Annotated in this window: 55 protein-coding genes, 1 pseudogene and 1 riboswitch (1 of these 57 running past the window's edge); of the genes and pseudogenes, 36 read left to right on the forward strand and 20 right to left on the reverse strand. The window is 42.5% G+C overall.

What is annotated here, in order from left to right:
• A partial coding sequence (locus tag FTW16_RS03285; RefSeq protein ID WP_146490036.1) for an urea transporter occupies positions 1–211 on the reverse strand: 211 nt, incomplete at its 3' end.
• 82 nt (positions 212–293) lie between these two features.
• Positions 294–953, reverse strand: coding sequence for a pyridoxamine 5'-phosphate oxidase family protein (locus tag FTW16_RS03290; RefSeq protein ID WP_146490037.1), 660 nt, complete (start codon positions 951–953; stop codon positions 294–296).
• Between the two features lie 90 nt (positions 954–1,043).
• Between FTW16_RS03290 and FTW16_RS03295 the strand changes: the two genes are divergently transcribed.
• Complete coding sequence (locus FTW16_RS03295; protein WP_146490038.1) at positions 1,044–2,501, forward strand: PLP-dependent aminotransferase family protein; 1,458 nt, start codon at positions 1,044–1,046, stop codon at positions 2,499–2,501.
• A gap of 46 nt (positions 2,502–2,547) precedes the next feature.
• On the opposite strand, the gene yjeH is transcribed toward FTW16_RS03295, so the two are convergent.
• On the reverse strand, positions 2,548–3,816 hold the full coding sequence (yjeH, locus tag FTW16_RS03300; protein WP_146490039.1) for an L-methionine/branched-chain amino acid transporter: 1,269 nt from the start codon (positions 3,814–3,816) through the stop codon (positions 2,548–2,550).
• A 231-nt stretch (positions 3,817–4,047) separates the two neighbouring features.
• Between yjeH and FTW16_RS03305 the strand changes: the two genes are divergently transcribed.
• The 3 genes from FTW16_RS03305 (at position 4,048) to FTW16_RS03315 (ending at position 6,165) form a co-directional block, all read left to right on the forward strand.
• Entirely contained in the window at positions 4,048–4,509 is a 462-nt protein-coding gene (locus tag FTW16_RS03305) for an Lrp/AsnC family transcriptional regulator (protein ID WP_146490040.1), read from the forward strand.
• Positions 4,503–5,450: a LysR family transcriptional regulator gene (locus FTW16_RS03310; RefSeq protein ID WP_146490041.1), complete on the forward strand. Its 948-nt coding sequence runs from the start codon at positions 4,503–4,505 to the stop codon at positions 5,448–5,450. The genes FTW16_RS03305 and FTW16_RS03310 overlap by 7 nt, the downstream gene beginning before the upstream one ends.
• 100 nt (positions 5,451–5,550) lie before the next feature.
• Positions 5,551–6,165, forward strand: a complete 615-nt coding sequence (locus FTW16_RS03315) for a LysE family translocator (protein WP_017630487.1) — start codon at positions 5,551–5,553, stop codon at positions 6,163–6,165.
• Between the two features lie 122 nt (positions 6,166–6,287).
• Here the strand turns inward: FTW16_RS03315 and FTW16_RS03320 are convergent, their stop codons facing one another.
• Both FTW16_RS03320 and FTW16_RS03325 read right to left on the reverse strand, forming a co-directional pair.
• Positions 6,288–7,451 (reverse strand): alpha/beta hydrolase, encoded by a 1,164-nt coding sequence (locus tag FTW16_RS03320; protein WP_146490042.1) that lies wholly within the window; start codon positions 7,449–7,451, stop codon positions 6,288–6,290.
• A 53-nt stretch (positions 7,452–7,504) separates the two neighbouring features.
• Entirely contained in the window at positions 7,505–7,735 is a 231-nt protein-coding gene (locus FTW16_RS03325) for a hypothetical protein (RefSeq protein WP_009845683.1), read from the reverse strand.
• 273 nt (positions 7,736–8,008) lie between these two features.
• Between FTW16_RS03325 and hcp the strand changes: the two genes are divergently transcribed.
• Both hcp and FTW16_RS03335 read left to right on the forward strand, forming a co-directional pair.
• Positions 8,009–9,670 (forward strand): hydroxylamine reductase, encoded by a 1,662-nt coding sequence (hcp, locus tag FTW16_RS03330; protein WP_146490043.1) that lies wholly within the window; start codon positions 8,009–8,011, stop codon positions 9,668–9,670.
• A gap of 104 nt (positions 9,671–9,774) precedes the next feature.
• Positions 9,775–10,854 (forward strand): hybrid-cluster NAD(P)-dependent oxidoreductase, encoded by a 1,080-nt coding sequence (locus FTW16_RS03335; RefSeq protein WP_060981622.1) that lies wholly within the window; start codon positions 9,775–9,777, stop codon positions 10,852–10,854.
• A gap of 239 nt (positions 10,855–11,093) precedes the next feature.
• On the opposite strand, the gene FTW16_RS03340 is transcribed toward FTW16_RS03335, so the two are convergent.
• Positions 11,094–12,530, reverse strand: a complete 1,437-nt coding sequence (locus tag FTW16_RS03340; protein WP_050621730.1) for a glyceraldehyde-3-phosphate dehydrogenase — start codon at positions 12,528–12,530, stop codon at positions 11,094–11,096.
• An 881-nt stretch (positions 12,531–13,411) separates the two neighbouring features.
• On the opposite strand from FTW16_RS03340, the gene FTW16_RS03345 reads away from it, so the two are divergent.
• Positions 13,412–16,003 (forward strand): ATP-binding protein, encoded by a 2,592-nt coding sequence (locus FTW16_RS03345; RefSeq protein WP_146490201.1) that lies wholly within the window; start codon positions 13,412–13,414, stop codon positions 16,001–16,003.
• A gap of 31 nt (positions 16,004–16,034) precedes the next feature.
• Here FTW16_RS03345 and FTW16_RS03350 read toward each other — a convergent pair whose 3' ends face one another.
• The 3 genes from FTW16_RS03350 to FTW16_RS03360 form a co-directional block, all read right to left on the reverse strand.
• Positions 16,035–16,271, reverse strand: coding sequence for a hypothetical protein (locus tag FTW16_RS03350; RefSeq protein WP_146490044.1), 237 nt, complete (start codon positions 16,269–16,271; stop codon positions 16,035–16,037).
• A gap of 162 nt (positions 16,272–16,433) precedes the next feature.
• Positions 16,434–17,060, reverse strand: a complete 627-nt coding sequence (locus FTW16_RS03355) for a D-Ala-D-Ala carboxypeptidase family metallohydrolase (RefSeq protein ID WP_146490045.1) — start codon at positions 17,058–17,060, stop codon at positions 16,434–16,436.
• Between the two features lie 169 nt (positions 17,061–17,229).
• Positions 17,230–17,544 (reverse strand): DUF496 family protein, encoded by a 315-nt coding sequence (locus FTW16_RS03360; RefSeq protein WP_060981617.1) that lies wholly within the window; start codon positions 17,542–17,544, stop codon positions 17,230–17,232.
• A 195-nt stretch (positions 17,545–17,739) separates the two neighbouring features.
• On the opposite strand from FTW16_RS03360, the gene FTW16_RS03365 reads away from it, so the two are divergent.
• From FTW16_RS03365 to luxQ, 5 genes are all read left to right on the forward strand, one after another.
• Positions 17,740–17,940: a hypothetical protein gene (locus FTW16_RS03365; protein WP_017630496.1), complete on the forward strand. Its 201-nt coding sequence runs from the start codon at positions 17,740–17,742 to the stop codon at positions 17,938–17,940.
• Between the two features lie 63 nt (positions 17,941–18,003).
• A complete protein-coding gene (locus FTW16_RS03370; RefSeq protein WP_146490046.1) occupies positions 18,004–18,660 on the forward strand; it encodes a YceH family protein in 657 nt (218 codons plus the stop codon).
• Positions 18,661–18,975 (forward strand): GIY-YIG nuclease family protein, encoded by a 315-nt coding sequence (locus FTW16_RS03375; RefSeq protein ID WP_146490047.1) that lies wholly within the window; start codon positions 18,661–18,663, stop codon positions 18,973–18,975. It abuts the gene before it with no gap.
• Between the two features lie 308 nt (positions 18,976–19,283).
• Positions 19,284–20,378: an autoinducer 2-binding periplasmic protein LuxP gene (locus tag FTW16_RS03380; protein ID WP_146490048.1), complete on the forward strand. Its 1,095-nt coding sequence runs from the start codon at positions 19,284–19,286 to the stop codon at positions 20,376–20,378.
• Positions 20,378–22,948: a quorum-sensing autoinducer 2 sensor kinase/phosphatase LuxQ gene (luxQ, locus tag FTW16_RS03385; protein WP_146490049.1), complete on the forward strand. Its 2,571-nt coding sequence runs from the start codon at positions 20,378–20,380 to the stop codon at positions 22,946–22,948. Before FTW16_RS03380 ends, luxQ begins: the two co-directional genes overlap by 1 nt.
• Positions 22,949–22,996: 48 nt before the next feature.
• Here the strand turns inward: luxQ and FTW16_RS03390 are convergent, their stop codons facing one another.
• The gene (locus FTW16_RS03390; protein ID WP_060981612.1) at positions 22,997–23,656 is read right to left on the reverse strand and encodes a PilZ domain-containing protein; all 660 of its coding nucleotides are present in this window, start codon (positions 23,654–23,656) and stop codon (positions 22,997–22,999) included.
• A 193-nt stretch (positions 23,657–23,849) separates the two neighbouring features.
• On the opposite strand from FTW16_RS03390, the gene FTW16_RS03395 reads away from it, so the two are divergent.
• Entirely contained in the window at positions 23,850–24,200 is a 351-nt protein-coding gene (locus FTW16_RS03395) for a HopJ type III effector protein (protein ID WP_146490050.1), read from the forward strand.
• 109 nt (positions 24,201–24,309) lie between these two features.
• Here the strand turns inward: FTW16_RS03395 and FTW16_RS03400 are convergent, their stop codons facing one another.
• Positions 24,310–24,618, reverse strand: a complete 309-nt coding sequence (locus tag FTW16_RS03400; protein WP_146490051.1) for a DUF1289 domain-containing protein — start codon at positions 24,616–24,618, stop codon at positions 24,310–24,312.
• Between the two features lie 158 nt (positions 24,619–24,776).
• Between FTW16_RS03400 and yegD the strand changes: the two genes are divergently transcribed.
• The 4 genes from yegD (at position 24,777) to FTW16_RS03420 (ending at position 29,430) form a co-directional block, all read left to right on the forward strand.
• Positions 24,777–26,129, forward strand: a complete 1,353-nt coding sequence (gene yegD / locus FTW16_RS03405; RefSeq protein WP_146490052.1) for a molecular chaperone — start codon at positions 24,777–24,779, stop codon at positions 26,127–26,129.
• A gap of 490 nt (positions 26,130–26,619) precedes the next feature.
• A complete protein-coding gene (locus tag FTW16_RS03410; RefSeq protein ID WP_146490053.1) occupies positions 26,620–27,669 on the forward strand; it encodes a porin in 1,050 nt (349 codons plus the stop codon).
• Between the two features lie 345 nt (positions 27,670–28,014).
• Entirely contained in the window at positions 28,015–28,647 is a 633-nt protein-coding gene (locus FTW16_RS03415; RefSeq protein WP_146490054.1) for a fumarylacetoacetate hydrolase family protein, read from the forward strand.
• Between the two features lie 150 nt (positions 28,648–28,797).
• Positions 28,798–29,430, forward strand: coding sequence for a LysE family translocator (locus FTW16_RS03420; protein ID WP_146490055.1), 633 nt, complete (start codon positions 28,798–28,800; stop codon positions 29,428–29,430).
• 102 nt (positions 29,431–29,532) lie between these two features.
• Here the strand turns inward: FTW16_RS03420 and FTW16_RS03425 are convergent, their stop codons facing one another.
• Complete coding sequence (locus tag FTW16_RS03425) at positions 29,533–31,239, reverse strand: phospho-sugar mutase (RefSeq protein ID WP_146490056.1); 1,707 nt, start codon at positions 31,237–31,239, stop codon at positions 29,533–29,535.
• A gap of 471 nt (positions 31,240–31,710) precedes the next feature.
• On the opposite strand from FTW16_RS03425, the gene coxB reads away from it, so the two are divergent.
• The 4 genes from coxB to FTW16_RS03445 are packed head-to-tail and all read left to right on the forward strand — an operon-like array spanning position 31,711 to position 36,150.
• Positions 31,711–32,928 carry a cytochrome c oxidase subunit II gene (gene coxB / locus FTW16_RS03430; RefSeq protein WP_146490057.1) on the forward strand — a complete coding sequence of 406 codons (1,218 nt, stop codon included), beginning with the start codon at positions 31,711–31,713 and terminating at the stop codon, positions 32,926–32,928.
• Positions 32,925–34,586 (forward strand): cytochrome c oxidase subunit I, encoded by a 1,662-nt coding sequence (gene ctaD, locus FTW16_RS03435; protein WP_146490058.1) that lies wholly within the window; start codon positions 32,925–32,927, stop codon positions 34,584–34,586. The genes coxB and ctaD overlap by 4 nt, the downstream gene beginning before the upstream one ends.
• Before the next feature lie 11 nt (positions 34,587–34,597).
• Entirely contained in the window at positions 34,598–35,227 is a 630-nt protein-coding gene (locus FTW16_RS03440; protein ID WP_146490059.1) for a cytochrome c oxidase assembly protein, read from the forward strand.
• Positions 35,228–35,265: 38 nt separating this feature from the next.
• On the forward strand, positions 35,266–36,150 hold the full coding sequence (locus FTW16_RS03445; RefSeq protein WP_146490060.1) for a cytochrome c oxidase subunit 3: 885 nt from the start codon (positions 35,266–35,268) through the stop codon (positions 36,148–36,150).
• 19 nt (positions 36,151–36,169) lie between these two features.
• Here FTW16_RS03445 and FTW16_RS03450 read toward each other — a convergent pair whose 3' ends face one another.
• Positions 36,170–36,400 carry a DUF2909 family protein gene (locus FTW16_RS03450; RefSeq protein WP_029203703.1) on the reverse strand — a complete coding sequence of 77 codons (231 nt, stop codon included), beginning with the start codon at positions 36,398–36,400 and terminating at the stop codon, positions 36,170–36,172.
• Between FTW16_RS03450 and FTW16_RS03455 the strand changes: the two genes are divergently transcribed.
• The 4 genes from FTW16_RS03455 (at position 36,339) to cyoE (ending at position 40,014) form a co-directional block, all read left to right on the forward strand.
• Positions 36,339–37,229, forward strand: coding sequence for an SURF1 family protein (locus FTW16_RS03455; protein WP_146490061.1), 891 nt, complete (start codon positions 36,339–36,341; stop codon positions 37,227–37,229). The genes FTW16_RS03450 and FTW16_RS03455 overlap by 62 nt on opposite strands.
• Before the next feature lie 54 nt (positions 37,230–37,283).
• Entirely contained in the window at positions 37,284–37,892 is a 609-nt protein-coding gene (locus FTW16_RS03460; protein WP_146490062.1) for a hypothetical protein, read from the forward strand.
• 102 nt (positions 37,893–37,994) lie between these two features.
• Positions 37,995–39,050 (forward strand): COX15/CtaA family protein, encoded by a 1,056-nt coding sequence (locus FTW16_RS03465; RefSeq protein WP_146490063.1) that lies wholly within the window; start codon positions 37,995–37,997, stop codon positions 39,048–39,050.
• The gene (gene cyoE, locus FTW16_RS03470; RefSeq protein WP_086712600.1) at positions 39,040–40,014 is read left to right on the forward strand and encodes a heme o synthase; all 975 of its coding nucleotides are present in this window, start codon (positions 39,040–39,042) and stop codon (positions 40,012–40,014) included. The genes FTW16_RS03465 and cyoE overlap by 11 nt, the downstream gene beginning before the upstream one ends.
• Positions 40,015–40,125: 111 nt before the next feature.
• Here cyoE and gbpA read toward each other — a convergent pair whose 3' ends face one another.
• Positions 40,126–41,592: an N-acetylglucosamine-binding protein GbpA gene (gene gbpA / locus FTW16_RS03475; protein WP_146490064.1), complete on the reverse strand. Its 1,467-nt coding sequence runs from the start codon at positions 41,590–41,592 to the stop codon at positions 40,126–40,128.
• Between the two features lie 72 nt (positions 41,593–41,664).
• A riboswitch (cyclic di-GMP riboswitch) is annotated at positions 41,665–41,754 on the reverse strand.
• Between the two features lie 322 nt (positions 41,755–42,076).
• On the opposite strand from gbpA, the gene FTW16_RS03480 reads away from it, so the two are divergent.
• The 4 genes from FTW16_RS03480 to FTW16_RS03495 all read left to right on the forward strand — a co-directional run bounded on the left by FTW16_RS03480 (position 42,077) and on the right by FTW16_RS03495 (position 45,440).
• On the forward strand, positions 42,077–42,430 hold the full coding sequence (locus FTW16_RS03480) for a hypothetical protein (protein WP_048659090.1): 354 nt from the start codon (positions 42,077–42,079) through the stop codon (positions 42,428–42,430).
• Between the two features lie 99 nt (positions 42,431–42,529).
• Complete coding sequence (locus tag FTW16_RS03485; RefSeq protein WP_146490065.1) at positions 42,530–43,201, forward strand: DUF3313 domain-containing protein; 672 nt, start codon at positions 42,530–42,532, stop codon at positions 43,199–43,201.
• Positions 43,202–43,213: 12 nt separating this feature from the next.
• Positions 43,214–43,447 carry a DUF3820 family protein gene (locus FTW16_RS03490; RefSeq protein ID WP_102540962.1) on the forward strand — a complete coding sequence of 78 codons (234 nt, stop codon included), beginning with the start codon at positions 43,214–43,216 and terminating at the stop codon, positions 43,445–43,447.
• Positions 43,404–45,440, forward strand: a complete 2,037-nt coding sequence (locus FTW16_RS03495) for a recombinase family protein (protein WP_186728020.1) — start codon at positions 43,404–43,406, stop codon at positions 45,438–45,440. Before FTW16_RS03490 ends, FTW16_RS03495 begins: the two co-directional genes overlap by 44 nt.
• An 81-nt stretch (positions 45,441–45,521) precedes the next feature.
• On the opposite strand, the gene mobV is transcribed toward FTW16_RS03495, so the two are convergent.
• The 3 genes from mobV to FTW16_RS03510 all read right to left on the reverse strand — a co-directional run bounded on the left by mobV (position 45,522) and on the right by FTW16_RS03510 (position 47,807).
• Positions 45,522–46,406, reverse strand: coding sequence for a MobV family relaxase (gene mobV, locus FTW16_RS03500; RefSeq protein ID WP_181257908.1), 885 nt, complete (start codon positions 46,404–46,406; stop codon positions 45,522–45,524).
• Positions 46,407–46,536: 130 nt separating this feature from the next.
• Positions 46,537–46,881, reverse strand: coding sequence for a hypothetical protein (locus FTW16_RS03505; protein ID WP_108202754.1), 345 nt, complete (start codon positions 46,879–46,881; stop codon positions 46,537–46,539).
• A gap of 29 nt (positions 46,882–46,910) precedes the next feature.
• Entirely contained in the window at positions 46,911–47,807 is an 897-nt protein-coding gene (locus FTW16_RS03510) for a replication initiation protein (RefSeq protein ID WP_146490066.1), read from the reverse strand.
• Positions 47,808–48,352: 545 nt separating this feature from the next.
• Between FTW16_RS03510 and FTW16_RS24435 the strand changes: the two genes are divergently transcribed.
• The 5 genes from FTW16_RS24435 to FTW16_RS03530 all read left to right on the forward strand — a co-directional run bounded on the left by FTW16_RS24435 (position 48,353) and on the right by FTW16_RS03530 (position 53,060).
• Positions 48,353–48,514: a hypothetical protein gene (locus tag FTW16_RS24435; protein WP_186443260.1), complete on the forward strand. Its 162-nt coding sequence runs from the start codon at positions 48,353–48,355 to the stop codon at positions 48,512–48,514.
• A gap of 63 nt (positions 48,515–48,577) precedes the next feature.
• Complete coding sequence (locus tag FTW16_RS03515) at positions 48,578–49,069, forward strand: ABC-three component system protein (RefSeq protein WP_219908195.1); 492 nt, start codon at positions 48,578–48,580, stop codon at positions 49,067–49,069.
• Entirely contained in the window at positions 49,063–49,566 is a 504-nt protein-coding gene (locus FTW16_RS03520; RefSeq protein ID WP_108202751.1) for an ABC-three component system middle component 5, read from the forward strand. The genes FTW16_RS03515 and FTW16_RS03520 overlap by 7 nt, the downstream gene beginning before the upstream one ends.
• Entirely contained in the window at positions 49,553–51,460 is a 1,908-nt protein-coding gene (locus tag FTW16_RS03525) for an AAA family ATPase (RefSeq protein ID WP_108202750.1), read from the forward strand. Before FTW16_RS03520 ends, FTW16_RS03525 begins: the two co-directional genes overlap by 14 nt.
• Before the next feature lie 409 nt (positions 51,461–51,869).
• The gene (locus FTW16_RS03530; RefSeq protein WP_186728021.1) at positions 51,870–53,060 is read left to right on the forward strand and encodes a hypothetical protein; all 1,191 of its coding nucleotides are present in this window, start codon (positions 51,870–51,872) and stop codon (positions 53,058–53,060) included.
• 120 nt (positions 53,061–53,180) lie between these two features.
• On the opposite strand, the gene FTW16_RS03535 is transcribed toward FTW16_RS03530, so the two are convergent.
• On the reverse strand, positions 53,181–53,429 hold the full coding sequence (locus FTW16_RS03535; protein ID WP_108202748.1) for a hypothetical protein: 249 nt from the start codon (positions 53,427–53,429) through the stop codon (positions 53,181–53,183).
• A gap of 415 nt (positions 53,430–53,844) precedes the next feature.
• Between FTW16_RS03535 and FTW16_RS03540 the strand changes: the two are divergent.
• Positions 53,845–53,955: pseudogene (locus tag FTW16_RS03540) on the forward strand (putative quorum-sensing-regulated virulence factor); the annotation flags it as partial.
• A gap of 313 nt (positions 53,956–54,268) precedes the next feature.
• Positions 54,269–55,321, forward strand: a complete 1,053-nt coding sequence (gene aroG / locus FTW16_RS03545; RefSeq protein ID WP_060981594.1) for a 3-deoxy-7-phosphoheptulonate synthase AroG — start codon at positions 54,269–54,271, stop codon at positions 55,319–55,321.
• 110 nt (positions 55,322–55,431) lie between these two features.
• Here the strand turns inward: aroG and FTW16_RS03550 are convergent, their stop codons facing one another.
• Both FTW16_RS03550 and FTW16_RS03555 read right to left on the reverse strand, forming a co-directional pair.
• The gene (locus FTW16_RS03550; RefSeq protein ID WP_146490068.1) at positions 55,432–56,856 is read right to left on the reverse strand and encodes a phosphomannomutase CpsG; all 1,425 of its coding nucleotides are present in this window, start codon (positions 56,854–56,856) and stop codon (positions 55,432–55,434) included.
• Positions 56,857–56,871: 15 nt separating this feature from the next.
• A protein-coding gene (locus FTW16_RS03555; protein WP_146490203.1) for a mannose-1-phosphate guanylyltransferase/mannose-6-phosphate isomerase crosses the window boundary here: on the reverse strand, positions 56,872–57,671 show its 3' portion. The gene runs 685 nt beyond the window's last position; the window shows 800 of its 1,485 coding nt (coding positions 686–1,485); the start codon falls outside the window, past its right edge; its stop codon occupies positions 56,872–56,874.

The raw sequence follows: 57,671 nt of genomic DNA on the forward strand, positions 1-57,671 counted from the left end.
TGTTGGTGTTGGTGTTGGTGTAGATATACCAACAGAAGGCTAATGCATAGCTGCAACTGGCGCCAAGCAAGGTAAGAAAAGCCAGCGCAAGTGACTCAATAGAAATGGCAAATAATAGCAAAGTCGACGTCATAACAGACGGTGTGAAATAGACTTGCCCAATGCCATTGAGCAAGCCTTGAAATGGTGGAATATCCTTATTCGTTCTCATCGTCTGACTACATTATTTTGCTATGTTGAATCTTTGTATCTCAGATTGTATGCAATTTTATTAAGTTGACCATCTTTGTGTATCAATTCTGATACCAGCGCTCACCATAGGCTTGTTGGTAATCTGGTGTTTCAATGATGCCTTCTTGCTCTGGAACTGTCTCCAATGGCCCTACAACCGTTCGATAAGGTAATACGCCAGCCCATACTGGGATATCCATATCAGTCTTATCATCATTCACGCCATGTTTACCAATCTTCACGGAGGCTTCCGTTAAAGGTATTGCCAATAGCTCGGTTGCGGTGAGTTCTTTCTCATTACTGAGCCTGACTTCATCGGTTCTGCCCGGCGCGATTTGCTCAATGAAGATGTTCAATAAGCGATCTTTTTCTTGGTTGTCCTCGATGACTGAAAATGACCCCAATACCACAGCAGAACGATAATGCGCACTGTGATGAAATGCAGAACGAGCCAACACCCAACCATCGAACAAAGTGAACGTTAAACAGGTTGGGTCTCCCTTCTTCAGGCCTATCAATAAGCGACTGTTTTTGGCCCCATGAATGTAGACCATGTTATCCACTCGCCATGCGAGCATCGGGATAACCATTGGGCCTTGTTCGCCTTGCAGTGCAATGTGTGCGATTAAGCTTTCGTCGATGATTTGATGCAGTTTCTCTTGTTCAAATACGGCTTTGTGAGCCCCTTTTTTAATCGTGGTTCTTTTCGTGTTAGATAACATAATCGCTCCTTAATCATTGCCTTTTGATTAATGTAGCGATTAACTGGTCTATTAAATAGAGCCACTTTTAAACACTATTTGGATCCAGTTATGCAGCCTATTGATGTCGGTGACTTACAGTTAGACGAGCAACATGACACACGTCAAACCGCCTTGTTCCACGCGATCAGAGAGAAGATCGTTCAAGATTTATGGAGCAAGGGCAGCAAGTTACCTTCAACACGTAAGCTAGCCGTCGAGTTATCAGTGAGTCGAAATACGGTGATTTATGCGTACGAACAGTTAGTGACGGAAGGCTACATCGAGAGCAAGCAAGGTTCAGGGTTTTATGTGTCGGTTGAACAGCCCGAGCACTTCCTAAGTTTGTCTCAGCCGAAGTGTGTTCAGGATGCGAAGATTCAACAAACCGTCAGTAAACCGAGTGCAAACATAGCGACACCTAACGACATTAACCGCAGCTTTGCCCCCGGAGTTCCTGACTTAGATGCATTCCCTTTTGCGAAATGGCAGAGGCTGCTGCAACGTCACTCTACACGTCAGAGCATTGCGGGCAATCAAGAGGTTCAGGGAAGCTTAGCCTTGAGGGAAGCGTTGAGCAGATATCTTGCAAGCAGTCGCTCGGTTAATTGTAGTGCCGATAGAATCATCATCACCGCTGGTGCGCAGCAAGCCATCTCAATCGGTTTGATGGCGACGTTAGCGATGGGCGACAAAATCCTTGTGGAAGAGCCCGGCTATCGACAAGTGCATAAAATTATCGATCTGTTGAGGCTAGAGCTAGACGGTGTGAGTGTGCGTGAAAAGGTTGGGTTAGATACTGAAAAAGTGTTGTCCAGTAATGCTAAGGCTCTCTATGTCACGCCAAGTAACCAATACCCAATGGGCACGACCCTCAATACTGAGCAACGCCTCAAGTTGATCGATTGGGCTAACAAACATCAGTCATGGATCATTGAAGATGATTATGACAGTGAGTTCCAGTTTGCTCATCGCCCTTATACCAGCATGCAAGGTTTGGCGGGTAAGTTAGGGTTCGATGATCGCATCATCTATGTCGGCTCTCTGAGTAAGGTGATGTTCAATGGCCTGCGATTAGGTTATTTAGTGGTGCCTGCAAATCTCGTGGCAAAGTGTCTTGAGATTAAAGACGCGCTCACCGGAGACACTGCGTCTCATACACAAGAAGCTTTGGCGGATTTTGTTCGCGAAGGCGATTTATTGCGTCATATTAGAAAGATGCGTCGTTCATACAAACTCAAGCATGAAGTGATGATAGAAGCGATTAAAAGTGAGTTTCATGGCGATCTTGAAGTGATTAGCCAAGCGGCAGGGTTGCATGTGACAGTTAAATGGTCGAACGGAATATCAGAACAGGAATGGAACCGTAGAGCAGAGCTTGAAAATATCATCATTCGTCCTTTTGACTTTTATGAATATGGATCAAGTGAAGTTCGTGATTGGAGTGGTGCGGTGTTGGGGTTTGGAAATATCCGTTTGGCTGACATAAAGCCGAAGATCAAACAGATCGCTCGGCTTTTTTATCAGTAATATTGGTAGGGCTTGCTTACAGTTTGTCGATTCATCATTAATCGAGTTATAACTTGTCGACAGAAACGGTTTTACCTTTACCTAGCCACTTACGCCAAGGGAGTGACAATGTCACAAAAATAGTGACAGCATAGAGCATCGACCAGCTTAAACAAATAAACACCAAGGTACAGATGACCAGTGAGAGCATCGCGGTGTATCTAGATGCGCCAGTCAGTAATCGGCAAGCGGCTAACATCGCGAGCAGATAAACCAGAACAAAAATACCGTTGGCGAGCTTGAGAAAGAACTCGAGGTCCAAGTTAGACAGCTCACCAATCACACACGAAATAAGCGCGATAAAGCCAATTGCTAATGTTGGGTAAAGTGGTACGCCGCGGCTGTTCAATTGAGCCATTCTACTTGTCGGAGTGTGTTGTCGAGCTTGAGCCCAGATCATTCGTGATAGGCTTTGTGTGTAAAGGTTTAGGCTAGCAAAACAAGCAAAGAAACCAAGTACACTGATGATCGTTTTGAAGCCATTGCCAAACAGTTGTTCTGTTACCCACGGGATGGATGCGGCATCAAATTCAGGTGAGCCGTAAGCCCCCAGTTTAAGAATCACCACGGAACAAGCCCAGTACACTAACCCCGCAACAAAACAGCCTGCAATGATGGCGATTGGGAAGTCACGTTGTGGATTTTTGAACTCCTCTCCCATGTGAGCAAAAGCTTCTATTCCGACAAAGCACCAAAACATAACAGCCAAAGCTGCGCCGATAGACCACATCGAATCGGACGAGATAGCAGGAAGAGTAACATCGGCTATCGTGATATCGGCTTTCCAAACAAAAGCGGTAACTAAGGCGAAAATCGACAACGCGATTACGGTTTGTAGGCGGCCAGAAGATTTACTGCCCATCAAGTTGACGGCAATAAGCAGGGCTACGGTAAAGGACTGAGCACCAAGCGGTGTGTCGAGAGGTGCGGGTAACAATTGTTGAGCAAAGCCGCCCGCTAATGCAATCGCAGCTGGAATGCCGACAGGAATAACACTCACAAACAACCAAGCAACACTTGTTTCTAAACGCTCGCTGAACGCTTGGCGTACAAAATAGGCGGTGCCACCTGCGTTGGGGTAGCGTTTTCCTAATGCTGCAAAGGTAAGGGCGATTGGGCAAATGGCGATAAACAAGATTAACCATGCCAGCAGCGACAACTGACCTGCAATACCTGCAGCGATAGCGGGAATCATAAATAGCCCAGTACCCAGCAAGGTCGTAGAGAGCTGTCCAATTCCGGACATTAGCGTGATTTCTTGTTTGAGTTGTGTCATTCGCTCTCCTAGCTTTTGGTGCTTATTCTGGGATGGGTAATACTGAGGTTGAAATCATACATTGTCGACATCAATAATACAGCTAGCGAAACGTCGTAAGACACCGCTATTTTGACGGTATTAATCCGTTTAAGCGTGAAAATGTCGGTTGTCATAATGGCTGTTATAAGTCGGAAAGTTGTGTCAAATTAGGCGTTATAAATAGAACAATAAGTGGAAAGAATCAAAAGTATGGATAAATTTGATCGCCAGATTTTGGATATTCTCAAAACCAATGCACGATGCTCAGTGAGCGATATCGCCCGAGATGTCAGCCTCTCGCGCTCGGCAGTGAATGCCAGAATCAAAAAACTGGAAAGCGACAAAGTGATTACGGGTTACTGCGCTCAAGTGACAGAGCCAAATCAAACGAAGAATGTGTGCGCTTATATTTTGCTGAAATTCGACATGTCGAGCAGCGACCATAGTTGTGAATCTTACGCGCAACGAATCCAGAGTATTGATGGTGTGCAATGGTGTCATTCGATAAGCGGTGAGACCGATATGATGCTGTATGTTGAAGTAGAAAGCATGGAGCGTTTAAATCAAGTTCGCGACCAACTGCAAAGCTATCCAGATCTGCGTCACCTAATGACTCATACTGTGCTGACCGAGTTTTTTAACAAACTGAACCCGACGGTAACTTCATGCTAGGCAATATCAACTTAAACCTATTGCGTTCATTGCATGTGCTTCTTGAAGAGTGCCATGTCAGTCGAGCCGCTCAGCGTCTGCACATCACGCAGTCGGCGGTTAGCCGTCAACTGGCTCAGCTTAGAGAGCTATGTGGTGATCCTTTGTTGGTTCGTGATGGGAACAAACTGGTTCCAACCAACCGTGCTTTGTTGCTTAAAGGCAAGCTCGATGACTTGCTGGGCGAGTTTGACCACTTATTAGATGATAAGCCATTTGATCCACAAGATTGGCAAGGTGAATTGGTGTTGGCTTCGAGTGATTATGTTGCCCAGTATATATTGCCCATTATTGTGTCCGAGGTGTCGAAGGACGCGCCCCATATCAACTTGGCTTATCGCTTGTGGCAGCCTAACTTCCTTGAAACTCTCAATGAATCAGGTATTCACTTGGCGTCGAGTATGTTCCCCCAAAAGCCGGATCATGTCTCAAGTATCAAACTCGGAGAGGATAAGTCCGTGTGTTTGATGAGAGCCTCTCATCCGTTGGCTAAGCAATCAGCCATAAGCTCGGAAGACATCGTGAGTTACTCACATATCAAAGTCACGGGTGGGGGAGACAAAGACAGCTATTCGGATATTGCGTTAAAGAAACAGGGACATAAACGCAGAATCGCATTGCAGGTACCGTTCTTTTCATCGGCGGGAAACGTGTTAATGCAAGACGATTACTTGATGATTGTGCCGGAGCATATTGCTTATAACTTGGGGCGACATCTCGATGTCGCTTACTTTTCGCTGCCGTTTGAGACAGAAATGCATACCTATTGGCTGATATGGCATCCTAAGTATGACAACGACTCTGCCCATAAATGGGCTCGAGAGAAAGCGTTTAAAGCCATCCAAAAGTCGAGTTACAATATAAGTATGATTTCAAATCATACTAGTAATGATAATCTTTGATTTCAAATAATACCTGCTGCGGCATATTGTAAGCGCTAAGTATTGAGTATTAATTGTAGAGTGTTCAGCTGGAACGCTTTGTTTTACTAGGAATGGAATGATGACAGTAACAATTTGGTTTTCTTTATTAGCGATTTGCTTGTTGGGTGCAATGTCTCCGGGCCCAAGCTTGGCGATGATCGCTAAGCATAGTTTGGCTGGTGGCCGTATCAATGGACTTATCGCAGCTTGGTCACACGCGGCTGGCATCGGTATTTATGCCTTCGCAACCATCGTCGGTTTGGCTGTGTTACTAGAACAATCGCCAATGCTATTTAAAGGGATCAGCTTGGCGGGGGCTGCGTATCTGCTTTACCTTGGTGTGAATGCGTTGCGTTCGAAAGGCGGCGTTGCAGCGAAATTGGAAGCGGGTGAACAAATGAGTTATATGCAGTCTGCTCGCGAGGCTTTCTTGATCTCTATCTTGAGCCCAAAGATCGCGCTGTTCTTTATCGCTCTGTTTAGCCAATTCGTAGCGTTAGGTAATGAACTCAGCAATCAAGTGATCATTGTTTCAACACCGTTGATTGTTGATGGTCTTTGGTACACCTTCATCACCTTGGTGCTATCGAGCCCACTGATCGTTGAAAGAATCCGTTCTAAAGCGCAGCTGATTGACCGACTTTCAGGTGTGGTTTTGATTCTGCTTGCAGTTCGTGTGGTGTGGACGATCTAGCGGTAGTCCGGACACCGAAAAAATGACGCGAATAGCAACGACACGGATCTAAACTATATCCATAAAAAAGGCTCACTAGACATTATCTAGTGAGCCTTTTTAGGTTTTTATCGAGTGAGTCTTTAGCCTTCTGAGTTCAGAACTTCGTCTAGCTTTTTCATCGAATCGGAAAAGTAAGGGTTGTAGGTTAAACGCGCATGGTTTTTACCTTCTTCGCGATATCCCCACGCTGAGTACCATACTTCACTGGTCGCATTGCACTGTTCTTCAAAACCTTGAGCCTGACCATTCGAGCAGATCTTCTCGCTGCCATTGATGCCGTAGTACGGATTGTTTGGCGAGAATAACAAGCCCATGTGCGAACCGTTAGAGATACGTTGTTCAGGGATCTTCATACTGTATTGAACCGCGCGAGGATCGTCGAGTGTGGTTTCCCCTTGCCAAATCAATACGTTGTTTGGGTTTGGCATAGACTCAGTAAACGCCTGCTGAACATAGCTAGTATCAATCACACTGTCGCCTTCACTCATCATAATGAACACTGGCTTATCGAAGTGTTTATCTTGTAAGTCTTCGCGAACCACTTCTGAAGTTTCGTAATAAACCGAAGCACCATTCATTGGCAGTGAGTTATAACGCAGTACATTGTCTTCAGGATCTTGATCGGCCCAAGTGACAAAATAGCTCGCTAGCCCAGCATATTGAACCGCAGATGAGCTCGGTTGAAACGCTGGAGAGAACAGCAGTAGCCCAGAGATCTTTGGATCATGTATCGCTTGTGAAGTCACGAGATTCGCGCCAGTGGAATAGCCGCCTAGCCAAACAGAATTGTACTTTTGCTCAAGTAATTTTGTATGATGAGCTACCACACCTTGCCAATCCTCTAGGCTTGGCTGCATTAAGTCACCCACGCGACTACCGTGACCCGGAAGCAATACGGTTCTCACTAAGTAACCTTGCTCAGCTAAATGGGTTGCAATATCTTTAAACGAATAGGGTGAGTCGCCTAATCCATGAACCAGTAACACCGCCTTGCCATTTGGTGAGGTTGGTTGATACTCGGTTGGTGAATTAAGTTGGATCTCTAGTTGCTTGTCTTCCGTCATGAACACACGGTTTTTCAATAACCAATCTTGGGTGTCATTGACGTAGGCATCAAAGCTGTCTTGCCTATAGCTAGGCAACCCTGGAGAAGTTTCGTAAGCGGGTATAGATGTCTCGTTGGAACAACCAACGAGACTTAAAGTTGTTAAGGCCAGCAGTGCTAGGAGGGGCTTTCTTTGCATTATGTAATCTTGTCTCTGTTGTGCTTTCACTATGCTTGAAACTAAAGTTTAGGTTACTTTCTGCTTGAAAGATCTTCGTATTCACCTTCAATAACACCGGCATCACTGGTTGATGATTGACGTGTGTTCATGTGGGCTGCGAATCCCTGTTTCTTCATTTGATTCTGAATGCGCTTGCCAGTGATTAAAGCTGCAATAGCTAAAGGAATAGCAAGGATCAAGCTAGTGAATAACGCCAAAAGGCCAGTAAACAACGCGACAATCGTAACTAATATATTTTTCATGTTCATTCCTCTTTTTCTATGTTGTTACTTTATCGCTTCTATTCTGAACGAAACATGAACGTCGTTAATTAATCTTTGAGAGTCACTATGACACGCATGTGTGCTCTTAAGGAGTTTATATGTAGTCATAATCACGCACTAAAATAAGGGAATAAAACTAAGTTCAATAAAATCAATGAGTTAAAAGTTGGCACGGTTGATGCTTTATAGGGTTTGGAATAAGTCACTGTAAGCAAAGCACTTATAGTTAACAAAAATATTACTGGAGCCCTTATGTTCTGTATTCAATGTGAACAAACAATTCAAACCCCAACCGTAAAAGGCTGTTCTTTCGCACAAGGTATGTGCGGAAAAACGTCGGAAGTATCCGACCTTCAAGACGTGTTGGTGCATTCTCTGCAAGGTGTCTCTTTTTGGGCAAGCTTAGGTCGCGCTTGCGATGTTATTGATACAGAAGTTGATGAGTGGGCACCAAAAGCATTCTTCGCAACACTGACTAACGTTAACTTTGACCCTGCTCGTATTATCGAATTCGCACAACAGTCTCATGAATTCAAGCAGCGTTTAGAGCAAAAAGTTCGCGCAGCAGCAACATTGATTGGTTTTGAAATTCCAGCACTTTCGGCTGCTGCGCAATTCGATCTTCCAACAGATTCTTCAGAGCTATTGGCACTTGCGCCTCAAGCTGCGGTAAACCGTGGTCACGACTCTCAACACGAAGACGTGATTGGTCTTCGCCTTCTTTGCCTATACGGCTTAAAAGGTGCGGCAGCCTACATGGAGCATGCTCGTGTTCTTGGTCAAACTGACAATGCTATTTTCGCTGAATACCATGAAATCATGGCATTCCTAGGTACAGATCCAACCGACCTAAAACAGTTACTTGATACATCAATGCAGATTGGCTTGATGAACTACAAAGTAATGGAAATGCTAGACAAGGGCGAGACAGATACATTTGGTCACCCTCAACCAACAACGGTGAACGTTAAGACTAAGAAAGGCCACTGTATTCTTGTTTCTGGTCACGACTTACATGATCTAGAAAAGATCCTTCAACAAACTGAAGGCAAGGGCATCAACGTTTACACTAACGGTGAGATGCTACCTGCACACGGTTACCCTGAATTGAACAAGTACCCACACCTTGCGGGTAACTACGGCAGCGCTTGGCAGAACCAGCAAAAAGAATTCGCTAACTTCCCTGGTGCCATCGTAATGACATCTAACTGTCTGCTTAACCCTGATGTAGGTTCATACGCAGACCGTCTATTTACACGTAGCATTGTAGGCTGGCCGGGTGTTGATCACCTTGAAGGCGACGATTTCAGCGCAGTAATCGACTGTGCTCTTGCGCAAGAAGGTTTCAAACACGACGAGATTGAGCAGATGATCACTGTCGGTTTTGGTCGTAACGCACTGATGGAAGCGGCACCTGCGGTTATTGAGCAAGTGAAAGAAGGCAACATCAAGCACTTCTTCCTAGTGGGTGGTTGTGACGGTGACAAGTCTGAGCGTAGTTACTACACAGACTTCACAGCTCAAGCGCCAGAAGATTCAGTAATCCTGACATTGGCATGTGGTAAATTCCGTTTCAACAAGAACCAATTCGGCGACATCAACGGTATTCCACGTCTGTTAGATGTTGGCCAATGTAACGATGCTTACTCCGCGATTCAGCTTGCTATCGCACTGTCTCAAGAGTTTGATTGTGGCATTAACGAACTACCACTAACGCTAGTTCTATCTTGGTTCGAGCAAAAAGCAATTGTTATCCTGCTTACTTTGTTCGCTCTGGGTGTGAAAGGCATTTACACTGGTCCAACTGCACCTGCATTCCTAACAGAAAACTTACTAAAGATTATTCAAGATGAGTTCGATATGCGTTCTATCACAACGCCAGATCAAGATCTTAAAACAATCTTAGCAGCTTAATTTAAGCCAACCTGAAGCCTCGTTGTTGTGACGTTTTTAATAAAACAGTCAACGGCGGGGCTTTTTAGATTTAAATCTTTAGTCATCAGCAAGGTGCGTGAACTATGTATGCATGGTCGGATAGCGATTCAATCAATTTAGTGTGTTTAAAGAAATGGCACGAGACGCCAGATACGGTCAGCTTTGAGCTTGGTAGTATTCCACAAGACTTACATTTTAATTTTAAGCCAGGGCAATTTATTACTCTGGGTTTGGATATGCCGACGAAAACGGATTACCGTGCCTATTCTGTGGCCTCTTGCCCGGAAGATAACCGCCTGAAGTTGACGGTAAAGCGTGTGGAAGGTGGTTTGGTTTCGAACTTTATTGTTGATGAACTTGACGAAGGTGATGAGGTTTCAGTATTGAAACCTGCAGGTGTGTTTAACTGTATTGATTGCATGCCAACGGCGACGAAAAAAGTAACGCTAGTGAGTGCGGGCTGCGGCATCACACCTGTGATGGCGATGGCAAAATACTGGCTCGCTCAAGGTAGTGACATCGAGATAGATTTCGTTCACATGGCACGTAACAAGCTTGAGACTATCTATTTTGAAGAGCTTCATAAAATGGATGAAGCGCACGCGAACTTCAATTTAAGATTACTTCTGAAAGACAGTGAGGGAACAACAGCTCCTCAAGGTCGTTTAGATAAGAACTGGTTGGTAAAACTGAGCCCAGATATCTTAGACAGAACTGTTTACTTGTGTGGGCCTGTCGGTTTTATGCAAGACATAGAAAGTTACCTGAAAGAACTAGAATTCAACATGGAAAACTTCTATCAGGAAAGCTTTACGCCAGCAACTCAAAGCAATAATTCACTAGCTAATAGCAATACTGCCTCAGCAGAATCACAAGCAGAAGCGTCTGCGGATTCGAATGGGGCTGTTAAGGTATTTGTACCTGCGTTTGGCGCAGAAGTTGAAGCGGAAGCGGGCACACCATTGGCGGATTCATTAGAAAAAGCAGGCGTTCCAATTATTATCGCTTGTCGTAGTGGGATCTGTGGTTCTTGCAAATGCAAAGTGACCAAAGGGTCTGTGGAATCAAGCAGTCAAGAAACATTGACGCCAGAACAGATTGAACAGGGCTACGTGCTTGCATGTTCAAGCTCGATTCAGTCAGATGTTGAGGTTGAGTTATAACAGAAGTGAAGCTGTGCAAGAGTGATGAAGACAAGGTCTTGCAATAGCGATAAAAGTTAGGGCGCTAGATGTAAAAAGGCCACCTAGATCCGTTAGAGAGAGCAGATCTAAGTGGCAACCCTCTTGTTTATACGGGGGAGTAAAACAAAAGGGGTTGCGAAGCCCATACAGACTTCGCAGATATAGTTATTATGTTGTGGAGCTTTTTGCGATGGACGTATCTACAAGAGCGAAGTTGATTAAACTTCAGGGTATGTCTTGTAGCGTACACCCATCATCTGTTCCATACAGTGAACAACCTGACAGCTGTAGCCAAACTCGTTGTCGTACCAAATGTACAGCACGGCACGGTTGTCTTGTGCGATAGTCGCCACACCGTCAACCACACCTGGGTGACGAGAGCCAACCAAGTCCGTAGATACAATCTCAGTCGAGTCTGTGTAATCGATTTGTGCAGACAAAGCAGAAGACAGCGCCATTTCACGTAGGTACTCGTTCAACTCTTCTTTGTTTGTGCCTTTCTCAAGGTTTAGGTTAGCTACAGCCATTGAAACGTTTGGCGTAGGTACGCGAATCGCATTACCTGTTAGCTTACCTTCCATTTCTGGCATCGCTTTTGATACCGCTTTAGCTGCGCCAGTCGATGTCAGAACCATATTTAATGAAGCAGCACGACCACGACGATCACCTGAGTGGAAGTTGTCGATTAGGTTTTGATCATTGGTAAATGAGTGAACCGTTTCGATGTGACCAGACAGTACGCCAAACTTGTCGTGAACCGCTTTCAATACAGGTGTAATAGCGTTGGTTGTACAGCTTGCTGCAGAGATGATGGTGTCTTCTGGCTGAATAACATTTTCATTCACACCAAATACCACGTTCTTGATGTCGCCTTTGCCTGGCGCAGTCAGTAGAACTTTCTTCGCACCGTTACACGCAACGTGTTGGCTCAGGCCTTCCGCGTCACGCCATACGCCTGTGTTATCAACCACAAGTGCGTTTTCAATACCGTAAGTCGTGTAATCCACTTCTTCTGGTTTGTTTGCGTAGATAACTTGGATGAAGTTACCGTTAACGATGATCGCTTTGCGTTCTTGGTCTACCACGATGCTGCCGTTGAATTGGCCGTGTACAGAGTCACGACGAAGCAGGCTTGCTCGTTTTTCTAGGTCGCCATCTTTGCCGCCACGTACAACGATGGCACGCAAACGCAGTGGGTAACCCGGACCACTTTTCTCGATCAACAGGCGAGTTAGCAGTCGGCCAATACGACCAAAACCGTATAATACAACGTCACGAGGTTCTGTCATCGCATCGCCTTCAAGCGATTCAATGAGTGCAGTTTGTAGGAAATCATCCAACCCGTGTGTGTCTTCGCGATCTTGCCAGAATGAATGCGCAAGGCGACCAACATCAATACGACATGGAGACAAATCCATAGAGAGAAGGTGCTGAATAATAGGTTGAGTCTGTTCTGCTGTAAGAGGAGAACCAGTGTAACGTTTTGCGATGCGGTGAGCTTTGATGATGTCGATAGTTGTCGCGTTAACCAGGGTCTTACCGAAGAGGATAACTTCTACGCCTTTTTGACGGTATAACTGACCTAAAGTTGGAGCGATGGATTCAGCAATAGTTTGACTAGTTTGCCAGTCTAGGAGGTGCTTTTCGGGACTCATCTTTACTCGGGACCTTTCACGTTAAGTTTCTGCATTCATGGCGGTTGTAGGGAAGCCAATCAGCATAGGGGATTTGAGGCATCAGGCTGTGGTCTTTATTGCCACTTAAATGTGCTTGATATGCCTTGTGTGCAACTTGTAATTTTTATGTGGCAGGATTGTAAGGTACGACGGGTTATTCTGCTAGGAAAAATAAATGCAGACAGATTATCTGTAAGTTGGCTTTATATTAGCCATAAATCAAGTTTTTAGTGTCGATAAAGACTATTGACTTTAACAATCTGTAGCACTTATTTTTCGCCAAAAAATACTCAAATCAAAATATTATATGTAATAAAAATCATAGTGATCATTAAAGGTGTGATCGTTAGCTCAAGTTACACGTAAACAGTAAACGACAAATAAGGGAATCAACCAGTATTGTTGTTCGACCTTTGAATAAGCCTAGCTTGAGCGTGAAAAGTGCATCACGCAAACGATTGGATGTCACAATTTTACCCTAACTATCCGCTTTGTTAGCGCGCAGAGTCATTATTTACAGTCTAGTTGAGCCTCTAAATGTGGCCGTTCACTTGTTATGTGGGTGATAATAACTTGAGAAAACATCTTTTGTTTACATTTTGCCCACTGAAACCTCGCTTTTCTAAACTTCACTTAGCAAAAGCACGCCTCTCAGCTTTAAAGCTCTGTTCTTCGAATTTTTCGTTCTGGGTTCAGAGTATCGTTTGTTCATATCCAATTTGATCAATAACCCTCTGTTAATGTCCTATTCTTAACTTGGGCTAGGTAAAATTACTTTCGGGAAGGGAGTGGTTATAAAAATGATAAATATGTCAATTAGATGGCGTCTTATATTTCTTTCCACGGTTTCTGTATTCATCATGTTTGGTTTTACAGTAAATGAAGTGCTTAAGAACGATAAGAAGATGAACCACCTCGAAACAACACGCATTAAAGTTGAAGCGCTTCAATCTTTTAATACGGTTTCAAGTGATGCTTATCGATGGTTAGTTTTGTCTAATGACTCCCTTGAGAAAGGTCAGCTGCTTTTAAAGCTGCATACGGAATTGGATAGACTCACTCAGTATGAGGCACAACTGCAACAGCTAGACAGTAATTGGAGTGTTGAATCACAATTGGTTGAGCTTAAGGAGGTTTTAGCAAACTTAGCTAGTGCGACCTCGAATATTAATAACAGCGCATCATTGATTACTGACAACAACACACAGCTAACAGAGCAGGCCTTTGACTTATTGAAAGATGTGTTAATGGAGCTATCTGAATATCGTCTTAACATAGTGGATGAAAAGATCGGTCAAGCTGACGCGATGTTTGTCAATCTCACGCACTATGTGTTCTGGACTCAGCGAGAAGCGTGGTTGAGTTACCGCTTGTATCGTGCTCCAAGGCTGATAGAACAATATTTATTGAGTTATGTTGGTGCTTTAGAAAGGCAGCAGCATTTATTAGATACGTTTTTCCGATCAGGAAGCCGCTCGCCTGAAATTAGAAAGTTATTAAGTACGTTTTCTAAAGATGAATTTCAAAACCGTTTTACAGCTCGGATCCTTAAAGGAGATTTTTCGTCACCTGAAATATATGACCATGTGCAAGGCCTAGAACGAAAGAAACTGGCGATTTCAAATGCGGTTGGTGCTTATACCAAGCAATTACAGTTTGACCTGACGAGAAACATTGCGCTGCAAAAAAGACAAACCTTGATCATGACAGTTCTGATTCTTGCTGTATCTGGTGTTTTATTATGGCTAGGTGTTGCGACGTCTCTTCGCCTAAATAGAAACCTATCGATTATCTTGAAAGGAGTCTCTGAATGCGCAGATAGCTATGGCAAGCCAAAGGTCATTCATATTCAAGGGAATGATGAACTTGCCGAGTTCACTGAAACTCTAAATCGAGTGATGGAGCGCAACTATCAACATAACAAAGAGCTAGTACAAGCAAAAGAAGATGCGATCTCGGCTAATAAGGCCAAGAGCGCATTTTTAGCCAATATGTCCCATGAGATACGTACGCCACTCAACGGGATTATTGGGATGGCTGAGATCTTATCTCAAAGCCAACTGAGCGTGAATCAACAAGAAGTGTTAGGAGATATCGAATCGTCTTCTCACTCATTATTGGTTCTGCTGAATGACATCCTTGATCTGTCCAAAATCGAGTCGGGTAACTTAATGCTATCACCACACAATGCTGATCTGAGAGAGGCGGTATACGACTCAGTAAGTGTGATTTTATCCAAAGCGATAAGTAAGGATATCGAGCTCGACATCAATATTGATTCTCAAACGCCGCCACAATTGTTTTTCGATGAGTACCGCGTGAGGCAGGTACTGACTAATCTGTTATCTAATGCCATCAAGTTTACGTCTAAGGGTACAATTACAACAGACATTGCTTATACACCCATGTCTATGGGGAGAGGCAAGCTAGAATGCAGTGTGTCTGATACCGGTATTGGAATTGAGCCAGAGAAGTTAGAGTCTATTTTTGAACCTTTCACTCAAGAAGATGGCAGTATTACTCGCCAATTCGGTGGAACAGGACTAGGGCTTGCGATTTGTCGACAGCTTGTTGATTTGATGGGCGGTTATATTACCGCGCGCTCAGTGAAAGGGGAGGGTTCTACATTCACATTTTGTCTGTATGTAGACACTATCGAAGTTCACGTTCAAACCTTCAACAACCTAAGCCGTGCGACGATTATCTCGAATTCTTTCAATTACCTCGATCAACTGGTCAAAGAATGCGAACGCTTAAACGTTCGACCTAATGTCGTGTCATCCATTTCGGATCTTGATGAGAGCCTGAAAGAAAGCGACTTCATACTTTATTGTCATACGCTGCATCACTCCATGGAGAAAGATCTTGCTACGTTGAAGGAAGCATACCCTTTGACTCAAGTCATCGTGTGTCAGCATCATCTATTTAAAACCAATCTAATCTCAGAAACGGTTCATTCGACTCATACATTGCCATTTTTGGGCCGACGGTTCTTAAACAGCTTACAATCGCTTGATGTCGGTGAAGAGCAAGTGCTGACGGTGGAAGCAAAAGATGAAGAGGTTCGCTCTCTTAATCGACGTATTCTGATTGTTGAAGACAACCTGATGAATCAGAAAATAGCGAGCTTCTTCCTTGAGCAAGCGGGTTATGAATATTTGATTGCCAGTAATGGCCAAGAAGCGGTGGACGTGATTACTCAAGGTGCTCAGTTTGATGCGATCTTGATGGACTGTATGATGCCTGTTATGGATGGGATAACGGCGACTCGTGCGATTCGACAGTGGGAAACCGCTCAACAAGCCGTACCATTACCCATCATTGCTTTAACCGCGAGTGTGTTAGAAGAAGACATTAAAGATTGCTTTGAAGCGGGCATGAATGCCTATTTACCAAAACCTTATAAGTCTCACCAACTGTATGATCTTTTCAGTAGCCTTGATATTGTCTAACTTCTTCATTATCAGGCTAGCGATGTGCAAACTAACGAACTTCCAATCCAAGATTGTATTGTGCAAGGCAACGACCTACATAACTAATCTTTAGTAATGCAGCCACCAAGATAGTGCTGATGTGTGCCATGATTTGAATTGGCAGTGAGAAGTGATCGGCCATCGGATAAGCAACAATAATGCTGAGTAGCATAAGCAAGGCGGTGATAGCTAAACTGAAATTTGAAACAGAAAGTAGAGTTTGAAAGCGTTGAGTCATCGTCTTCATATTGAATTCCTAGTTACTAATAGTTCTTTTGATGCTTAACTAATAGCAATTAGCGATCCAAGTTTAAAGTTGTTATTTATCAGTGTTTTAATTTTCATTGAGGTCTATTGGAGTCAAAAAGACACGCTGTTTATCGTGTCTTTTTGACATTTTCGTGTTCTTTTACCATTGCCTAAAGCCACAGGTATCAATATGGAACCGAACACCAGAATACAAACCTAGACCAACGTTATTTTTCTGACCAAATTCAGCATGAACCTTTTTAAGCTTCACGTGTAGATCTTCACGAGTAATATCATTGGCGGGAACCAAGTCCAACGCGCAAAATTCCAAGTGTTTACTTCGTAGTGCACCGCCAGCTTGCTGATTGTAGATATCGGTTCGCTCTCCAGATACTGGTATAACAACACCGATTTCAGGCTCAATATATTGCTGTATGTACTTAAGGGTGTTGATCATGTTTGGCACATGTTTCTTATTCGGGAGGGTAAACAAGGTTGTATTACTCATTGCCCAATCCGTCCCTTGCAGCAAGACTAGATGCAGAGGCATGCTTTGAGTTATGCCATTGTCCTTGAGTTGTTGTCCGATTGCTTTGACTTGGTCTTGAGCGTGGTTGAGGAGCATCCAACCTCGAAATGCTGAGCGGGTTGGAACCTTATAGCCATGAACATCGACCACGAGATCGTCATAAGTGATTTCTGTCTCTTCGGTATAAAGCTTCTCAAACTCTTCAGGGTAGGGTTGTGCAGTTGATAGCGCTAAGGTTATCAGAATACTTGCGTACATAAGGTCTCTCCATAGCTGATGTTCACTCGTTATCTTGTTTCATACTGCTGTTGAGTTTTATATCGTTACTTACGTACGCCTAAGTATAGACACTAGAATTTAGGCACAAAAAAACCCACTACAAAGAATGGGTTATTAACATTATTACAAGTTAATCAACGAGGTTAGATTACTTCTTACCCTGGATTTGCTTGTCTTCTTCTGTTAGTTCACGAATGCGGCGGCTGATGTCGCGACGAGCTTTAGAGATCTCTGCACTCTTGATGATGTGATCGTCAACACGGTCTTCGTAGTCAGCCTTCATGTTTTTGATAATGCCTAGGATCTCGTCGTGAGTCATCTCTGGCTTGATGTAATCAAGTAGGTTATCAAGAAGGTCGACACGCTTACGGTTGTCACGAACTTTCTTTTCGTTGTCTAAAAGTTCACGCTTAAGTTTGTTCTTACGTCGTGCTTGGCTAACAATTTCAAATACGCTGCTCATAGATTCCTTTTCCTAATCTTCAAATACATTGTCTGGATCTGATTAAAGCACATCAATTGATGATGTAACAGTCTTTAGATCAAAGCAAAAGTAAGGTTGTTTAATTATTCGTCACTCTCGCTGATGTGTGATTGTTTTTATCTCACCGATCAAGTTAGTATCCCATGTAGATACTGCATTGATACGAAATGTGAAATGAATCAACAACAATTAGAAACCGAAGAATTGGACGATAACGTCACTGAATCTTCAGCAGAACAAAACAAGCTTCGTGATGCGTATGTACAAGAGCGTACTTATTTGGAAGTCGTGGAAATAGAGCTAAATCGTTCTAAGATCATAATGATTGATGAACAAGGCAGAAAGAAACGAGTACCGATTTTGTCTGAGCACTAGTCCTAAGTGGCTGCATTGTTAGGTGTTGAGATGGAATTATCAAAATAATAAAAAGGAAAAACGATGAACACAGTACTTTCCCCAATTGAAGCGAGAATTATTGGTTGCTTGATCGAGAAAGAAGTCACTACTCCCGATCACTACCCATTAACACTGAACAGCTTAACAACGGCTTGTAATCAAAAGAGCAACCGTGAACCTGTTCTTTCACTGTCTGAATCAGACGTTTTAGATGCGGTTGATGGTTTGATTTCGCGTCGCATGGTAAGCGACGAAAGCAGTTTCAATAGCCGTGTAAACAAATATCAACATCGTTTCTGCAACACGGAATTTGGTGATCTGCAATTTACTGAGCAAGAACGCGCAATCATCTGTTGTATGTTGCTGCGTGGCGCGCAAACTCCAGGTGAACTCCGCACTCGAACTGGCCGCCTAGCGAACTTCAGCGATGTAAAAGAGGTGGAAGCGACACTTGAGAAGCTAGCTGCAAGAGAAGCGGGCGCGCTAGTGGTCAAGCTACCACGCGAAGCGGGCAAGCGTGAATCACGTTATCAACATCTGTTGAGCGGTGAAGTGGATGTTGAAGCGTTTGCGACGGCATCGGTAAGCGCGGCAGCACCTTCTGCATCGAATGAAAAGTTTGAAGAATTAGAGTCAGAAGTCGCAAGCCTGCGAGCAGAAGTGGCAGAGCTTAAGGCTCTGGTTGAATCGCTGCTTTAGATGTCTGAGTCTGATAAAAATGCGGATTGGGTCGTGTACTTGATCCGCAACCGTCACAATGCCCTTTATTGTGGCGTGACGAATAATTTGGAACGTCGGTTTGAACAACACCAAACGGGCAAAGGTGCAAAAGCACTAAAAGGAAAAGGACCGCTGACGTTGGTTTGGAGTTTTGGGGTTGGGTCAAAAAGTGAGGCGTTGAAAACCGAATACGCCATAAAACAATTACCAAAATCTCGCAAAGAAAAACTGGCATCACGCAAACTAATTATTGAGTGGCAAAAAGACAAAATTCAATATATCGAAGTCTCATAATTCATAGCCAAAATGTTTGTTATTGATTAAATCTTAATAATGTAAGGGTCTATAATAAATCAAGCTAAGCCTATGAATTTAAATGGTAATTACTCTTACTGTTAATAGGCTGAAATCATGATTGAACTAGTTGTTCTTAATCTCCATTCCAAATTAACATGTTACTCATTTAGAATGTCGTTCTAATTATTGTTAGACGCTATCATTTCTCATCGTTGTCCTACATAATATCTTTCAGCCATACAAAGAGATGGTGTCATGCTAGGTTAAAAAATGAGCCAAAGTAGCTCATATAAAACGAGAAAAATATGAAACGTTTACTGATGTTGTTTGGACTTGCTGTATTTTCTGCGTCCGCTCTATCCCATGGTACTCATGTCCTCAATGGGTACTGGGAATACCAAGATTATCTTTCCACTTTTCCAGAGCAAAAAGCATTGACCGATAAAATGGTCGAGGCTGTACAAAATCACCCTGTGCCATTGAGAAGAATCCAAGACGAGCCAATTACGATTTCCGTGGTGTATCCGGGTCAACAAATCTCGGATTACTGGGTTCGTAATATTCAAGCTTTTGAGAAGCGTCTCGATAGGCTGAAGATCCGCTACCAAATAAATCAAGTATTTACCCGTATTAATGCTGATCTCGCGCAGCAGAGCATTTCATTGCAAGAAGCGATTGAAAACAAGACGGATTATTTGATTTTCACGCTAGATACCACGCGCCACCGCAAGTTTATTGAGCACGTGTTGACCTCTACAGATACTAAGTTGATTCTTCAAAACATCACAACGCCAGTGCGAGCTTGGGCAGATAGACAGCCATTTATGTATGTGGGTTTTGATCATGCGACAGGCAGTTTAAAACTGGCGGACTATTTTAAACAAGTAAGCCAACCAAACAGTAAGTATTCTGTTTTGTATTACTCACAAGGCTATATCAGTGATGCGCGTGGAGATACTTTTATCCATGAAGTGAATACTGATACGAACTTTACTCTAAAGTCTTCGTTTTACACCAAATCAAACAAAGACAGTGGCTACCAAGCGGCGAAAATCAGCATAGAGAACGATAAGGATCTAGACTTTATCTATGCATGCTCAACGGATGTCGCTCTTGGTGCAGCGGAAGCCATCCGCGAATCGGGTCAAGACATCTTAGTGAATGGTTGGGGAGGCGGCTCTGCTGAACTTGAAGCCATTGCAAGGGGTGACCTAGATGTTACTGTCATGCGTATGAACGACGACACGGGCATTGCGATGGCAGAGGCGATCAAGTGGGATCTAGCCGGTTTGGAAGTACCTACCGTTTACTCTGGTGAATTTGAAATTGTGACCAAGGAAGATTCCCCAGAACGCATTTCAGAACTTAAACAGCGAGCATTTAGGTACTCAGGTCAATAATGAAGAAAAGCTATGCCAGTACACCAAGGAACACCTTAGCAAAACTCATTACACGTATCATTATTTTAGTGATAGGCGTGATGGCACTTGGCGTGCTTATTCATAATTATGAAACCAGTAGTAGCATCGTCAAACAAGAGACTAATCGAACGGTTCAGCAAACCTCTAGCCTGATCCAGAATATGTTTGATTATCGTTTGTCGGTGTTGCAAATTCACCAAGATAGTAGTTCACACAGTGAGACGCTACGGGAGTATTTTGATACCAACGATGCAGATGCTCTGAGCTACTTTTTCTTTGGTGTTGACCAACGTGAGCCTGATCATGCTCCAGATTTACGCTTTGTCTCTACCCACGATGGTTTGGCTTGGGAAGATGGCAACAGTCAGTTTTATGGTTTGGATGAGTCCAGCTTAAAGCATATTTCTGATGAGGTTTCGTTCAGCAGTAATTGGCATTTTATTAAATTGAGGACCAATATAGGTAAGCGTCACTTGTTGGCTCGCCGTACCCCTATTGTTGATAACGCTACTGGGGAAGTTCTTGGTCAGCTCTACATCGCTATTGTGCTTGATAACAACTTCTCGTTGGCTGAGTCAATCCAACAGGGCAGTAACTGCGAAAATATCGTTATTGAGGCGCATGGTACACCGGTTACATCGACATTCAGTGGTGATGAAAGCTATACCATTACAGACATCCTCAATTATCAAATGTACGAGCAGTTGCCTCGTCATTTTGTCACTATCGCAACCATTAAGATCAATGCTGTTGAAACTCCTTTAATCATTCGAGCTATTCAAAAAAACAACAATTTCATTGCGTTAGAAGAGAATTATCAGCGCGCAATCATCGTGGTGATTGTGGTGATCATATTGATGTCTTTTTTTGCGCGAACTTGGATTCAAAGAAGGGTCGCTGCTGAACTAGATAAGCTGATGGATTTCACTCGCTCAGCAAGTGATGGCGAAGAGTACAGCAAGTTCGATGGCTCTAACATTTTCGAATTTCATCATATTGGTTGTACCCTTGAAGACACCTTTGAGCGTTTATCGGAACAGAATCAAAAGTTCCAAGATCTCTTTAACTTTGCCCACTCACCGATCCTGGTTTGGTCTGAGAAAGGCGACTTAATCCAGATGAACCCCGCGGCTCGAATGGCGTTATTTGATGCCGATGACAATTACGGATCGGTGGCTCAAGAGTTTGAAACCCGAATGCTGCCGAATATTCAGATGGTCGTTCAAGGCTCGAAACTAACGGGTATCAATGTGCCGATTGGCAAGAAGGTATTTCGCTGGAACATGTCTGCAATAAGCGTTGAGCACGGTATCACTGGTGTGGTAGTGCAAGGACAAGATATTACCAAGCTTATCGAAGCTGAGAGGCAAGCAGATCGAGCAAGAGAAGAAGCAGAACACCTTGCGAATGTGCGTGCAGACTTCTTAGCTAAGATGAGTCATGAGATTCGTACTCCACTAAACGGTATTCTCGGTGTTTCTCAGTTACTGAAGCGCTCTATACACAGTGAAGATAACCGAGAACAGGTGGATGTACTTTGTAATAGTGCGGAGCATCTACTTGCGGTACTTAACGATATTTTGGATTTCTCAAAGATAGAGCAGGGGCAGTTCAATATTCAAAAGAAAAACTTCCGTTTGGGGGAGTTGGTCAATACGTTGGACAGCATTTATCGTCCGCTTTGTGAAGATAAATCATTAGCGTTTACTATTGTGAATCACATAGTTGATGACATCGAAATAAATACCGACCAAGTGCGTCTTAACCAGATCATGTTTAACCTGCTGAGTAACGCCCTTAAGTTCACTCACCAAGGTGGCATTTCCGTGAGCTTTGAACTCGAAAGTATCTTTAATTCAGACCATGCTAGTTTGGTCGTTCGAGTGAAAGATACAGGTATTGGTATCGATGAAAGTAAAATTGATGCTGTGTTCGAACCTTTTGTTCAAGCTGAAGAGACTACTACTCGTGAGTATGGTGGAACAGGGTTGGGCTTAACGATTGTAAAAAACCTTGTCGATATGCTGGAGGGGGACATCCAAGTCCGAAGCGTTATAGAACAAGGTTCGGAGTTCATTATAGAAATTCCTGTGGAAGTGCGCTCTAAGTCGCTCTTGAGCATTAAGCAACAAGTGAATATCGAGCCAGAGGCGTTGTTTAGCCGGTCTTTGAAGGTGCTGCTGGTGGAAGATAATCACACTAACGCCTTTATTGCTCAAGCTTTCTGCAAAAAATATGGAATGGTAGTTACTTGGGCAAAAGACGGTTTAGAAGCGATAGAAATGGCTAAGGCGACAGCCTATGACCTTATCTTGATGGATAACCAACTTCCCAATCTAGGTGGTGTTGAAACTACACAGCAATTAAGAGGCGAAATTGGTGTCACAGCTCCAATTTATGCGTGTACCGCTGATGCTCAAGATTCAACCAGAGACAACTTTATGGCTGCAGGAGCGAATTACGTGATTGTAAAGCCTATTAAAGAAGAGTCGTTACACCAAGCATTTGTTCATTTTAAAAACTTACACTGGGATGTAACGAAATACTAATTTGACTCTTTGAAAGCGCTATAGATCAAGTATTGTGAATAAAATCATTTATACAAAGCCGGCAACAAAGGCCTGCTCTAACAGCAGCGTTTTTAACTCGTCACTCATATCTAGGTGTTCAGGGAACTGAATGCCTAACAGCCAGCCTTGGCCTTGTCGTTTCTTGCTCACCACTTTGTAGACCAGTTCACTATCTAAGTATTCACTTAAGACAGAGTTTACTTGTATCTTCCAACCTACATCGATATCTGATTGTTGCGTGATATAAATGCCGCAACCTGAAACTGAAAAATCGACCAAAGTGGCATCCAATGACAAAGTATCAAAGGTGACTTCACAGCTAAGGCGTACCTTGTATCTTTCGTGTTCTCGGATAGGCTTGCTTGCAAAGCTCGAAGGAGGACGCAGGAAAATAAGGTGCGCGGGCGAGGTGATATGAGCCAGTACATTGGTTTTAAAGGCGACAATATGCCCCAGTTCAGTATCTGTGATAGCACGAACAATAATATCTACATTGATGAGTTTTCTGAGCGTCAGAGCTTCTGTCGCTTTTTGTGAAAGCTCTAGGATAAGGTACTGATCTTCTTTGTATCCGATATAAAGTGTACTGATCTGGATGGAGTCGTCTGGGCCAAATTCTAATACAGCTGCTGTTTTTGTACCTGGTTTAAGGTATCTAAACAGTTCTAAGTTCTTATCTTTATGCATATTCGTTACTGAACAATGTTAACCGCTTGATAAAATAATATAACGCCCTGACAAAACTATGTCATTACTTTCATTGAGGTAATTAGCATTGTAAGCCCAAAAGTGAATCGCTGTCCAAAGTAAACAACGGCTTACTCTTACCGAAAAACAAGATACACTGCTGTCAGTTATATACTTGATGGAGAAATAGTAAATGGAACTGGAAACCTTATTAAATACTCTGGCTGAAACTCCAGAAAGCGTGCAATTTGAAGAAACAATGCAGGTGATTGAAGCTCACTATGATTTTACGGAGAGTGAATTTCGTAATGGTGAGGTGGTGAATGCAGCAGGGCAAAATAATGGTTCGTGTAAGATTTTTTCTTTTGGTTTAGCGCAAGGTCTATCAGTAGAGCAAACACTTGCTTGTTTTGGTCAATTTTATCGTAACGACGTGCTAGCTTTTCCTAAGAACACCGATCATCAAAATATTCGTAACTTCATGGTTCATGGCTGGAACGGAATACAGTTTTCTCAGCCTGCGCTGGTTGCAAAAGCTAAGTAATAAGTAAATTGCTTTAAAGAAGAAGTAAATACTTACTAAACAATAAGTGTTTTGAAGCGAGATTTGATTTTCTCGCTTTTTCTTTTTGAGTGGCTTTTATCTTGGTGGGCTACTGAATCGGCAACTCAGACAAGCACTTACGACACATGCATACCCCAGTTTTAGGTACGGAGTTAGTATCTCTCTTCTCTAGTTCAAAACACCAACACGTTTCTTTACCTGCACTAATATCGCACTGAGCCGGTTCATTGCATTGTGGACACTGGTGAGTGGAACTTACACCGCTAAGGTTATTCATGACTGACAGTCTTTCGTCTTCAGATAAGCTTTTCCAGCCTATAATCTCATCCATAGTTCGAAAGCAGCCACTGCACATTCCACCGTTATTTTTACAAGCCGCTCGGCAAGGTGTTTTCATTTATCTAACCTGTGATTCATTTGCGCTGAAATGTAGCATACTTGTTTCGCTATTAAGAGTCAGAAAAATAAAAATGAGCAAGCGAAAGAAGCAAATGACCTCGTAATTTCAAGGCTTTTCAGGTAGCATCTTGCCCCTTTTGTTGAGTGGGGGATACTATGTTTATTGGATTTGATTATGGAACAGCTAACTGTTCTGTCGCGGCGATGGTTAATGGAGAGCCAAGCCTGTTACCACTAGAAGGTAACAACCATTATATTCCCTCAACTGTGTTTGCGCCCACCCGTGAAAGCGTTTCTGAACATCTATTCCGCCACTTGAATATCAAGCCGAGTGATGCGATCGGTGAGCAAGTACTCCGACGTGCTATTGCTCTGAACAGAGAAGAGAGTATCGATCTAGTGCCAGAAGACATGGCATTTGGTCAGGCTGCGTTGGCTCTCTATTTAGAAGACCCTCGCGACGTTTATTATGTTAAGTCCCCTAAGTCTTTCCTTGGTGCGAGTGGACTGCACGATGTTCAGGTCAGCTTTTTCGAAGATTTGGTGTGTGCCATGATGGCCAATATTAAGCACCAAGCCGAGCGCACGACTCAAGAACAGATCAAACAAGCGGTTATCGGCCGACCAATTAACTTTCATGGTCGAGGTGGTGAAGAGGCAAACAGGCAAGCTGAAGATATATTGTCTCGCGCAGCTAAGCGTGCCGGTTTCTTTGATATCGCTTTTCAATTTGAGCCAGTAGCTGCAGGTCTTGATTATGAAAGTACACTGACTGAAAACCAAACGGTATTGGTTGTGGATATTGGCGGTGGTACCACCGATTGTTCATTGTTAGAAATGGGACCAACTTGGTCTGGTAAAGCGGATCGTACCCAGAGTTTGCTCGCACACAGTGGACAAAGGGTAGGGGGCAATGACCTAGATATCTATCTTGCTTTCAAACAACTGATGTCACCTTTTGGTATGGGCAGCAAAGGCATTTCGGGTATCGATATGCCACTGACTCAATTCTGGAATCCAATTGCGATTAATAATGTTGAAGCTCAAAAGAATTTCTATTCAAGAGAAAACCTAGCAGCATTGAAATTACTTCGTAAAGAAGCGTCAGAGCCTCAAAAGCTAGAACGTTTGATGAAGGTTTATCATGATACTTTAGGTTACGGCATTGTGCGCAGAGCGGAAGAAGCTAAGATCGCGCTGGCAGAATCCTCTCAATATCGTGCTGCAATTAATGTTGCCTCTGAATTGGTCGAGGTGGATATCTCAATCGAACAGATGGTTGAAGCGATTGAAACACCAAAGTCTAAGATGATTGAGTTGGTTAAAGAAGCGATTCAACAAGGCCAGAAAAAGCCAGACGTAATCTACATGACGGGTGGTTCAGCTCGTTCACCGATACTTCGTGAAGCTGTACAACAAGCTGTGCCTAACGTACCTATTGTGAGTGGCAACTATTTCGGTTCGGTAACTGCAGGTTTAGCTCGCTGGGCTGAAGTTTGCTTCAAATAAGAGTTTAATGATGTGTTATTAGGGGCGACCAGTTGCTTATTGGTTGCCCTTTTTTTGTATTTTTTCTAGTGAACTTTCAATTGAGTGATTTTTCCTCGCTCAAATTGGGAATTGTTTCACAAAGCAAAATATTTCAGCCGAGCTCTGTATGTTACAAAATGTTTCAAAGCTAAAGGTATGTCACTCAATGGTCTAATGAGTAATATGTTGCTTTGAATTTTAATGCTACTTTCACGATTGAAAAATCAAAATCTGACAAGGTTTCAGTCTCAAAATATAAAAAGGTTACGACGGGTTTGTGTTCTATCCTTTTGTTTAATATTGATTTTTTGTTTTTTATAGTGTGATTTGTTTTATTTTATATATTTTAATGCAACTTTTTTGTCATTCGTATATTAGTGTTTTCCTACTTGTTAAATGCAGGTAACAACTTCTCCGTAAGCACGAGGTTGTTAGTGAATAACTCACCCAGTTACAAATGGATATGACAATGAATAAGAAACTTTTAGCGCTAGCAATTTCTGGTGCAGTATTTGGTACACAGGCAGTTGCAGTAGAACTTTACAACGAAGACGGCACAACATTCTCTGTTGGCGGCCACGTTTCAGTTGCAGTTGGTGACGTAAATAGCTCTGACCGTCAAAACAGCGATGACATCGGTGTAGAAACTGTATCTCCACGTATCAACTTCGGTGCAACTCATGAACTTGGTAACGGCTTTACTGCTGACGCTAAAGGTGAATGGGCGCTAAACATGCTAGACGGTGGTGAAGAATCATTTACTACTCGTCTTGGTTACGTTGGTGTTTCTCACGACGATTACGGCCGTGCAGCTGTAGGTACTCAATGGGCACCTTACTACAACGTTGCTGGCGTCGCAGATATGCCAATCGCGTTCGCGAACGACTTCATCTACGACGATCACGGTAACCTAGGTACTGGTCGTGGCGAAGAGATGGTGAGCTACTCAAACGCTCTAGACTTCGGTAATGCTGGCTCTCTAGGTGCAGCTGTTGCATGGCAAGGTCGTAAGGTTGATGGCGCAACTACATACGGTAATCGTGGTCAAGTTGCATTGAACTACGCAATTGCTGGTTTCACGGCAAACTACGCGTACAACACTGGTGATGTGGACTACATTGGCTTTGCTTCAAAAACTGCTGATTCACACGTAGTAAGTGCAACTTACGGTTCATACGGCACAGAAGGTCTATACCTTGCTGGTGTATACGCGATGAACAACTACATGAACTCTGCGAAAGTAGGTTCTGCTAGCATTGTACTAGAAGAAACAGTGGCTATTGAATTATTGGCATCTTACGCTCTGTCTAACAGCCTTAACCTAAGCGTTAACTACGAAGCGGTAGAAGACGACAAGAACAGCGAAACAGTATACAGCACTTCAGCTCTACAAGCTGAATACAACTTTACATCTCAGTTCGTTGGCTTTGCTGGCTACCAGTTCGACCTACAAGGTTCTGGCGTTTACAAAGAAAAAGCTGACGACCAATGGCTACTTGGTGCTCGTTACTACCTATAAGTCGCAGACTTATTTAGCATAGTGTTTACTCCTTAAGTTTACCTTTTAGGATACTGTCCTAGACACCATGCTAAGCCCTCTCAAACCTTTTGGTTGGAGAGGGCTTTTTTCGTTCTATACGTATCTGTTTTGCCTTTTCCTTCATGTTCCCCAGCCATTCATTTCATCTACGCAGCTATAGCTCGTGTCATCAGTTCTTATATGTCGTGATCTTCGGATAAAAGTATTTAAATCATTTAATTGAGCTAAAGATCAGAATTTAGATATTGGTAACCATCTTGTCGAAGACTCTCATTTTATGATGCGTTAAACTTCTCACTCCAAAAAATAGTTCAGGGACAAACTATGAGCAGCGTTGTAGAGCAGGAACAATTAATGAATTCGAAGCGAACCGCAACCCCAACTAAGGTGCTGTGTGTTGGGCGTAACTATGTCGATCACATCGAAGAACTCAATAATGCAATCCCAGACTCTATGGTGGTTTTCAATAAGCCGAGCACCAGTGTTACGTCCTCTCTGTCTTCTTTTCATCAAGAAGCCCTGCACTACGAAGCAGAAATCTGCTTCATCGTTAAAAATGGTCAATACTCCGCTGTGGGTTTAGGGTTAGATCTTACCAAACGTGAATTACAAAGTAGCTTAAAAGCGAAAGGCTTACCTTGGGAGCGGGCCAAAGCGTTTGATGGTTCAGCCGTATTTAGTCGCTTTGTTCCAACAGATAACCTAGATATCACAGACTTAAATCTGGAGCTGTTTATTAATTGTGTTCGCGTTCAAAAAGGGCACGTAGAGCAGATGCTTTATTCTCCACAAACTATCCTCGAAGAGTTAACCTCTTACACGACTTTGCTTGATGGCGATGTTGTAATGACAGGAACCCCCAAAGGCGTTGGTGAGGTGCATCGAGGTGATATATTCCTTGGTCGTCTAAAGTGTGGTGAAACGACACTGATTGAGATTGAGTGGGTAGCGAGTTAATTAATACTCTATGTTTAGTTAATAAGTTGGTACAAGTGATTAAAGTTGGTTTTTAATTCGAATATACTCCCGCATTACCACTAATTGCATCTGGAAGGGTGTTGGTAATTGATATAAAATTCGCCTCCGTTTTTATCAATGCTGAAACCCATGATCGATTTAACCATTTTACCTGTCTACCTGACTGCCGTTGTTGCACTTCTCCTTTTACCTGGCCCTGATATGTTACTCATCGCGAGCTCAAGTATGAGCTATGGCCGCAAGGTTGGTGTGTTCGCAAGTTTAGGTAACGCGACTTCCGGAATCATCCTGACAGTATTGGCTGCAATGGGTGTTTCAGCATTGATTGCGATGAGCCCAATAGCTTTAAAAGCCCTTCATCTTTTAGGCGGAACCTACTTATTGAAAATGGGGTGGGATTGCCTTCGGACAGAACAGGGGAGCGCGCCTGAGCTAAGCGATAACTTTGCAGCAAAAGCCTACTACCAAAGAGCGCTAATCAGTAACCTGCTTAACCCTAAAGCGTTGGTGTTCTTTGTGATGTTTTTGCCTCAGTTCGTGTCGACGAATATTGAAGCGACTTCCGGTGAGCAGATGCTTGTTCTGGGTTTATTATTGAATGTTCTTGGCCTAACGTTCAACTTTTTGCTGGTGGCTTTAGTGGGTACGATTGGTAAGTCTCTGGTGGAAAATGCTAAGTTTCGCACCTATCAACAAAAAGTGATGGGCGGGGTCTTCATCGTATTGGCGATCTGGATGCTGTCTTCTTTCTTTACGTCGTAAGCTCACAACCAAAACATACTTCCGGGGTTAGTCGCCGAAAAAAATGGACGCTCTAAGCGTCCATTTTTGTTCTTAGCTGTTATACGTTGAACATGTCAGTCGTTAAGAATTCAGTTCCTGCTGGTGTTGCTCAATCAGGTTCTCCATGTACTTCTCACCGCGCAGGCGAGTGTCTTCGTACGTTTCTGTCCCTTCAAATCTTGTTACCGTCTCATAATAGACTTTCACTTTTGGCTCAGTGCCCGAAGGTCTTACGATAATGCGTGAGCCATCTTCGAGGTGATAGATGAGCACATCACTGGAAGGTAGATTGATCGCTTCGGTATTGCCGCCAATAACAAAGCGCAGAGAAGACTGTAGATCTTCAATCACAGAGATAGCGACACCGTTTATGGCTTTAGGCTGAGCCGAGCGGAGTTTAGAACCAATCGACGGTGAATTTGGGTCTAGGGCAATACTTCGTTGCGCGTTGGTGTGAACCCCATGTTCAAATGAAATCTGAGCAAGGAGATCCCAAACCGTTCGGCCTTGAGATTTTAACTCTTCAACCAATTGAGCAAACACGACGATAGCCGATAGCCCATCCTTATCTCGTACCTGAGTACCAATGGTGTAGCCTAACGCTTCTTCATAGGCGAACAAGAACTCGTTATTCTCATCTTCTAATTGCATGCCAATATTAGCTAACCATTTAAACCCGGTCAGCGTTTGGAAATAAGTCGCACCATGAGATTGAGCCACTTTTTCAAGCAAGGTTGAAGAGACAATACTGTTGCCAACTAACTGGTTTTTGGCGTGTGGCTTTGACAGTAAGTAATGTGCGAATAACACACCTACTTGGTCGCCAGTTAGCATTTTGTATGAGCCATCATCTGTCCTCACAGCAACTGCAAATCGGTCCGCATCAGGGTCATTGGCACAAGCAATATCGGCATCGACACTTTTCGCTAGGTTGACCACCAGATCCATTGCGCCTTTTTCTTCCGGGTTCGGGAAGTTCACGGTTGGGAAGTTACCATCAGGCTCTCTTTGCTCGGCCACGCTGAACACCTTATGGAAACCAGAATCATGAAGAAGATCCTCAGCCATTTGTGCGCCCACACCATGCATAGCGGTGTAAGTGATGGTGGTGTTTGCCGATTCCTTCTCTTTACTCACGTATGGGCTCTGATTGATCGCAGCGCGATACGTCTGATAATAACCTTCAGTTAACCATACTAACTTACCTTGCGTTTCAGCATCACTTAAACTCATTAAAGGGATTGGCTTGGTTGATGCGATATCGATTTCAGCGGCAATGCCTGCATCATGAGGTGGAATGATTTGCGCGCCATTTTCCCAGTATACTTTGAAGCCATTGTATTCCGGAGGGTTATGGCTAGCTGTAACAACAACAGCCGCAGCTGCATTGAAATGCTCAATACCAAAGGCGACGATAGGTGTCGCTGCTACATGAGATGTAAGGTATACCTTAATACCCAAAGCCGTGAGCACAGAAGCTGTATCAATGGCGAATTGCTTTGAGTCTAATCGGCCGTCGTAACCCACGACCACTCCTCGAATGGTAGCATTAGCGACATGTTCGATTAAGTAGTGGCCGAGTCCGGTTGCTGTTTCCTGTATGACTAAACGGTTCATTCGATTTGGACCGCATCCGACTTTACCTCTTAGTCCCGCAGTTCCGAACTCTAATCGTTGAGTAAAGCGGTCTACTAATTCGTCGTGCATCTCCTCGTCGATGAGGTGCTGAAGCTCTTCACGAGTTCTTGGGTCTGGGTCTCTCGCTAACCAGTTCATTGCATCTTGCATAATCACTAAACCTTTAAATGTCTGTATGACTTACTGTTGGATTTAACTTAATTGATATTGATTATCATTTCCATGAGGGCAATCGTAAAACTCGATATAAATTAAATTCCAACGGCAAGAAGGCATGTAGATTAAGCCACTTCAAATAATTGACTGTTTAGTAAGTAAACTTACCTTGAACAATTGGATATCACTAACTAGCCTTTTACATAAATATAACAAAATTTAACAAGTTCGCCGTTTTTGAATCTTTCATGGAAACCTCCAACGCTTTTGAACCGTATTAGTTCTTAGGTTATATGAGGTCAGTAGCCCACTTACAGGCTAATTTCATGTGAGTTGTAGATTGAGATTCAGCCTTTTCATGTGTAGCCGGAATAACAATGAATGTTGTCCAGCTCTGAATGACATATAGCTCGCAACGACATTTAGGTCGCAAGTATCCAATTAGGAAGGATAAGGAGAGATCTTTTGAAAAGATTACTGGTTAGGCTAGCGTGGCTTTTGAAGAGTTTTGTTGTGCTTTTAGTATCGCCTTTAGTGCACGCAAGCAGTGATTACAACATGACTCAAGGCGTCACTGAGATCAGTGGTAAGGTGTATGAACTTCATATGCTGATCTTCTACATCTGTTGTGCGATTGCCTTTGTTGTTTTTGGTGTGATGTTTTATTCGATTTTGAGGCACAGGAAATCGAAGGGCGCAGTTGCTGCTCATTTTCATGAAAGTACCAAAGTCGAAATCCTCTGGACTATTATCCCTATTATCATCCTTATCGCTATGGCCATACCAGCCACCAAAACCTTGATAGCGATGGAAGATACCTCCCAATCAGACCTGACAGTTAAAATCACTGGATCACAATGGAAATGGCATTACAGCTACTTTGGTGAGGATGTCGAATTCTTCAGCCTTCTAGCGACCAGCGACAAAGAGATTGAAGGCATCGAAGTGAAAGGCGCGCATTACCTACTAGAAGTTGATAAGCCACTTGTATTGCCTATTGACCGAAAAGTCCGCTTCTTGATGACTTCCGACGATGTAATTCACTCATGGTGGGTGCCAGCGTTCGCCGTTAAGAAAGATACCATTCCAGGCTTTATCAATGAGGCTTGGACAAAAATCGATGAGCCTGGGGTATATCGCGGCCAATGTGCTGAGCTATGTGGTCGTGCTCATGGTTTCATGCCGATAGTGGTGCATGCCATGGAAGAAGATGAATTTGACGCATGGCTAGCAGAGCAAAAAGAGTTGGCGCTAGCCGAACAACAAGCCGCGAAAGATGCATTAGATGCGTCACTTTCGTTGGACGAGCTGAACGCTATCGGTGAAGAGGTCTACAAAACTCGATGTGCGGTTTGCCACCAAGCTAACGGTGAGGGTATTCCCGGGGCATTCCCTGCCATCAAAGGAAGTCCTATTGCCCTTGGTGATGTGGGTGTTCATATCGACACCATTGTTTATGGTCGTGGCGGCACGGCGATGCAAGCATTCGATAATCAGTTAACCGAGAAAGAGATCGCAGCGGTAGTGACTTATCAAAGAAACGCTTGGGGCAATGATACAGGCGATATTGTTCAGGCTTTAGATATTAACGCTTACAAAGTTAAACAAGAAGGCGGAGCCCAAGCACCTGACGAACAGGGCTCATCGGACGAAGCACAAAGTGATGCTAAGGAGCAGCTATGAGTTCACCAATCAATAAGCCGGTGAAATCGGCTCCAGCAGAAGACCAAGTACTGAGCCATTCTGCGGAAGGCACCTTGGATAATAATGATTTACCTGTTGATGAACACGAATCACATGCGGCACCTAAAGGTTGGGCTCGTTGGTTGTATTCAACCAATCATAAAGACATCGGGACACTTTATTTGTGGTTCAGTTTTGTGATGTTCTTAACGGGTGGTGCCATGGCGATGGTGATCCGTGCGGAGCTATTCCAACCGGGTCTGCAGCTTGTTGAACCAGACTTTTTCAACCAAATGACCACAGTCCACGGCTTGATCATGGTGTTTGGTGCGGTGATGCCAGCATTTACGGGGTTAGCTAACTGGATGATCCCAATGATGATCGGTGCTCCAGATATGGCTTTGCCGAGAATGAATAACCTCAGCTTCTGGATCTTGCCGTTTGCTTTTCTAATCTTGATAGGGTCTTTGTTTACAGAGGGTGGTGGCCCGAGCTTTGGGTGGACTTTTTATGCGCCACTCTCGACAACTTATGGCCCGGACAGCACTGCACTATTCGTGTTCTCAGTACATATTATGGGGATCAGTTCGATCATGGGGGCGATTAACGTGATCGTAACCATTGTCAATATGAGAGCGCCGGGCATGACTTGGTTCAAGTTACCGATGTTCGTATGGACTTGGTTAATTACCGCTTTCCTACTGATAGCCGTTATGCCGGTGCTGGCCGGTGCGGTCACCATGGTACTGACCGACAAATACTTTGGAACAAGCTTCTTTGATGCCGCTGGTGGTGGTGATCCGGTGATGTTCCAGCACATATTCTGGTTCTTTGGTCACCCCGAAGTGTACATCATGATCTTGCCGTCTTTTGGTATTGTCTCAGCCATCATCCCTGCATTCAGTGGCAAGCGTTTGTTTGGCTATCACTCGATGGTATACGCGACTTGCAGTATCGCATTGCTGTCATTCTTGGTTTGGGCGCATCACATGTTCACCACGGGTATGCCAGTATTTGCCGAATTGTTCTTCATGTATTGCACCATGTTGATCGCTGTGCCGACAGGTGTGAAAGTCTTCAACTGGGTAGCGACCATGTGGCGGGGTGCTTTGACCTTTGAGACGCCAATGCTGTTTGCTATTGCTTTCATTGTTCTGTTTACGATTGGTGGGTTATCCGGATTGATGCTCGCTATCGTACCTGCTGATTTCCAATACCACGATACCTACTTTGTTGTAGCTCATTTCCACTATGTTCTGGTGACAGGTGCTGTGTTCTCAATTATGGCCGCCGCCTATTACTGGCTGCCGAAATGGACTGGGCATATGTACGACCACAAGCTCAGTTTGTGGCATTTCTGGACGTCGGTAATCTCAGTTAATGTACTGTTCTTCCCGATGCACTTTTTAGGGCTAGCGGGCATGCCGCGTCGTATTCCAGATTACGCCATTCAATTTGCTGACGTTAACCAAGTCGTGTCGATTGGTGGTTTTGCCTTTGGGTTGTCTCAGTTGATTTTCTTATGGCTGGCTATTAAGTGCGTAAGAGGCGGAGAGCCTGCACCAAGCAAGCCTTGGGACAGAGCGGAAGGACTTGAGTGGACAGTACCAAGCCCTGCGCCTCACCACACCTTTACTCATCCACCTAAAGTAGATTAGAGGAATTAGCTATGAGTGATAAGCAAAGCGATTCCGATCAAGTTAAAAAACAGCCAAAGCGCCTATCTAATAAGCGATCGTCTAAAAAGCTGACGGGCTACTTGGTGTTGAGTGTGGTTGCGATGTTTGGTTTCGGTTTTGCTTTGGTGCCACTTTACGATGTGATGTGTGAGGCTTTAGGGATCAATGGCAAAACTAATACCGTTTCAGCGGTGCAACCTCAGGGAATGCAGCCCGACTATTCTCGTACTGTTCGAGTGGAATTCATGTCGCACATTAAGCCAGATATGCCGTGGCAGTTCTCGCCTGAAGTACGTGTGCTAGAGGTTCATCCAGGAGAGGTAGTTCAAACCAATTACATCGCGAAGAATCTATCTGCGAGTTCATTGGTTGGTCAGGCTGTACCATCGGTGTCTCCAGGTATGGGAGCGACCTACTTTAATAAGATGGAGTGCTTTTGTTTTAATCAGCAGCCATTGGACGGGCACAAAAGTGCAGAAATGGGTTTGATATTTTACATTGAGCCAGATATTCCAGAATCGATACATACGCTTACGCTCTCTTATACATTATTCAATATCACGAATGAGGTGGGTGCAGCAGCCAATAAGTCTGAGCCTAACGTACTCGCAAGTAATTAGGGATTTACAGAACTAGTATCAACATAAGGAGTTGAGCGATGAGTTCTAAAAAGGAAGTTTATTTCGTTCCACATCAAAGCCACTGGCCATTGGTGGGTGCTGTAGCACTGTTTTTGGTCGCGGTTGGCGCTGGCTTGACGGTACAAAACATGGGTACTGATGCCGCTGGTGGTGTGTTTGGAAAAGCAGTGCTGTTAGTCGGATTTTGTGTGTTGCTTTACATGCTTGCAGGTTGGTTTAGCAATGTGATCACGGAATCATTAAGTGGTCTCTATTCTGAGCAGATATCTCGTTCGTTTCGACAAGGCATGAGTTGGTTTATCTTTTCCGAAATCATGTTCTTCGGTGCTTTCTTTGGTGCGCTTTTCTATGCTCGCATGATTTCTGTGCCTTGGATTGGTGGGGCGGGCAATAATGAAATGACCCATGAAGTATTGTGGCCTATGTTCCAATCAATCTGGCCGCTAACGACTACACCAGGTGGCGTAACGACAGAAGCCATGTCTTGGCAAGGTATCCCGCTTAAGAACACCATTATACTGCTGCTTTCCTCTGTGACGCTGCACATGGCGCACCTAAGCCTTGAACAGAACAAGCGTATGGCTTTGATCGTTTGGCTGGAGATAACCATTGTTCTGGCTGGCTTCTTCCTGTTCTTCCAAGTTGAAGAGTACCTTCATGCTTATCAAGAGATGGGGCTGACACTTCAATCCGGTATCTATGGCAACACATTCTTCTTACTGACTGGATTCCATGGCTTGCATGTCTGTTTAGGAACCCTCTTTTTGATTGTGTTGCTAGCAAGGGTTGCGAAAGACCACTTCACTCCGAAAGACCATTTTGCGTTCCAAGCGGGCAGTTGGTATTGGCACTTTGTCGATGTGGTTTGGTTAGGTCTGTTTGTGTTTGTGTATGTGCTCTAACTGCTGAGCCTATTGGGAATTAATAGGGGCGAGGGTTGGGAGTTATCACTCCTGAACCTAAAGCCAGTAATAACAGTAACACGACAACAGCTGACCACATCACACGACGACCCAAGAAGTGGCTCAGTCTTTTGCCATTGTGTTTGCCCGAGGCGATTTGGATTAGGCCTTTCATCAAGTTGAAAGCGATGAAGAACAGCAAAGCGACCAACACAATTTTAAACAACAACACAAAGGTAGATGACGCCATAGTGATAACTCCAAACCGATTGATTGATGATGAACACAAGTTCCGCAGTAAAGGTTTTTGGATAGCGGTTGTTTTAACTGTGGTTTCAGTCGGCATTTTAATCAAGTTGGGTTTATGGCAGTTAGAGCGAGGTAACGAGAAATTGCGCTATGAACAGCAGCTATCAGAAAGAGCGCAGCAATCGTCTAGGTCGTTGGATACGGTGATCTCTGAATGGAAGGGCTCGCGTACACAAATGCAAGGTGCATCTGAACTGCCGTCTTTAAATGGCTTAAGAGTTGACGTGGAGCTGGAAACACCCAATGGTTTAGTGGTTTTGTTAGACAACCAGATTAACCAAGGAACGGTAGGCTATGTGATTTACATGTTGGGTGAGGTTCGCTTTGAAGATGACAACAAATCCTTAGTGGCTGAAAAACAGTTATTGATCGATCTTGGGTTCGTTGCAGCGAGCAGTGACAGAAGAGAACTCCCACAACTAGGAAGCATCACACTACCAACCAAAATGTCAGGGCGTTTGTATACACGTTCGGTGAATCCTTTAAGCCATGAGTTAGCTTTAGAAAATACGATACCAAATAGAATCCAAAACCTAAACATAACAGCGTTATCAGAGTACACCGGGCAAGAAGTACTGCCCTTTGTCTTCCAACCTCAGAGTTTAGATTCATGGCCCTATGAAATGTTATGGCGTCCAACGGCGATGAAATCTGAGAAGCACTTTGGTTACTCATTTCAATGGTTTGTAATGGCTGCCGTACTTTTGTTTTTGATGTTGTTGATAGGGTTCCGATATTTTAAGAAAAATAGCCACATGAATAAGAAGTAGGCACTCGAGATTGAAATAGCGACTTAAAGGCAGTGCTTACCATAAGGAAGAAATATGGATAAATCTCAAGCGCAAATGAACCAGGAAAGCACCGATGCAAACATGGCTGAGCTTAAAAGCCGCCAGACTAAGGGACGTCTGGTATTAATCGGATTATTTTTGATTTTCGCATTACCTGCGATTATTGCCAAAACCGTGCTGGACCAGAATTGGTATACCTCAGGTGTCACTAACTCGGGCGAATTGATAGAACCCAGAACCACACTAGCGGATTTTGGCATAACGGTACCCATGGCTGGAGAAGGGTGGTTAGTAGGTTATATTGCTCCCACAGAGTGCGAAAGCTTGTGTGAGCAACAGCTCCATTATTTGAATCAAAGCTATTTGGCGCTAGGTAAAAACAAAGAGCGGGTGACCCCCGTTGTTTTTGTATCGGAGGGGAACTCGTTATCGGGTTCGCTCGATAAGCCTGCTCTATCTTTGTTAGCTGGTGGTGATCAGTTAAGTACCGAGTTTTCGCCTGCTTCCATTGTCATTATTGACCCACTAGGACAGTTGGTCATGGAGTACAAAAGCGTTTCTGATCTTTCGCAGTTAGTTGGTCAATCTAAAGGCATGATTCATGATTTAAGAAAGCTTCTCAAACTGTCACGAGTTGGGTAGTTGATAGGATTATCAACTAAAGCTTAAGTCTATAAGCTTTAGCAGATGGAGCTAATGCTTGAGTGTAAGCAACGAAAGGGAATAAGTATAGGGAGATAAACGATGCAGAATAAAGCCCCTGATTTACTGATGCTCGTGATGAGATTAACTATCTTGTTAACCCTTACCGTGATTGTTCTCGGCGCTTATACACGTTTGTCTGATGCTGGCCTTGGCTGTCCTGATTGGCCGGGTTGTTACGGAAAGATCACCGTGCCCTCTGATGCCCAAGCGGTGAATCAAGCCAATCTGCAATTTCCAGAGCGAGCTCTCGAAGCAGATAAAGCTTGGATTGAGATGATACATCGCTACTTTGCAGGAACATTAGGGCTGCTTATCTTTGTCGTTGTAGCTTGGTGTATTAAAAAGAATATTACTTCGATTGGGCTTCCTTTGCTTATTTCAGCCACTGTGATTTTTCAGGCTTTGCTTGGAATGTGGACGGTGACTCTCAAGTTGATGCCCGTTGTGGTTATGGCGCATTTGATGGGGGGCTTCACACTGTTGTCACTGTTGTGTCTGCTCTACTGTCGTTTGTCTCAATTCCAAAGCCGTTTTGGCGAGGCTTTTTATTCTCCATCACTTAAAGTTTGGGCGCTCTTTGGATTACTCATTGTGATTGGGCAGATACTACTTGGTGGCTGGACATCGTCAAACTATGCCGCTTTGGTGTGTACCCAACTGCCTATTTGTGAAGGTAACTGGATGAGCTACCTCGATTTCAAAAATGCGTTCGATTTTGCTCAACGCGGACATGATAATTATGAGTTTGGTGTGTTGGAGTATCCTGCAAGGCTCACCATCCATGTCATGCACAGGTTTGGGGCTATTGTGGCGACGTTAACGGTGCTGATGGTCGTGTATCAGTTATGGAAGTTTGGCCAAGCGCCCCATCAAAAGCTAAGCGTGATTGTCGCAATCGTGTTGTTCACTCAAATCAGTCTTGGGGTCAGCAATGTATGGTTTCACCTGCCAATCTCAGTTGCGGTTTTGCATAACCTAGTCGCAGCGATGTTGCTCATCAGCATGGTTGTAACCAATTTTGTGGTGTGGCAACGCAAACCGAGTGAGAGCTTGGTGAAGAACAGTGTATTACAAGGAGGTAATCATGGTAAGTAGAACGTCAACACAACATGAAGTAGTGGTTCAAGACGCAACCTTAAGTCATAAGATAACAGCCAACAACGACATAGCTTTAAGTAACGAAATGGCTGCAAAGAACAAAGCCACTTGGAAAGTTTACTTAACGCTGACCAAGCCTAAAGTGGTTGCTTTGATGTTGCTGACGACATTGGTCGGGATGTGTCTGGCTGTGCCTAATGGCTTACCTTTACAGCAAGCACTGTGCGGAATGATTGGGATAGGACTAATGGCGGGTTCAGCAGCTGCATTTAACCACTTGATCGATAAAAAGATCGACGGTCAGATGACTCGAACAAACCGACGACCTTTACCGTCAGGTGAGCTGAGTAGTGTGCGTGTATTCAGCTTTGCAGCGGGTATCGGCTTACTTGGATTCGTCACGCTTGTCGTGTGGGTCAATCAACTCACCGCTTGGCTAACTTTTGCAAGCTTGTTGGGTTATGCAGTGATTTATACCATGTACTTAAAGCGAGCGACGCCACAAAACATCGTGATTGCTGGGATCGCAGGTGCAATGCCTCCGCTATTGGGTTGGACGGCGGTTACCAATGAGTTGCACTCAAATGCTTGGTTGTTGGTGATGATCATCTTTATTTGGACGCCTCCGCACTTCTGGGCGTTGGCAATTCATCGTCGTGATGAGTATGCCAAAGTGAATATCCCCATGCTGCCTGTGACCCACGGAATCGAATACACTAAGACTTCTATTTTGCTCTATACCTTGTTGTTGAGCATCGTGTGTATATTGCCGGTGTTAGTCGGCATGAGCAGCTGGATATATTTGAGCGCTTCATTGGTGCTCAACGGTGGGTTTGTTTACCACGCTTGGGTACTTAAGTATCGTGATGAGCCTAATATGGCGATGAAGACCTTTAAGTTCTCCATCTATCATCTCATGATCTTGTTTGTTGCTCTGTTGGCAGACCACTATCTACTTTAACAACGGGTGTTTTTACTTTTACTGAACAAGAAAACGGATGCTTTGGGCATCCGTTTTTGTTTGGTTGATGACTAAAACGCACTTAATACAAAGTAAGTATCTAGCGAGTACTTAGTCCACTTTGTTCCAAGCACTTTGCCAGTGTGAACCGACACCTGGTTCGTACTGAGTTGCTGTTGGAGCCCATTGAACACAGTAACCAGAGTATGGGAACTCTTTACACTGATAAACGCCGCCGTCGCTGCTCAGAACCTTTGTTCCTGCTGTGTAAGACTCAATGCTTTCTGGGAACACGAAGTCGTAGTCGCCTGCTGGTGGCGGTGTTTGCTCGTCCATCAGATGGAAATCAAGCGTGTTCTGATCCACTAAGTTACCTTGGTCATCTTTCGTCACAACCACAAGCATGTGGTGGCCAGCTTCAGACTTAGAAAGAGTCAGCTGAACACCTTCAACTTGTCCGTCTGCTAATTCAGATTTCTGAGAGGCAAGTGCTTCACGGTGATGGTTGTACACGGTGAGTTCAGCTTGAATATCGCCTGTTGCCGCTAACGTAAGATCTAGCTGGGTAGGTTGGCTCTCATCGATAATGTACTCTGACTCTAGGCCTGTTACTTCTAGCTCATGCTCTGGTTCTGGAGTATCAATCTTGTAGCCGATTTCTACACTGTTAAAGCCAGAGCCTGCTTTTAGATAAACAGGGTTAGTGCCGTAAACGGGGGCGAAATCACCTTGGTCGTTCAATTGACCTGCTTTGATTTGCGTCTGCTCTTGGTTGATTTTAGAAGAAAGAGCGTAAGACCAATTATTGGCTTTGCCTTGCTCAGAACTTTCAATCACAAGCTCAGTGCTGTATGAAGCGTTCTCACCGGATTGATCGAATACGCGAGTGTAAACAGCGTCACCTACATTCAGGTCTTGTGTTGGGTTGATTTGACCGCCTTGATCCCAATCAGGAATGATAGGGCCGTCGCCATCAAACTTCACATCGATAACGTTGTAGAAAGCCGCAGCAGTGTCACCTACATCCCATACCGCAAGGATCACTTGATAACCTTCGCGTTCTGGCACATTACACAAGTGGCTTACTTGCATCGGTGGCTGTTTCATATTGCCTTCAACAACACAGAATGGCGTTAAGTCAAAGGAGCTGCGCGCCAAAGGCTGGTTTGGGTTCCAGTCTGGTTGAGTAATGTAATATTTCCAATCGCGAGTCTTGTGGTTAGCTGTGAACGTCCATTCAAAGTACTGAGAACCAGACTTGATAGGGCGTTTAACCCAGCGATCTGCTTTTTGCTCGTCTAGTGCTGCTGCTAAAGAAGATTGCGCACTGGCGATTTTCCCATCAGCAGGGCCGACTTCAGGAAAGCCTTCAGGGCCTTCCACACTTTGTGGCTCGTATTGGATACCACCACAGTTGGTGTTTTTCTCTTGCGTATCACTCGCGGGGAACTTACATAGAGCAACACGGCTCTCAGCAACGCCATTGTTGTATGCAGAGACATAACCGTGACCGAAGCTTGCACCGCTTACGCTAAGTAGCGATAGTGCGATGAGTGATTTTTTTGGGAGTTGTTTCATTATTTGTCCTTACTGTATTTGGCCGACAAAAAAGAGAACACTCCGGCATGCATTTACACTTAAATCCTATTAAGTGGCGGCCCCGCTATCATAGACAGAATATTTGTCGACAGACCGGTGGCTTTGCGTCCTATTCTTTCAAATAGTTTGCCAGAAGTGCGTTTGAGCAAACGAAATGTAGCCAACCAGTTTTATAAATGCGAATCAATCGATTGAAATGTGGAATGCCAATCTCGAACTTTTAATTCTTAATACAAATTAACTTGCTATATATTTCTTAAGTTAATGTATAAATTATTGATATAAATAAAGAAAGTATTTGCTCTAATCGTTTTTGTGAATACTTTGAGTCTTTGTGTTTCGTTCTGTAGAACAATTGTGCTCATATCAAAACCAAACCTTTGGTTTCCACTAACCGAACTCTGACATGTCATGTATGAAAAAACGGACAATTGATTGGTATGAATTATATAAAGGAGTCGGTATGGAATTCACAGAACAAGACAGAGATGCGTTGTATCAAACGTGGATGTCACAAAAATCGAGAATGCGAATTACGCAGATGGAGTTTTCAAAAAAGCTAGGGATGAACCAGCTTGATTTCTCAAATGTACTGCGAGGGGAGACGCCATTGACCATGTCTTTCATCAGTCACTTTTGCCGTTTACTTCATTTAGAACCTAGAAATGTGTTCCCTTCACTTAAAGAAGGTAATGAGTCTGGACCTAAAGTGGTGTATTTGAAAAGTAGAATGAGTGTTGATGGCGAGATTCAAAACGCTTATATCGAAGGAAATCAGGTGATTGTAGAGTATGCTCATACCGTGCAGCATGACTAATTTTAGAGCTAGCTCTGAGTTTTAACCCCTTTTTCTACAATCTTCTCACATAGGGTATGGCATACTTAGTTGGATTTTTCTATTTAATGTAAGTGCGCTATGAAACCTTTAAAACTTCTCTTGCTTGTTACAACCAGCATTTTTTTGTTTGGTTGTGCAGGCGGTCCAATTAAAACCGCAACCAAGTTCACCAGTTATGAAGATTTTCAGCCAGGTCCTGACGGTGGTGTTGACTTAGTTTGGGCCAGAATCGGTCTGCGTGACGCACAGCGTTTGAAATCCAAGTTAGATGATTACGATTCTGTAGTGATCGACCAAATTTTTGTTTTGGCAGAAGAAGGTTCGTTAGAGCAGGACGAAATTCAGGTGCTCACTACCCACATGGTTGCGCGTTTGGAAGAGAAAATATCGCCTCATAAAACAATCGTCGATGAGCCTACGGGTAAAACATTACGCCTGAGTATCGCTCTGAGTAACGTTGAAACGCCCAACCCGATCTTAGCTGTAACGAGCAGCGTTCTGCCGTTTGGTCTTGCGATGTCAACCATATCTAAGGTGACAACAGGAGAACACACTAATGTTGGGAGTGCGAGTGTAGAGTTGTTGGTCAGTGATGCTCAAGAGGGTACTCCATTATTTGCTGCAATCGACCGAGAAGCGGGGAATAAAGATTTTTCAACCATGATTGATTCGCTAGATGATGCCAAAGATGCGATCAACTATTGGGTTGAACGTTTAGGTGATACTCTACAGAACATAGATGACGCATAGAAAGGCCGAATAGTGCTAGAGAAAGAGAATCTGATTAAGTTGGCTCGAATGCAGATGCCATTTGGAAAGTACGCGGGTCGTACACTGATTGACTTACCTGAAGAATATTTGCTGTGGTTCGCTAATAAAAAACAGTTTCCTTCGGGCGAGTTGGGTGATTTAATGCAGCTATGCCTTGCTCTAAAAATCGAAGGATTAGATAGTGTCGTCAAACCTCTCAAATACCACCACCCCGAAGATTTATAGCTATACCCGTGTCTCAACCCTTGAACAAAAGAAAGGCTCAGGGGTGGCGATGCAGATTAACGATAAAGTTCTTGAGGCTCTTGCTCTAGAGCATCAACTACCGCTAGCTGAAGAAACTTATCAGGATCTTGGTAAGTCGGCTTTTCACGGTCAGCACCTAAAACATGAGTTAGGTACTTTCCTTCAGGCTATCAAAGATGGTGTGATTGCTAAGGGGAGCATCATTGTTGTCTACTCACTGGATAGGCTTTCACGGCTAGAAATTGGTCACGCTAAACAAACCTACTTAGACCTAACCAACAACGGAGTCAGTGTCTACTCTATCGTTGACAATCATCTCTATCGAGCACATAACGCGGCTGATGATATTATTGCAACCATCACCTTTGAACGTGCTCATAATGAATCCAAAAATAAATCTAGTCGTATGATTGATGCCGCTAAACAAAGTTTGAAGCGGTGGAAAGAGACGGGTGAACCTCAAAGCTCTTTGGGGCGAAGCCCTTTTTGGATAGATCAACCCACCCATGAATTTAATATTAATGCAGCAGGTGTGAAAAAAGCGATTGAAATGAAGATCGCAGGTTACGGTGACTTAAAAATCAAAAAGTATTTGGATAACCATTTTGAATACAAACCGACTAGAACGAAAGGCAAAGTTAAACAGTCAAATACATGGGACTACATTGCTATTAGTCAGTTATGGAGTAGACGTTCATTGACTGGAGAGAAAAGCTATACGATAGAAGGTTTTACTCATGTTATGGAAAACTATTATCCAGCATTAATCGATGATGACACATTTCGTAGGCTTCAGGTTAAAAATACAAAAAAGCAAGGTAGAGATACGTCAAGCGGTAAGATTCCCTTATTAAAAAGTCTCGCTCGTTGTGGCACTTGCGGCGGTGCAATGGTTTTTGTTGATAAAGGGGAAAGTAGGATCAACTACGTGTGCAATTTGGCAATGAAGGGAGAGCATGCGAGAGAAGTTTATAATGTTAACATGCTCGATCTACTAACTCTTGAGGTTTGTAAGGATGCTTATCTTTCAGAGTCTAGTAAAAGTCATAATATCCATGCAGAGCAGCAGAAATTAAAGCTTGAAACTGAGTTATTCGAACAACAAGAAAGCCGAGACAATCTACGTGATTACTACAAAGCTACACCGAGTAAAACACTTCTGGATCTCATTGTAGATAGTGAGAGCAAAATCATAGAGCTTGAAGCAAAGTTAGACGCCATAAACACCAATACTGTTGAGTTAAATGCGGACGAATTGTCCAATTTGCCCGAGGTATACACTGAAAGTATTCGAACAGACTACCTAAACCCAACGAGACACGAAATACGAAATAATTTACGTCGCTTTATTTCTTCAATTACACTGAATCGTTCAGAAGAGCCTTGTCCTGACGCTAAAACCAAGGTTGCCAACTGTATCGATATTACGTGGCATTTCAAGAATGCTCAAAAACGAAGACTTGCTATGTTGCCATATCAGTTCACAAAAGCTGAGGAGGGGGATAAAACCCTATATCTGCCATATGCTTATATGTATGGCAGTAAAAGTAACATCAAGGTCGAAGATGGTGACCAGTTTTTATCGAACATTTTCAATAAACTTCATTCGTTGGATTTAACAAGGTTTTTGTATCCAAGTAGAGGGCGTTACCAGTGGAGCAATTTGAATTTAGAATGCGGTAATACTTATTGGGCACCACTTGATAGGGCTGTGTTTATCGAGAAAGGAATGGAGCATATTGCCTTTACTGAGCGTGGTACCCCTAATGAAGCTGGACATGCCGCAAACTACCTTTCTCTTATGTTCAATTATCCATCATCTGATGGCGGGGCCTACGATTATCCAGACTCAAAGTTTATCGAATTAGCTTGTAAATTTGGCTTTGTGGAAGAGCATGATTTCTCACTGTTTTTGCAAGACAATCAATTCAACCAAGAGCTTTATTCATCACTTGATTTCTTGATGTCGTAATTAGAACCAATCAATAATTGTTTCTAAGTGATCTAACATGCAATTCAAAGTGAGCATTGCTTTATGCTAAATGAGATAAAACTATGCTGATGAGGCTGGTTTTATCTTATTCAGCACGCTCTGAATTGTAGCTTGTATATCCTTATCCAAAAGCTCAAAAACAGCCTCTGAATTAAGCAGGTTAGAGACTTCTTTCTCTACAATCAATTGATAGTCATAGATTAGCTTCGCTCTAGTCGCCTCCTCTAACTGACACCCCAGCTTACCCTCTACTTCTTGGACACAACGTTCTATAAGGCTAATAAAATGAAGCTTAGTTGCGTCCACTGAATTCCCCTTCACATCGGTAGCGATAACTTGAGAATGCTGACGCAAATTTTCTCTGATTTCTTCTAGTTCAGCATAAAAAGCTTTAATAGTGGTATGACTTGCCTTACGGCCATGTCGGGGAGGAATGATATCTGGAATGTACTGGCGCATGGTTTCATTGTAACTGCGCTGCATGTCTGCCAACTGCCATTTGTTAAACAGATCTCGCGCATTCAACACGATTCTACCATCAGTCTTTTCGTCGATAGGGACAACAGTAAAGTGCAGATGGGGACTCAACTCATCAAGATGCACCACCGCGCTCACCAAGTTGTCACCAAACCGCGCTTTGAGCCAATCTCGAGTTCGATTTGCCCATATGTTAAGGTTCTTATTGTCTTTCAGAAGCTCAGGCGAAAGAGTCACAAGGGCATCCATCGCTAAAACTGCATTTTTGCGCGGTGGTTTCGTGAGTCGTTCCAAGCGAGACTGGACGTCCTTGCCTAGATTACCGCTGCCGAGGAAGGTGTGGTTTCTTGATTTTTTCACTGGATCAGCATTTGGGGTGTTTATATGATGGCGGAACTGATGCGCTCCTGCTAGGCGAATGTTCGCCATGTTCTTTATCTTCTCGAACCGTAAAATTGTCGTTCCCATATGTATCTTCTTTAATAAAAGAATACACATTCTCCACATGTATACACAATCCTCCGACAATCGAAGATTGTGTACTCACTATACAATTTTCAATTGTGCTCGGCTGCAAGCAGCATGAAAGGGCGGTATGTTAATGCGCTAGCTTGTTACGTTGAGATGTCGCCAGTGGCAGCTCAAGCATCAACAAGTAATAGATCCACAAGCCATCTTGCTCTCGCTCGATTGCTTTCAAAAATTCTTTTCGAGCTTCGGTGCGCAGCCTTAATACGATCTGTAACAACTCACGATCAAGCTTCAGCTCCTCTTCTAGAATGTTTCTAACATATTGACGTCTAAAGGATTCATTCTCGAACTCATCGTTCAAAAGAATTTGATTGAGTTGATTAACGATAGTTAAGAATTTAACTTTAGATTCATTGTTGAGTACACGGTCAACCTCCTGATTAACTAGCGATATAGACAGGTTAAATAGCATAATTTACTCTAAAGATAGTAAAACTAGCATCAACTAACAAGACCCCCTCCATAAGGAAAAGAGCTAAGCTTTGATGTAATGACGATTCGCTGTAGTGGTCTACCACGTACCTGTTTATTGAAGAACTGCTCCACTTTAATATCTAGATCAGCTCTTTTAGCAACTTCTTCCAAAGGCTTTAAAACACACCTTGAATAAAAGTGTTTTTGATATGCGCCCTCTGGTATCGCCAGTCTAGATTTCAATGTGTCTATGGTGACTGGGATTCGACCAAACGCTTTATTAATATTTATACTATTGATAAGCCAGTGATAGTAACGTATGGCAAGAGGTGATTTAAATTGGAAGACATCCTTCAAATTCAATTTACAATAGCCTCGCGTTCCAATGACAAATCTCATAAAGTCCCAACCAAAGGTTACTAGCAGGTGGTATAGTTTTGTCTTTTCACATTTGTATATGAATGCATTTTCGATAGGGGTTATCACTTCGGTCTTTCCACCTTTGTGAAATAGCCTGAATGTCTTTCCTATGAGAGATTGCATTGCGCTCTTAAGAGGGTCGTAGCTGTTGCTTTTGCTATCGTGGCAAATATCTTTCAAGAGAACGGACATCGGGAATGATATTGATCTAATCTCTTTACTACTTGGCTTAAAATCAAGATTGCATTCTTCATCACTCGGAAGAGTTCCATCATCTTTATTAAAATGCTCACTCACGTTAAAGTGACTCATGCAGTAGTACAAGAGGCGGGTTTCAATCAGCGACATTGTATGCTCAGCATAGATTAATTCGTGCTTGAGCTTTACTATTTTACCCCCTGATGGGCAAGGGCTTGGTACGGATCCCAAATCAAATACATGCTCTTCTGTGTTGTTGTTACTATATGTCTTTAGGTTTGCAGCTTGTGGTTTATCTTTGTTCATAATCTAATTTTTAAAAAAGACTAGATAAAATAAAATCAGCTTTCAAGGGTGTTTGGAAAAAAATCCCCATATTTAGTGGCTATAAGCCCCTATATGTTGCCAATAAAAACACATTCACTGCCACTCTAATCCCATTCAATGTACCAATATGCCCTCAAAACACTTGCCATACTTGACTTGGCCGACGCCCTAAGATCTTTGCTTATGATCTGGATTATTATCTTTGAACTAAGTGCAACGAACTAAACTTTAGGAATAAAAGATTTTAAGCGTTAGCGACTTTGTCGCTTTTTTTTGGGGTGAGGCGGTCTTACGACTGAAAGAACTAAACAAACTTCTGCCCCTAGGGAGTTGAATGGATCCGATTGATACAAGGTATATTACCACTTTAGGTACGTCACGATTCTTCGGTTGCGGTCACGAATTCTATTTCTTTCAGACACTTACCTTATGATACAATGAGATTCATATGAATGGATGAATTTCTAAGAATTATCATACATTTCCTTATTGCTTATATAACCTTATGAATTTTAGGTGTTTTGATGAATGATCTTATGACAATGGGCTTGATTGGTGTTGCTGTAGTAGCTGTTCTAGGTTTAGGGATCCGCGTTGTATTGAAGTTTAAATCTAGCAATAGCGTTAAGAATAATTTGAAAGGTGTAGACATCGGTGGCGACTTTGTTGGTCGTGATAAGAAATAATAAATGACTTTGTTCAATCGGCTAAAAAACGTCCTAATTAAAGGTGATTATGCGGGGAGGGACATGGTAAAGAATGTCCTTCCTAAGCCAACTCAACTCGAGCACTTATCAAAAGCTTATAAAGATGAGGTCACTGGCAAGCAACTGACCTTTGAGTTTATTGATGAGTTGCAACACTATAAGACCAAAAAAAAGAAGCGTAGAGACCTAGCACAGAAGCTGTCTGATGTAGGTCTTTCAGAGTTTATTGAAGATGCAGAAGAACTAAAAGAGCTAATTACTAAACTCATTTTGAAGTATCAGCATTACAACTCAGCACAAAAAATAATCACTTATCTTCTAGCAGATGTTGAGTCTATCTTTAATACAGAGATTAAACCGAAGCTACATCCTAGTATTTCAGTATCTGAAGTAAAAATTCTCTTAAGAACATGTGTTGAAATAGAGATCTCCGAAAAGTTAGGGGAAAATGTTTTAGAAATATACCATAGGCAGATTAATGGAATGGTATTTTATTTGACCGGTAACTGTCATCTGGAGTGGGATGAATGTTAGTTTACAACAAGTCTATAGACGTAAATCATACAGTCTTAAGGTTATCTGCTTTATCGATGGAGCTAGATGGAAAGGAAGTGGAAAAGGATAGGCTGAGAATTCTTGATTTTATTTTGGCACACCCTGTTCATATATCTAAAATGAAACTTGGTCGAGATATGATCAAAGAAAGGAATATGTTTAAGTCGTTTTCTAATAACTATCAAAACTACAGTGATAATAATTTATTTGAGATAATGAAACCTGTTCAAGATATGGCTATTTGTTACTTGGAAACTCTAGGCGTTATTAATCTTGTAAGAGATACAAATAGACTGGAATTAAATTATGACAAAGTGTCTCCAGAGGTGAAAGATATTATTTCTAAAGAGATAAATAGTATATCGTCACAAGCAGTATCTTTTATAAAAAATCACCTTATAGATATGGACTTAGTAGGTGATGATGGTTTGAAATCAGCAAGTAATTTAATGGGATGTAAATATGATGCTATATAACCCATCATTAAGAGTCTCCAAACTTATAGCTACTAAAAATAGTAGTTATATGTATGACGAAGACTTTCACCATGGAATAAATATTCTTAGCGGATGTAATGGTGGAGGGAAGACCTCAATCATCCAATTGCTAGTTTTTGGGATGGGATATGAAGTAAGTAACTGGAAAGATGAAGCTGGTGCATGTGATTCCGTATATATTGGATTAAAGGTAAATGGCATTGATATTACGATAAAAAGAGATATCAATGGCAAAGAAAAACAACCAATGTGGTTCTGTTTTATGCCAATTGCTGATTCTCTAAATGCTGGGATTGAAAACTGGAAAAAACACTCATATTCATCACAATACGGTAGTATTAGTTTTTCTCAAAAGTTGTTTGATATTCTTAATATTCCTGAAGCTAAGGCAGATGCAAATAACAATAATGTTACTATGCACCAAGTGTTGAGACTTATTTATGGTGATCAATCTAACGCGTCAGGTAATATTTTTAATATAGAGCCGTTTGACTCAGCATTTAAGAGAGAGTCTATAGGTAACTATCTGTTAGGCCTATACGATAACGACCTTTATGCCTATAAAATATCACTTATTGAAGAAGATAAGAAACTCACCAAGTTAGTCTCAGAGATTACAGCTATACATTCGGTTGTTGGTAAAACGTCATTTTCTAGAGAGCATAGCTCTATTGAAGATGAAAAGCAGGACTACTTAAATCAGATCGTCGAACTAAATAAGGATTTGATTAATAGTAAGTTAGAGTCTTTTGGTGAATATAAAGATGAGAAGTCTACATCTGAAAAAATCGCTATTAACAACATTAATCTGAAAACAAATCTTTATGAGTGTGAGAGTGAAATAAGAATACTTCAGTATGATATTGAAGACTCAGGGCAATTTATATCAGAACTTAAAAACAAAAAATTAGCTATTAAAGACGCAATTATTGTTAACAAGTCAATATCAAACTTCTCTTTTCAAGTCTGCCCTTGTTGTCAGTCAAAACTGAACTCAATGAAAGAGAATAGTTGCGGATTATGTGGCTCAGAAACTAATGACAAAGGTGAAGCAAACGAAAACTTATTGCGTATGTCAAGTGAAATAGATCTTCAACTTGCTGAGTCTAATCGAATAATCGAACGGAAAAATAAAAAACTTACGCTTCTTAAAGAAAAGAGAAAAGACGTAAGAACGCAGTTGAGGAAAAGTATTTCGGAAAGTTCGTCTGTCATAACATCTATAAATAACAAGAATGAATCAAAGATATATGCTGGCTATCAGAAGATTGGCTATCTAGAAGAAAAAATTGAGAACCTAGATAAAATCGCTGAACTATTAAATTCAATAGCAGTTCTTACTGATGAAAGAGATAGGACTCAAGAGACAGTCAACGATCTTAAAGATAAAGTATCTAGAAAAGAAAATATTTATAGATTGAGGGAGCCTGAAGTTAGAGAATCTATTTCAAAGAACCTGATCTCAGTTCTTAAGAAAGATATTGGTTCGGAGGATGAGTTTGCTTCTGCTAAAAATATAGAATTTGATTTTGCATCCAATAGTATATCAGTTAATGGTAAATCATCTTTTTCTGAAAGTGGTATGGTCTATTTATATAATTCATTTAGGCTAGCATTATTGATGACATCACTGGAGAAAACATACCTACGTGTTCCTAGGTTTTTGATTCTTGATGGTATTGAGAATGGTGGTATGGAAGATAGTCGTTCTAAAAACTTTCAAAAAGCTGTTCATGATCTTCTTTCTGATTCTCAAGTTGAATTTCAAATTATTTTTGCAACCAAGAGTATTGAAGGGTCGTTAGACACCAATGATTATATCGTAGGAACGACATTTACCAGAAATAGTAAGAGTTTGAATTTCAAAGCATGATAGGCATAGTAATAAAGCTACACGTAAGTCTATAGGTATGTTGACTTTAATCAATCAGTCAATAACGGAATGTAGTGGATAAGAGAATTTGGCCAGCCATATTTAGGATGGCCAAATCATTACTGCAGCAGATAAGACAGAGCGCTTATGGGTCTTAACTCGGAACTGTCCAGAGGTATGTTGGCGGCGTTAGCTAACACACTTTTGCGCTACTATTCTTTAGTTAGGTCTATCAATAACAAAGCCCTATCGACATGATGAGTTACTTTCCATGATCGAAATGTGTTGGCAAATCTCAAGTTTTACTATGCCCAATGTAAAGCTTGATGGTCAATGTGATAGAGCGATCATTCCTATACATTCGCATGTCGTCATGAAGCGGATACGATGGATAACAATGGAGGTTTTAATGTATACATTCAATAACGCTATTGAGAACGGCGACATTATCTTGGTTCGGGGAGCAGCTAAACATAGTGCAATTATCGCTAAGATGACTAATGGCCATTTTTCACATGCTATGGTTTATCTTGGGAACGGGCGTTTTCTTGAAGCTATAACGAAATCAGGTGTACAAGTTACTAGTCATGTTCGAATATCTGTTAGAGACAAAAAGAATGTAGTGGTATTACGATGTAACTTTGATGACCTAGAAACAAAAAGAAAAGTTCATGGGTACATAGCACAAAATTACGCTTCTTATCAGGGTAGGGCTTATAGTTATATTGGTGCTGCAAAATCCATAACAAAAGACAAAGTAGATAGAACAGCAGGTAGTTACTTTTGTTCACATCTAGTTGCGTCTTTATATTCAGATGCTGGTGTTCCGTTACTAAAATTATCACCGCATAAAGTCAAACCAAATGATTTATTAGAGTCAAAATTACTTGTAGATGTAACTACAGAAGTGCTAGGAACCTACTCCGAAGAGACATTGAAGAGAATGGAGCGAATGAATGACTCATTAGATTGTATAGATGATAGTGGTACTACTACTCTTTCAAAGGATGCCTTGAGTCATCAAACCTTACTCAAAAATACAAAAAAATATTTCACTCGAGTGGGATTACCCCAACCTGCAAAGTGTTCAGACTTTTTTGACGTATTAACTGATCCGAGAAATGCTCGCTGTTCTTCGAAACTAGATCATCAAATATGTCGAGAGTATAAAAAGTTAAAAATAAATAGCCATTTGAAAGATGCTTTAAATGAGCCTGATTTTTACATAGATATGGATAATTTGAAAAATGAAATAAATGATTATGGATATGACTACGGCAAGGACACATATAATGGATATAACCATCAACTTACTCAGCTTATCCTTAAGCATAAGGATATAAAGCAACAATCTTATTTAGTAACTGAAATTCATTCTAAGTTCAATTTGAAGTACACCAAGTTGAAAGTGGAGTATTACGAATTAATATTACAAATGTCCCAAGATATTATCGACTACTTATTGGACGCCTGTAAATATATTGAAGACGCATTTTCTGATAAGCAGCACGAACTTCAAGATTTAAAGCTACGAATTGTAGCGCAGACCTTAAATTCTCAAGCAGTAGTTGTAGAGCCTGAAGCGCTTTTATCGCTTTGAATTCCATAATAAGAAGAAAAAGTGTTCACGAGTAATAACGTCAATCAATATAGTATACGTACGTTTCTAGAAAGCTTTGGCAGATGCTATTTTACATCTGCCAAAAATAACAACTTGATATCAAGATACTCGGTGTGGGAATTCTTTGAAGCCATTTTCCATCACGAATATCTTGTCTTCACTATTAATCACCCAGCGTAGCCCAGCATCAACCCAGCCACCATCAGACTGCTGATACTCAACCGAGATGATGAAAGATAGATAGTTACCATTTCGGTCTCCGTAAGCGCGTTCCAGTGGGTACTTTGTGCGGATGTTGCCGTGAGTGCTGTATGTGTACATCGTGTTGCCTCTTTTAGATAGATTCATAGGTATTTCCTACGTCGTTCGTTGCTTTCCATTTAATCTAGGGATAAGGCATATACACGTATAGTAAAAAATTGAGGGTACGAAAATCACTTACTCGATAAGCTCATTTAAAGTCAATGTGTTTTTAAGATTATGATTTTATGGGCTTTTGTTTTATTTCTGTTTGATTTGTTTGTTTTTTAATCTTGAAAATAATTTAATATGGGCGTGAACTCACGCCCTAAAAAGACAAGTCAAGTCTTTATATCAATTGAAATCTTAGATAGTTGGTAGGTATAACTTAGGTAAGTCGCTTCGTGATGAACTGTACTAACAAGGGAGATAGCTGCTGAAGTCACTTAACTACATCTGAAGTAATTCATAGTAAGTCGAAGGTAAATGTGATCTCTCCCCAAGAATTTTGTTAGTGTTATAGTTCGACAAAAAGGGATTCCCGTCAGGCGAACTAGGCGACTTATTAAAATTGTGCCTTGCTCTCAAAATTGAAGGGCTTGATAGTGTCGTCAAGCCATTGAAAAGAATGTAATTAAACAAAAGTTCACGCTGATAACGTGAGCTTTTTTGTTTTTCAGTTCTACACAATTTCACAGGAATGGTGAAGCTTGAAGAATTACTACTCTTGCTTTCCTATAAATTACGCAATCGATAACGTGTAAATAATGTTATACGGGGTGTTTTAAATATAAAACACAAAAAAAATTGCGTTTATTTTCAATTAGTGATTGAAACTAGAGTTTTTACTAGTTAAGTTACAGGGAACAAGAAGATTAGTGCTGATAGAAAGTGACGTGAGACAACGTACATTCAGCTCAAGGATAGAAAAAAGGAAGAAGTAAGCAATGTTCCAGACTGATGATGTAAGAATTAACAAAGTAAAAGAGTTATTACCACCTGTTGCTGTTTTAGAAAAGTTTGCAGCGACAGAAATTGCTTCTTCTACAACCTTTGAAAGCCGTAAAGCGATTCACAATATTTTAGAAGATAGTGACGATCGCTTGCTTGTAATTGTTGGTCCATGTTCTATTCATGACACAGAAGCTGCTCTTGAGTACGGCAAGCGTTTAAAAGTGCTGCGTGACGAACTCGGCGATAAGCTTGAAATCGTAATGCGTGTTTACTTTGAAAAACCACGCACAACGGTAGGTTGGAAAGGTCTAATCAACGACCCGTACATGAACGATACGTTCAAACTAAATGATGGCCTTCGTTTAGGACGTAAGCTACTGCTTGACCTAACTGACATGGGCATGCCAACGGCAAGTGAATTCCTAGATATGATCACGCCTCAATACGTTGCTGACCTAATCAGTTGGGGTGCAATTGGCGCACGTACGACAGAATCTCAAGTTCACCGTGAGCTGGCTTCAGGCCTATCTTGCCCAGTTGGTTTTAAGAATGGTACTGATGGCAACATCAAGATCGCAACAGATGCTATTCGCTCTGCTAGCGCTTCTCACCACTTCTTATCGGTAACTAAGTACGGTCATTCAGCTATTGTTGAAACAGCAGGTAACCCTGATTGTCATATCATCCTACGTGGTGGTAAAGAGCCAAACTACAGCGCAGAACACGTTGGTAAGATCAAAGAAGAGCTAGCAGCTTCAGGTCTTCCACAAAAAGTAATGATCGATTTCAGCCACGCAAACAGTTCTAAGCAGTTTAAGCGTCAAATGAATGTATCTGATGACGTAAGTGCACAAATTTCTGGCGGCGACAAAGCTATCTTTGGTGTGATGATCGAGTCTCATCTAGTTGAAGGTCGTCAAGACCTTGTTGATGGTAAAGCAGCAACTTACGGTCAATCTGTTACTGACGCATGTATTGGTTGGGAAGATACTGAAACAGTACTTCGCCAGTTGGCAGACGCTGTTGAAGCTCGCCGTAACAAATAGACCAATTACAGTCAGCGACTAAGCTACTGAAAATTCAAAGCCCTTATTAGCAATCGTTAGTAAGGGCTTTTTTATGGTTTTTAGTTGAAAATTGGAAGCACCTTGTACTCTTAAATGAGAAAAGACAGTAGCTCGTTGACTTTAAATGATAACAAAGCTCTATCTTGTTTGGTTTCAACGTTAAGGCGTATTAATGGTTCTGTATTCGATTGTCTTAGGTTGAAGCGCCATGTTCCCATATCCATACTGATACCGTCTGTATGATCGATCTCAACGGCATTATCTCGGTAGTGCGATAACACGCAAGCCATGACCTGCTCGGGGTCTGAAACTTTGCGATTTATCTCTCCGGAAGAGGGGAATTTCTGCATACTGGTACTCGTCAATTGATGAAGAGATTGTTGAGTCTTCGACATCAGTTCGATAACCAGTAGCCAAGGAATCATCCCTGAGTCGCAATATCCAAAATCACGAAAATAATGGTGTGCGCTCATTTCTCCACCATACACTGCGTTTAACTCTCGCATTTTCTCTTTGATCAAAGCATGTCCAGCTTTTACGCCAACAGCGTTTCCACCTAGTCTTTCTGCGATCTCTATTGTATTCCATGTCATGCGCATGTCGTGCAGTACAGTTGCATTAGAGTCTTTTAGCAAGAAGGCTTCGGTTAGCAGACCAACGATGTAGTAACCTTCAATGTAATTGCCTTTTTCATCGAAGAAAAAGCAGCGGTCGAAGTCTCCATCCCATGCAATTCCAAGGTCTGCAGAATGTTCTAAAACGGCATCTCGAGTGGCTGCTTGACTCTCTCTAATCAAAGGGTTTGGAATACCATTGGGGAAGTCTCCATCGGGCGTATGATGAACCTTGACGAAAGTGATAGAGGCACTGAGTTTGTTAAATTTATTCTCTAAAGCATCAATGACATGTCCTGCGACGCCGTTTCCTGCATTAACTACAATCTTCATTGGCGAAAGCTTAGAAGGTGATATATAGGAGAGTAGGTGGTCTACATAAGGGGCGAGAATACTAGTCGGTCTACTAGAGTTACTTGGTTGCACATAAACGAGCGGTAAATTGCTGTTTAGCTCTTGTTCGAGTACTTCAATGCGTCGTTTGATTTCATCTAAACCACTGTTTTTACTAATAGGGCTAGCGTCTACACCGACCAATTTCATGCCGTTATAATTGATTGGGTTATGGCTAGCTGTAATTTGTATTCCGCCAATCGCTTTTAGGGAACGTGTCGCAAAGTAGACTTCTTCTGTGCCAGTCATACCTAGGTCTATCACGGTAATCCCTGACTCGATTAAGCCTTTGGTCATGGCTTCTTGTAATGAAAGAGACGTTTCGCGGTTATCACGACCAATCACCACTTGCGCCAAGTCATCGAATGAGGTTTCAGGCGTAGCGGACAGGACATATTCGCCAAATGCTCTACCAAGCAGGTAAGCAAGGCGCTCATTGATTTGTTTACCAATGATTCCTCGGATATCGTTATTTTTAAAGCAGCTGAGCTCTAAATTCTGTTTCATTCTATTGTGGCTGCTCTAGTTCGATTTGTTGATTTGAGGTGAGCTAGATTGTTTGCTCCGCCCGTAACTATCTTGATATCGAATAATGTCGTCTTCACTCAAATGGCTACCGGTTTGTACTTCGATCATTTCGAGTGGAGTGTCCCCTGGGTTCTCTAGGCTGTGAATATGGCCTAAAGGGATGTAAGTGGATTGATCTTCTTCAACCAGATAGGTTTTCTCATCGTTGGTCACTTTCGCAGTACCCGCCACGACTACCCAATGTTCCGCTCTATGGTGGTGCATTTGTAACGACAACTTGTGACCGGGTTTTACGGTGATACGTTTAACTTTGTCGCGCTGGCCTAGATCGATAACATCGTATTTACCCCAAGGTCTAAACACCTCACGATGATGCAAATGTTCTGTGCGACCGGCTTGATTCAGTTGACTGACAATCGATTTAACACCTTGAACCTTGTCTTTTTTCGCAACCAATATAGCGTCTTTGGTTTCGACAATAATGAGGTTCTCGACACCTACCGTCGCAACCAGCTTGTTTTCAGCGTGGATGTAGTTGTACTGAGAATCGACAGTTAACACATCGCCTTCAATCACATTGTTGTGTTCATCTTTATCACTGACATCCCAGATTGCAGACCATGAACCAATATCATTCCAACCAACATCCATCGGGATCACCGCAGCATCCGACGTTTTTTCCATCACGGCATAGTCGATAGAGTCGCTCGGGCTGCTTTGGAATGCTTCGGCGTCAATACGGATAAAATCGAGGTCGGTGTTTTGCGTTGTGAGAGCGAGTTTACAGGCCGTTA

Origin of the sequence: Vibrio sp. T20 (assembly GCF_007858795.1) — a bacterium.
In the GTDB taxonomy this organism is placed as follows: Bacteria; Pseudomonadota; Gammaproteobacteria; order Enterobacterales; family Vibrionaceae; genus Vibrio; species Vibrio satsumensis.

Bases quoted from the DNA above. Each gene is read 5' to 3' on its own strand.
- FTW16_RS03505 (WP_108202754.1), bottom strand. From the start codon at position 46,881: ATGCTATTTAACCTGTCTATATCGCTAGTTAATCAGGAGGTTGACCGT.
- FTW16_RS03450 (WP_029203703.1), bottom strand. From the start codon at position 36,400: ATGGCGTCATCTACCTTTGTGTTGTTGTTTAAAATTGTGTTGGTCGCT.
- FTW16_RS03465 (WP_146490063.1), top strand. From the start codon at position 37,995: ATGCAGAATAAAGCCCCTGATTTACTGATGCTCGTGATGAGATTAACT.
- mobV (WP_181257908.1), bottom strand. From the start codon at position 46,406: ATGGGAACGACAATTTTACGGTTCGAGAAGATAAAGAACATGGCGAAC.
- FTW16_RS03295 (WP_146490038.1), top strand. From the start codon at position 1,044: ATGCAGCCTATTGATGTCGGTGACTTACAGTTAGACGAGCAACATGAC.
- FTW16_RS03370 (WP_146490046.1), top strand. From the start codon at position 18,004: ATGAACACAGTACTTTCCCCAATTGAAGCGAGAATTATTGGTTGCTTG.
- FTW16_RS03340 (WP_050621730.1), bottom strand. From the start codon at position 12,530: ATGAGTCCCGAAAAGCACCTCCTAGACTGGCAAACTAGTCAAACTATT.
- FTW16_RS03350 (WP_146490044.1), bottom strand. From the start codon at position 16,271: ATGAAGACGATGACTCAACGCTTTCAAACTCTACTTTCTGTTTCAAAT.
- FTW16_RS03335 (WP_060981622.1), top strand. From the start codon at position 9,775: ATGTATGCATGGTCGGATAGCGATTCAATCAATTTAGTGTGTTTAAAG.
- FTW16_RS03315 (WP_017630487.1), top strand. From the start codon at position 5,551: ATGACAGTAACAATTTGGTTTTCTTTATTAGCGATTTGCTTGTTGGGT.
- FTW16_RS03480 (WP_048659090.1), top strand. From the start codon at position 42,077: ATGGAATTCACAGAACAAGACAGAGATGCGTTGTATCAAACGTGGATG.
- aroG (WP_060981594.1), top strand. From the start codon at position 54,269: ATGTTCCAGACTGATGATGTAAGAATTAACAAAGTAAAAGAGTTATTA.
- FTW16_RS03360 (WP_060981617.1), bottom strand. From the start codon at position 17,544: ATGAGCAGCGTATTTGAAATTGTTAGCCAAGCACGACGTAAGAACAAA.
- FTW16_RS03425 (WP_146490056.1), bottom strand. From the start codon at position 31,239: ATGCAAGATGCAATGAACTGGTTAGCGAGAGACCCAGACCCAAGAACT.
- FTW16_RS03365 (WP_017630496.1), top strand. From the start codon at position 17,740: ATGAATCAACAACAATTAGAAACCGAAGAATTGGACGATAACGTCACT.
- FTW16_RS03445 (WP_146490060.1), top strand. From the start codon at position 35,266: ATGAGTTCTAAAAAGGAAGTTTATTTCGTTCCACATCAAAGCCACTGG.
- FTW16_RS03375 (WP_146490047.1), top strand. From the start codon at position 18,661: ATGTCTGAGTCTGATAAAAATGCGGATTGGGTCGTGTACTTGATCCGC.
- FTW16_RS03440 (WP_146490059.1), top strand. From the start codon at position 34,598: ATGAGTGATAAGCAAAGCGATTCCGATCAAGTTAAAAAACAGCCAAAG.
- yjeH (WP_146490039.1), bottom strand. From the start codon at position 3,816: ATGACACAACTCAAACAAGAAATCACGCTAATGTCCGGAATTGGACAG.
- FTW16_RS03525 (WP_108202750.1), top strand. From the start codon at position 49,553: ATGATGCTATATAACCCATCATTAAGAGTCTCCAAACTTATAGCTACT.
- FTW16_RS03345 (WP_146490201.1), top strand. From the start codon at position 13,412: ATGTTTGGTTTTACAGTAAATGAAGTGCTTAAGAACGATAAGAAGATG.
- FTW16_RS03515 (WP_219908195.1), top strand. From the start codon at position 48,578: ATGGTAAAGAATGTCCTTCCTAAGCCAACTCAACTCGAGCACTTATCA.
- FTW16_RS03380 (WP_146490048.1), top strand. From the start codon at position 19,284: ATGAAACGTTTACTGATGTTGTTTGGACTTGCTGTATTTTCTGCGTCC.
- FTW16_RS03510 (WP_146490066.1), bottom strand. From the start codon at position 47,807: ATGAACAAAGATAAACCACAAGCTGCAAACCTAAAGACATATAGTAAC.
- FTW16_RS03410 (WP_146490053.1), top strand. From the start codon at position 26,620: ATGAATAAGAAACTTTTAGCGCTAGCAATTTCTGGTGCAGTATTTGGT.
- FTW16_RS03355 (WP_146490045.1), bottom strand. From the start codon at position 17,060: ATGTACGCAAGTATTCTGATAACCTTAGCGCTATCAACTGCACAACCC.
- FTW16_RS03485 (WP_146490065.1), top strand. From the start codon at position 42,530: ATGAAACCTTTAAAACTTCTCTTGCTTGTTACAACCAGCATTTTTTTG.
- hcp (WP_146490043.1), top strand. From the start codon at position 8,009: ATGTTCTGTATTCAATGTGAACAAACAATTCAAACCCCAACCGTAAAA.
- FTW16_RS03400 (WP_146490051.1), bottom strand. From the start codon at position 24,618: ATGAAAACACCTTGCCGAGCGGCTTGTAAAAATAACGGTGGAATGTGC.
- FTW16_RS03320 (WP_146490042.1), bottom strand. From the start codon at position 7,451: ATGCAAAGAAAGCCCCTCCTAGCACTGCTGGCCTTAACAACTTTAAGT.
- ctaD (WP_146490058.1), top strand. From the start codon at position 32,925: ATGAGTTCACCAATCAATAAGCCGGTGAAATCGGCTCCAGCAGAAGAC.
- FTW16_RS03530 (WP_186728021.1), top strand. From the start codon at position 51,870: ATGTATACATTCAATAACGCTATTGAGAACGGCGACATTATCTTGGTT.
- FTW16_RS03550 (WP_146490068.1), bottom strand. From the start codon at position 56,856: ATGAAACAGAATTTAGAGCTCAGCTGCTTTAAAAATAACGATATCCGA.
- FTW16_RS03310 (WP_146490041.1), top strand. From the start codon at position 4,503: ATGCTAGGCAATATCAACTTAAACCTATTGCGTTCATTGCATGTGCTT.
- FTW16_RS03455 (WP_146490061.1), top strand. From the start codon at position 36,339: ATGAAGAACAGCAAAGCGACCAACACAATTTTAAACAACAACACAAAG.
- FTW16_RS03395 (WP_146490050.1), top strand. From the start codon at position 23,850: ATGGAACTGGAAACCTTATTAAATACTCTGGCTGAAACTCCAGAAAGC.
- FTW16_RS03290 (WP_146490037.1), bottom strand. From the start codon at position 953: ATGTTATCTAACACGAAAAGAACCACGATTAAAAAAGGGGCTCACAAA.
- FTW16_RS03325 (WP_009845683.1), bottom strand. From the start codon at position 7,735: ATGAAAAATATATTAGTTACGATTGTCGCGTTGTTTACTGGCCTTTTG.
- FTW16_RS03305 (WP_146490040.1), top strand. From the start codon at position 4,048: ATGGATAAATTTGATCGCCAGATTTTGGATATTCTCAAAACCAATGCA.
- cyoE (WP_086712600.1), top strand. From the start codon at position 39,040: ATGGTAAGTAGAACGTCAACACAACATGAAGTAGTGGTTCAAGACGCA.
- FTW16_RS03460 (WP_146490062.1), top strand. From the start codon at position 37,284: ATGGATAAATCTCAAGCGCAAATGAACCAGGAAAGCACCGATGCAAAC.
- FTW16_RS03420 (WP_146490055.1), top strand. From the start codon at position 28,798: ATGATCGATTTAACCATTTTACCTGTCTACCTGACTGCCGTTGTTGCA.
- FTW16_RS03415 (WP_146490054.1), top strand. From the start codon at position 28,015: ATGAGCAGCGTTGTAGAGCAGGAACAATTAATGAATTCGAAGCGAACC.
- FTW16_RS24435 (WP_186443260.1), top strand. From the start codon at position 48,353: ATGAATGATCTTATGACAATGGGCTTGATTGGTGTTGCTGTAGTAGCT.
- FTW16_RS03520 (WP_108202751.1), top strand. From the start codon at position 49,063: ATGTTAGTTTACAACAAGTCTATAGACGTAAATCATACAGTCTTAAGG.
- yegD (WP_146490052.1), top strand. From the start codon at position 24,777: ATGTTTATTGGATTTGATTATGGAACAGCTAACTGTTCTGTCGCGGCG.
- FTW16_RS03535 (WP_108202748.1), bottom strand. From the start codon at position 53,429: ATGAATCTATCTAAAAGAGGCAACACGATGTACACATACAGCACTCAC.
- luxQ (WP_146490049.1), top strand. From the start codon at position 20,378: ATGAAGAAAAGCTATGCCAGTACACCAAGGAACACCTTAGCAAAACTC.
- FTW16_RS03390 (WP_060981612.1), bottom strand. From the start codon at position 23,656: ATGCATAAAGATAAGAACTTAGAACTGTTTAGATACCTTAAACCAGGT.
- gbpA (WP_146490064.1), bottom strand. From the start codon at position 41,592: ATGAAACAACTCCCAAAAAAATCACTCATCGCACTATCGCTACTTAGC.